The sequence below is a fragment of the Streptomyces sp. NBC_00122 genome, from assembly GCF_045160845.1.
GTDB lineage: Bacteria > Actinomycetota > Actinomycetes > Streptomycetales > Streptomycetaceae > Streptomyces.
Genome location: NZ_CP108191.1, coordinates 3,490,556 through 3,545,563 on the forward strand (window position 1 = coordinate 3,490,556; position 55,008 = coordinate 3,545,563).

The window sequence follows — 55,008 nt, forward strand, 5'->3', positions numbered from 1 at the left end:
AGGACAGGACCCCGGCGACGACGAAGATCCCCGCCAGGACCGCAGGCCTCAGTTGCTTCACGTGCCCGTTCCCCGCTTTCCGCGCCGGTGCCGTCAGGCAGTCCACAGCGTAACGACTACTCCGGGAGGCGGAGTTCCAGATCCGGGCGCGGCGTCACTCCGGAGAGGCCGATTCCGGCCAGGAGCGCGCCGACGGCGCCGTGGCCCGGGAGCTGCGCCTCCGCGTCGATGTCGTTCCAGGGGGCGAGCACGAAGGCGCGCTGGTGGGCGCGCGGGTGCGGCAGGGTGAGGACGGGGTCCTCGGAGACCACCTCGGCGTACGAGATGATGTCGACGTCGATCGTGCGCGGGCCCCAGCGCTCCTCGCGGACGCGGTCGAAGGCCTCCTCGATGGCCTGACCCCGCTCCAGGAGCGAGGACGGCGGCAGCGTGGTCCGCACCTTGACGACCGCGTTGAAGTACGCGGGCTGCGAGCCGGGCTCGACGCCCCACGGCTCGGTCTCGTACACGGGGGAGACGGCCTTGACCCGCATGCCCGGGGTGTCGCCGAGCGCGTCGATGGCGCCCTGCAGGGTCTCCAGCCGGTTGCCGAGGTTCGCGCCGAGGGCGATGACCGCCCATTTCGGGTTGGACAGGGTGGTGTCCGCCGCGTCGACCGTCTCCACGACGGAGGCGGGTACCGGCTGCACGGTCGGGTCGCTCTGTGTGTTCAGTCCGTTGTTCATGCGCGGCTCCGGGTGATCGTGATGGTCACGTCGTCGAAGGGGACGGTGATGGGCGCGTCCGGCTTGTGGACGACGACCTCCACCTGTGCGACCGCCTCGTGCTTGAGGCACTGCTGGGCGATCCGCTCGGCGAGGGTCTCGATCAGGTCGACGGGCTCTCCCTGCACCACGTCGACGACCTCCTCGGCGACGACCCCGTAGTGCACGGTCTTCGCCAGGTCGTCTCCGGCCGCGGCGGGCCGGGTGTCGAGGTGCAGCACCAGGTCGACGATGAAGGTCTGGCCTTCTTCGCGTTCCCGGGGGAAGACGCCGTGGTGCCCGCGAGCCTTGAGGCCGCGCAGCGCGACACGATCCACGCGAATCACTCCTGCTTTCGTAGGTGCTTCCGGTCCCGGGGCTGCCCGGGGCCATGGGCCTACGCCGAGTGCGGTCGGCGTCGTCCGTCTTCGAATTTACCTGCGAAACTCCCCGGACCCCGCCGGAGGGGTCAGGAGGCGTCCTCCTCCTCGTCCTCGTCGGACTCCGTGAGCACGGGAGAACCGTGGTGGGACCAGAGCCGCCAGCCCTCGGATGTGCGTCGGAACACATTTGTGGCGACGACCAGCTGACCGACCAGCGGGCCGAGTTCCCCGCCGTCCTCGGCGGGGCCGCCGCTGAGGATGTTCTCCGTACAGGTCACCAGTGCGGTGTCGCCGATGACGGCGACTTTGGTGTCGGTGAGGAAGAACTGGATGTAGTCCGTGTGGGACATGATCAGCGCATAGGAGCGCAGCACCTCGCCGCGGCCGGAGAGCACCGGCCAGCCCGGGTGCACGCAGGAGATCTCGTCATCGAGCCAGAGCGCCGACAGTGCGTCGAAGTCCCCCCGCTCCATGGCCTCGTAGAAGGCCGTGTTGACCTCTTCGACCGCTTCGATGTCGGTTCTGCTCACAGGGCTCCTTCTCGGTCGGTGGTCACAGCGCTCCTTCCACGGCGCGGGCCACCCGAACCGCGTCCGCGGTCGCCCGTACCTCGTGGACCCGTACGGCCCAGGCACCGTGGTGGGCGGCGATGGCGGAGACGGCGGCGGTGGCGGCGTCGCGCTCGCGGGCGGGCGGCGGCGCGGCGTCGGCGGCGCCGGCCAGGACCCGGCCGAGGAAGCGCTTGCGCGAGGCGGCGACCAGCAGCGGGAAGCCGAGGGCACGCAGTTCGGGCAGGTGGGCGACGAGGGCCAGGTCGTGTTCGGCGTTCTTCGCGAAGCCGAGGCCCGGGTCGACGAGGAGCCGCTCGGGGGCGATCCCGCCGGCCACGACGGCGTCGATCCGGGTCCGGAGCTCGGAGGTGACCTCGGCGAGTACGTCGTCGTAGACGGCGAGGCTGTTCATGCCGTCGCTGAAGCCGCGCCAGTGCATCACCACGAACGGCACCTCGGCGGCCGCGACGGCCGGGATCATCCCGGGGTCGGCGAGCCCGCCGCTGACGTCGTTGACCAGGACCGCGCCGGCGGCGACGGCCTGCGCGGCGACGCTCGCGCGCATGGTGTCGACGGAGACGGCGACGCCTTCGGAGGCGAGGCCGCGCACGACGGGGACGACCCGGCGCAGCTCTTCCTCCTCGTCGACGCGGGTGGCGCCCGGCCGGGTGGACTCGCCGCCGACGTCGACGAGGTCGGCGCCCTGGACGACGAGGTCGAGGCCGCGCTTGACGGCCGCGGTGGTGTCGAACCAGCGACCGCCGTCGGAGAAGGAGTCCGGGGTGACGTTGACGACGCCCATGACCGCGCAGCGGTCCCACTCGGGCAGACCTGCGACCCGGCCCCTGCCGGTGGCTCCGCGCTTCGTGTTCATAGGTCCAAGGGTAGGGCTGACCTGGATAGGCCAGGGCCCCGGCGCCTGTCGGCTGCCGGGGCCCTGGAAACCGTACGCACCGTACGGACGGCTACGCGGCCTGGACCTCGCGCTCCGCCTGGGCGGGGACCTTGGCGGGGGCGTGGTTGTGGGCGCAGGTGCGGACCGGCTTGGGGCCGCGCCGGCTGGCGAACAGCCGCGGCAGGGCCAGCGTCACGAAGCCCTCGGCCTGCATCACGGCGAAGCCGATGCGGGGAAGGTCGCGGGTGGTGCGGTAGACCATGAAGCGCGGCTCCCAGCGGGGGCGGAACTTCTCGTTGAACTTGTACAGCGACTCGATCTGGAACCAGCGGGACAGGAAGACCAGCAGGCCGCGCCACATCCGCAGCACCGGGCCGGCGCCGATCTTCTCGCCGCGGGCGAGGGCGGCGCGGAACATCGCGAAGTTCAGGGAGACCTTCTCGATGCCCAGGTCGGGCGCCTGCTGCAGGGAGGCGACGATCAGCAGCTCGTTCATGCCGGGGTCGGCGGCGCGGTCGCGGCGCATCATCTCCAGCGACATGCCGTCCTTGCCCCACGGCACGAAGTGCTGGATGGCCTTGAGGTCGCCGAACGGGCTGGTGTCGCCCTCCTCGACGCGGTGCGCGGTGGCGATGAAGCAGTCGCCGTCGCCCTCGTCGCCGACGCGGCCCAGGGCCATGGAGAAGCCGCGCTCGGTGTCGGTGCCGCGCCAGGCCTCGGCCGCGCCGCGGACCTGCTCCAGCTCCTCCTCGGTCAGCTCGCTGACCCGGCGGACCTTGGTGGTGTAGCCGTTGCGCTCGATGCGCTTCACCATCTGGCGGACATTGCGCATGGGTCGGCCGGAGAGGGAGAAGTCTTTGACATCGACAATCGCCTCGTCACCCAGCTCCAGGGCGTCCAGACCCGTCTCGCGGGTCCACACCTCGCCGCCGGTCTCGCTGCAGCCCACGACGGCCGGGGTCCAGGAGTGGGCCTTGGCCTCCTCCATGAACCGCTCGATGGCGCCGGGCCAGGCCTCGACGTCGCCGATGGGGTCGCCGGAGGCGAGCATCACGCCGGACACGACGCGGTAGGTGACGGCGGCCTTGCCGCTGGGGGAGAAGACGACGGCCTTGTCGCGGCGGAGCGCGAAGTGGCCGAGCGAGTCGCGGCCGCCGTGCTTGGCGAGGAGCTCGCGCAGCTTGCCCTCGTCGTCGGCGGTGAGCCGCGCGGCCGGGTGCTCGGGGCGGAAGGCCAGGTACATGGTGGTGAGGGCGGTCAGCATGCCGAGCGCGCCCAGGGAGTACCCGACGGTCCAGGAGACCTGGCCGGCGTAGTCGACGGGGCCCTCGAAGCCGAAGAGCCCGTACACGACGTGCGTGATCTGCTCGTACAGGCTCGGGTTGCCGACGACCCGCCCCGGGTGGACGTTGACGATGACCAGGCCGAGCCCGATGGAACCGGCGCTCATCAGCACGAAGTTCGCGAGCGCCTTCCAGCGGCTGCGCGGGTCGGGCAGCGCCTTGAATTCACCCTGGTGGCGCAGCAGCAGCGCGAAGAGCGCCGCCGCGATGACCACGCCGATGATCGAGTGCCGGTACGCGAACTGCGCCGCGGCGCCGGCCGGCAGCAGTACGACCGCCGACCTCCAGGCCCGGCGCTTGCGGCGCTTGAGGCCGTGCGCCAGCAGCAGGAGCAGTACGCCCGCGCTGATGGCGAGGGCCGCGGCGAAGGGGCCGAACACGGGCAACACCTCGGCCACCGCGTGGATCCGGCTGTGACGGAACCGCGGGAAGACTCCCGCCGCGACGTCCAGAAGGCCGACGATCATGACGGCCGTACCTACCAGGCCGGGCACCGACTCCGGCCGTGGGCCACGGAGGATTCGGCGTACCCCGCTCGGAACCTGTCCCGACTTATCGCCATCTATCCTGCTAGACATCGCTTCCCGTTGCTCCGCGAGAGATCATGTGGCCGAAGGCCGCGACAGCCTCCGGTGTGTGGTGCGTCCATTAGGACGACATCGACGGGGAGCGGGTTCACTCTTCCGCCGGAAATTTCCAGTCCTGCCATCAGAAAGTCGACTGACTGCTCATGGGTCTCACCAGTAACACGGTCCTGGCGCTGGCCATCATCGCCGGTGTGCTGCTCTTCGCAGCCACCATCTGGTTCTGGCCAAAGCTTTCGGGCCGCACCTGGCGCGCGTTCGCCGGCCGGATCGGTCTCCTGCTGGCGACCCAGCTGGCACTCTTCTCGGCTGTGGGGCTCGCGGCCAACAAGTCGTTCCTCTTCTACGGTTCCTGGGCAGACCTGTTCGGCCAGGAGACGTCGATGGGCAAGGTCGTCGACCACTCGATGAGCACCAAGGACATCAAGGTCGTCGACAAGCAGAAGCTGGACGTCCCCGGTGGCGCGAAGCCCCAGGTGGGCGGTCAGATCCTGAAGGTTGCCATATCCGGGCAGAAGTCGAAGATAACGAGCCCCGGCTACGTGTGGCTCCCGCCGGAGTACTTCCAGCCGCAGCACAAGGACCAGAACTTCCCGGCGTCCATCGTGCTGACCGGCTACCCGGGCACCGCGGAGAACCTGATCAAAGGGCTCGACTACCCCATGAAGGCCTTCAGCCTGTCCAAGGCGGGCAAGATGAAGCCGATGATCCTGGTCATGCTGCGTCCCACCGTGGCACCCCCGCGTGACACCGAGTGCGTTGACATACCCGGTGGCCCGCAGACCGAGACCTTCTTCGCGCAGGACCTCCCGCAGGCCATCACGGACACCTTCCGCGTCGGCAAGGACCCCAAGAACATGGGCTTCATCGGGAACTCCACGGGTGGTTACTGCGCCCTGAAGATCGCCGCGCACTACCCGCAGACCTTCGGTGCCGCCGCGGGTCTGTCCGCGTACTACGAGGCCCCCGACGACCCGACCACCGGCGACCTGTTCCACGGGGACGAGAAGCTGAAGAAGCACGCCGATGTCCTGCACAGCATCGAGCACAAGAAGCCGACCGGTACGTCCTTCCTCGTCACCAGCAGCGAGAAGGGCGAGCCGAACCTCGGTGACACCAAGAAGTTCGTCAAGCTGGTCAAGGGCCCGGACCGGGTCTCCTCGATCATCCTCGACAGCGGCGGCCACAACTTCAACACGTGGCGGCGCGAGATCCCGCCGATGCTGGTGTGGATGAGCAACCGCATCCAGGCCTGAGTGCCTTGGCGGCGCCGGTGAAGGGCCCGACTCCGATCGGGCCCTTTCGCTATGCCTCCTGCAGCTGCGCCCGGCGCAGCGCCCGGTGGACCCCCTCCGGGGTCAGTACGCCGACCAGTTCGCCGGAGGCCGGGTCCGTGACGCCGATCCGGCCCGAGTCCTCCTGGAGCAGGGCGGAGAGCGCCTCGCGCAGCGTCGCGCCCAGCTCCACCACCACGGCCGGGGCGGATGCCCTGCCCTCCGCCGCCGTCAGATCGGCCGCCTCGACCGGGGTCACCGCGAGCCGCTTGAGCCCCCGGTCGGCGCCGACGAAGGAGGCCACGTACGCGGTGGCCGGGGCCCCGAGCACGGCAGCCGGGCGGGCGAACTGCTCGATGGTGCCCGCCCCGTAGACGGCCATGCGGTCGCCGAGCCGGATCGCCTCCTCCAGGTCGTGCGTGACCAGCAGGATCGTTTTGCGCACCGTCTTCTGCAGCGCCAGGAACTCGTTCTGCAGCCGCTCGCGCACCACCGGGTCCACCGCGCCGAACGGCTCGTCCATCAGCAGCACCGGCGGATCGGCGGCCAGCGCGCGGGCCACGCCGACGCGCTGGCGCTGCCCTCCGGACAGCTGCTCCGGGTACCGGCCCCCGTACACGGCGGGGTCCAGGCCCACCAGTTCGAGCAGCTCGGCCGCCCGCGCACGCGCCTTGGCCTTCGGGGTGCCGATCAGCTGCGGCACGGTCGCCGTGTTCTCCAGCACCGTCTTGTGCGGGAAGAGCCCGACCTGCTGGATGACGTACCCGATCCGGCGGCGCAGCTCGACCGGGTCGGCGGCGGCGATGTCCTCGCCGCCGAGCAGGATCCGGCCGGAGGTCGGCTCGATCAGCCGGTTGACCATCTTCATCGTGGTCGTCTTGCCGCAGCCGGACGGTCCCACGAGCGTGACCAGCTCGCCCTCCGCCACTTCGAAGGACAGGTCCTCGACGGCTGTCGTCCCGTCGGGGTAGCGCTTGGTCACATGCTCGAATCGGATCACATCGTCATCCTTCCTCACCCGCACGCCGTGGTTGGCGAAGGCTTTATGAGGAGAGTGTTACGCGACTGCGAAGGAATCCGGCGACTGTCGGTGCCGCGGGTTAGGGTCCCTCTTGTACGTACGTTCGGGTGGGGGGTGAGGGACATGGCCGGGCAGAACTGCCTCGTGGCGAACGACTGGATCTGCTGGGAGTACGTCTCCTCCCGCTCCCAGGAACTCACCGACGCCACCCTCGAACACATCTGGATCACGGGCGTGTCGGTCCTCATCGGCGTCGCCGTGTCCGTCCCGCTCGCCCTGCTGGCCCGCCGCGGCCGGCGCTGGGCGGCGCCCGTGCTCGCCTTCACCACGCTGCTCTACACGGTCCCCTCGCTCGCCATGTTCTCGCTGCTGCTGCCCGTGTTCGGACTCTCGGCGGCGCTGGTGGTGACCGGCCTGGTGCTGTATTCGCTGACCATCCTCGTCCGCAACGTCCTGGCCGGCCTGGAAGCCGTGCCCGCGGACGTACGGGAGGCCGCGCGCGGCATGGGATACGGCCCCGGGCGGCTGCTGTGGCAGGTCGAACTGCCGCTGGCGCTGCCCGCGCTGCTCGCCGGGGTACGGATCGCGACCGTCTCCACGATCGCGCTGACCACGGTCGGCTCCATCGTCGGCAAGGGCGGCCTGGGCAATCTCATCGCCCCTGCCGTGAACAGCTCCTTCAAGGCCCAGGTGCTCACCGCCTCGGTCCTGTGCGTGCTGCTCGCGCTCGTGGCCGACCTGCTGCTGCTCGGCGTACAGCGCCTGCTCACGCCGTGGACCCGGGCGTCCGGCGCCCGGCCCGCGGGCTCCGGCAAGGAGGCCTGAGGCGATGGGAGTGCTGGGACAGGCCTGGGACTGGCTGGCGAACGGCGCCAACTGGTCGGGCGAGAGCGGCGTCTGGCACCGGCTCGGCGAGCACGTCTACGTCAGCGGGATCGCCCTCGCGATCGCCTGCGCGGTGGCCCTGCCCGTCGGCCTGTACCTCGGCCACCTCGGCAAGGGCGGCGCCCTCGCCGTCAACGTCTCGAACGTCGGCCGGGCCGTGCCCGTCTTCGCGGTGCTGGCCCTGTTCATGGTCTCCCCGCTGCGCAACGCGGGCTACCTGCCCACCATCGCCGCGCTCGTGCTGTTCGCGATACCGCCGCTCCTGACGAACACGTATGTGGGCATGAGCGAGGTGGACCGGTCGGTGGTGGAGGCCGCCCGCGGCATGGGCATGTCCGGGAGCCAGCTGTTCCTCCGGGTCGAGCTGCCGCTCGCCCGTCCGCTGGTGATGACCGGGCTGCGCTCGGCCTCCGTGCAGGTCATCGCCACGGCCACGATCGCGGCGATGGTCGGCCAGGGCGGTCTCGGCCGGATCATCACCGCCGGATTCAACACGTACAACACCGCGCAGGTCGTCGCGGGCGCCGTGCTGGTGGCGGCGCTGGCGCTGCTGGTGGAGGGCGCGCTGGTGGCGGCCGACCGGCTGCTGCCCCGGCCGGCGGCGACGTCCCGCTGATCCCTTTCCCCCGCCTCGAACGGAGTACCCCCATGAGCAAGACCACCCGCGTCCTCGGCGCGTCCCTGGGCGCCCTCGCCCTGACGGCGTCGCTGGCGGCCTGCGGCGGCGACAGCCTGGAGAAGAGCAAGGACGGCGGCTCGGCGGCCTCCTCCGGGTCCTCCTCGGGCGGGGGCAAGGGCGCCCTGGTCATCGGCGCGGCCGGGTTCACCGAGTCCAACGTGCTGGCCGAGCTGTATGCGCAGGTCCTCAAGGACGCGGGCTACAGCACCTCCGTCAAGACGGTCAGCAACCGCGAGCTGTACGAACCGTCGCTGGAGAAGGGCGAGATCGACATCGTCCCGGAGTACGCGGCCACCCTCGCGGAGTTCCTCAACGCCAAGGTGAACGGCCCCAAGGCGCCCGAAGAGAAGCCGGTCGCGTCCAGCGACGTCGCGGCGACGGTGGCGGGCCTGGAGAAGCTCGCGGGCCCGCTCGGACTGAAGGCGCTGCCCGCGGGCGCGGCGGTCGACCAGAACGCATTCGCGGTGAGCAAGGAATTCGCCCAGAAGAACAACCTGAAGACCCTTTCCGATCTCGGGCAGTCCGGGCTGAAGGTGAAGATCGCGGCGGGCGACGAATGCGCCGTCCGCCCCTTCTGCGCACCCGGGTTGACCAAGACGTACGGAATTCAGGTCTCCGGTATCGACCCCAAGGGCGTCGGCACCCCGCAAGCCAAGCAGGCGGTGAAGGACGGCGCGGACCAGCTGGTCCTGACCACCACCACGGACGCCACGCTCGACAGCTTCGGCCTGGTCCTGCTGGAGGACGACAAGAAGCTCCAGAACGCCGACAACGTGCTTCCGGTGGTCAACGGCAAGGACGCGGGCGCCCCGGAGGTCGCGGCCGCCCTCGACAAGCTGACCAAGGCACTCACGACGGCCGACCTCGTCGACCTGAACCGCAAGGTGGACGCGGAGCGCGCCAAGCCGGCGGACGTGGCGAAGGCCTACCTGGAGTCCAAGGGCCTCCTCAAGAACTAGCGGTTACGCGGTCGATGCGGAAAATGTGGGGCATCCGCTCGGGAAGAGATTGCCGCACGGGTACCCCACATGGCCTCTACGCCCTGTAAATTTCAGGCCATGCCCCGTGGACGCCACCGCAATCCCGAACCTCTGCACCGGCTGCTCACGCCGACGGCCGTCGCCGGTGTGTCCCTCGTCAGCGCCGGCGCCGCCTGGCTGCTCGCGGGCCCCGACGACGGCACCGCTCTGCGACTGCTCGTGGCCCTCGCGGCGGCCGCCGGGGTCACCGGCGGCGTCGTGATGCGTGCCTGGGACCGCTCGGCGGGCCGCCGCGTCGCGGAGCTCGCGCGCGAGCGCGTCAAGGACGAGTGGAAGACGGACGAGCGGATGGCCGAGCTCGAATCCGATCTCGAAGAGGCCAGGGCGCTGCGCGCCAGGCTCGACGCCAAGCTGCGCGCCAAGCGGGTCGAAATCGCCGGGCTGCGCGGCGAGCACGCGGCGCTGCTGCGGCGGTACGCGACCGCCGAGACCGAGCGCGCGAGCGCCCTGGAGCGCCGCCGGCTGCTGGCCATCGAGGTCTCCTCGGCCCCGGCGGCCGCGCCCAAGGAACTCCCGGTGGTCTCCGAGGAACGCACCTCGGCGGGCGCGCCCACCTCGGTCGGCTACGCCCGGGCCCACGCGGCTCTGAGCGCGCTGGTCCGCAAGGCGCAGCCCCGGGAGCTGCCCGCGGCCCCGTTGGCCCCCGCGGCCTCGGTCCCGGCGCGCCGGCCGGCCGCGGCCGTGGCCCCGTACGCGGCGCAGCGGCGCACGACGTCCCGCGTCGAGGGCGGCTTCGACTTCTTCGGCGCCGCCAAGAACGCGGCACAGGCCCGCGCCGCGATCGAGGCGGTCCAGAACGAGGACCTGGCCGACGTGGTCGGCGCCGAGGCCCTGGCGGTCCACGAGGCGGAGACGGCGGAGCCCCCGGCCGAGCCGGCCGCTCCCGAGTCGTCCGCGCAGGGCCAGGTCATCGACCTGACCGCCCATGACGAGACCGAGCCGATCGACGTGGTCCGGCTGCGCACCGCGATCTCCTAGTCGCCGCAGCCGGGACCCGAGGAGGGGCGTCGTGCGGGAGCGACGGCAGGGCGGGCCGGGCGAGGTCTTCACCTGCCCCTGCTGCCTCCAGCCGACCCTCGGGTCGAGCGCCCTCTTCGAGATCTGCGGGGAGTGCGGCTGGGAGGACGACGGACAGGACGACGCCGAGGCCGACGAGGTCTGGGGCGGGCCCAACGGCAGCCAGAGCCTTTCCGACGCCCGGCGCGAACACCGGGAGTGGCTGGCCGGGCACGCCGACGCGTCCTCGGTGACCCGTGGCGGAGCCGGGGCGTGGGAGACGGCCGCCCGCGCCGCGCTTCAGGACGAGGGGCCGGACGCGTAGGCCTCAGGCGGCGTACGAGGCCACCGGGCGGGCCAGGCGGGACAGGCGGCGGCCGGCCGGCGGAGGCGAGGCCGTCCACAAGCTGTGCACAGGGCGCGCGGAACTCCTCGGCGGGGGTCGCTTCGTCCCGTGGCGGGTTCGGCGACGACCTGGTCGTGGCCCAGAGCGTCGACCGCCCCCGGGCGAGGGTCAGGGATAGGCGAGGACGACGAGCACGCCCGCGGCCTCCAGCAGCAGCTGCGCGCGGAGCGCGCCCCGCGCACCGGCGCGGCCATCGCCGCGACGAGGGCGAGCACCACGGCGACGAGCAGGGCTCCGAAGGCGGTGTCCGGGAAGGGCGCGCAGGCGATGTCGTCGACGAAGCACCGGCCGCCCTTGTCGGTGGCCAGCAGCAGGACCTTCGCGATGAACAGGGCGGGCAGGAACAGCACGGCGGCGATCCCCGAGCGCGTCCGGATGCGGACCGCGTCCTCGGACGGGGGCGCGGAGACGACGGCGGGCTGTTGCTTCCAGGACATGGCCCCATCCTGTTCCACGGCTGCGGTACGGGGATCTGCGCGGGTACTCAGCCCGCGCGGATCCCCGTACTCAGAACAGCGGCAGCTGCCCCGGATGCGGCGCGAGGGCGAAACTGTCGAGACTGGGCGCCGAGGCGCCCAGTACCACCCGGGCCCGGGAGCCGGGGCAGGACACGAGGTCGCCGCGGCCCCGCCCGGCCGGTGGATCGTGCCGGGCGATCCTCCCGGCGGTCACGGCGCAGTCGCGGCCGCAGGCGGGGCAAGCGCGACGGGGGGAGTGGGACATGCCCCAAGTCTGCCCTGCGGCACCGACATCGGCCTCCCCCTAAGCGGTCTCGGGGCCGTGCCCTACTTCCCCGAGGCCGCTTAGACACTCCCCGGCCGGGCGGCGAGCCACGCCCGGTGTGCCTGGTCCACCCGGTTCCACAGCGCCGCCCGGTCCGCGGGGGTGAGGTCGTCCAGGTTCCGCCGGAAGACGCTCCCGATGACCTCGAAGAACTCCTCGGCGCCGGTCAGTTCGCGCTCGCTCGTCCCCTTCGCGCCGTCGATGCGGGTCAGGATCCGGCCGCGCAGCGCGTCGGCGCCCTCCGCGTCACGCCGCAGCACCGCGAAGGTCCGTACGAACGGGGACTCCCCGGCCGTCGAGAGCCAGGTGTGCATGGCCTCGAAGTCGGCCGTCACGGCCGGGGCGTCACGGAAGTTCACGCGGGGCATGGGGCCGGCGAACTTGCGGAGCGTCCAGCCCGGGCCCTCACCCTCCAGCGGTTCCAGCCGCTCCAGCGCGTACCGGAACCCGCCCTGCTCGTACGCGCCCTCGCGCAGCGGCAGCGGTTCGTACGGCCCGTCGCCGACTCCGACGTCCACCCAGTACACCGTCCCCTCGACGCGGACGGTCAAGGTGAGGTGCCCGCCGCTGATCCCGCGGTCCGCGGGATCGGCGTTGACGCCTCCGGCGTGCCGCGTGACCTCGTAGCCCAGGGATTCGAGGAGCAGCGCGAAGCCGCCGTTGAGGTGGAAGCAGTAACCCCCGCGCCCGGCGGCGAAGCGCCGGGCGGACAGCTCGGGGTCGATGCCGGGCGGCCGGCCGAGCTGGATGTCGACGTTGTCGTAGGCGATGTGCTCCAGGTGCGCCCGCTGAAGGGCGAACAGCCCTTCGGCGGAGGGGGCACCGGGGTCGGTGATGCCGAGCCGGCGCAGGTAGCCGGCGTGTGTGCCAGAGGTCATCCGGCAACCCTAGATCGGCCTACTTGTCGATGTCCCCGACGACGAAGAACAGCGAGCCCAGGATCGCCACCATGTCCGCGACCAGCTGCCCCGGCAGGAGCACGGCGAGGGCCTGGATGTTGTTGTACGAGGCGCTGCGCAGCTTCAGCCGGTACGGGGTCTTCTCGCCCTTCGAGACGAGGTAGTAGCCGTTGATGCCGAGGGGGTTCTCGGTCCAGGCGTACGTGTGGCCCTCGGGTGCCTTCAGGACCTTGGGCAGGCGCTGGTTGACCGGGCCCGGCGGGAGTTCGGCCATCCGGTCCAGGCAGGCCACGGCGAGGTCGAGCGCGTTGTGGGTCTGGTCGAGCAGGACCTCGAAGCGGGCCAGGCAGTCGCCCTCGGTGCGGGTGACCACCTTGAGGACGTCCTGGAGCTCGCCGTACGCGAGGTACGGCTCGTCGCGGCGCAGGTCGAAGTCGACGCCGGAGGCGCGGGCGATGGGGCCGGAGACCCCGTACGCGTGCACCGCCTCGGCGGACAGGACGCCGACGCCGCGGGTGCGGCCCCGGAAGATCTCGTTGCCGTGGACGAGCTTGTCGTAGACGTCCATGCGGGTGCGGACGTCGGCGATGGCCTCGCGGGCCCGGCCGAGCCAGCCGGCCGGGAGGTCCTCCTTGAGGCCGCCGACGCGGTTGAACATGTAGTGCATGCGGCCGCCGGAGATCTCCTCCATGACGGCCTGGAGCTCCTCGCGTTCGCGGAACGCATGGAAGATCGGTGTGATTCCGCCCAGTTCGAGGGGGTACGAGCCGAGGAACATCAGGTGGTTCAGCACCCGGTTCAGCTCGGCCAGCAGGGTCCGCATCCACACGGCCCGCTCGGGGACCTCCATGCCGAGCATCCGCTCGACGGCCATGACCACGCCGAGCTCGTTGGAGAACGCGGACAGCCAGTCGTGGCGGTTCGCGAGCATCACGATCTGCCGGTAGTCGCGGGCCTCGAAGAGCTTCTCGGCACCGCGGTGCATGTAGCCGACCACCGGTTCGGCGCTGACGATCCGCTCGCCGTCCAGGACGAGGCGCAGGCGCAGTACGCCGTGCGTGGAAGGGTGCTGGGGGCCGATGTTGAGCACCATGTCGGTGCTCTCCGCCGCGCCGCCGATGCCGACCGTGGTCTCCGTCATGCGGGCATTGTCTCAGCCCTAGGGTGGGTGCATGGATACGGGGACGACGGGTGAGACGGACAGGCCCGGATGGGTGGGGCTGCCGGGTGGGCTGCTCACGCTGAGGCGGCTGCTGCTGGTGATCTGGGCGGCCGTCCTCGCGGTGGCGACCGGCGTCGCACTGGGTCTGCTCGCCGGGCCCGCGTGGGCCGCCCTCGCGGGGTGCTGGCTCGTGGCCCTGGTCTGGGGGTGGGTGCTGCTCGGCCGGAACTGGCGGTCCTGGCGTTACGCCGAGCGCGCGGACGACCTGCTGATCAGCCGGGGCGTGCTGTGGCGGGAGGAGACCGTGGTCCCGTACGGGCGGATGCAGCTGGTCGAGGTGACCTCGGGGCCGCTGGAGCGGCGCTTCGGGCTGGCCTCCGTACAACTGCACACGGCGGCCGCGGCGACGGACGCCAAGATCCCGGGCCTGGTGCCGGCCGAGGCGCAGCGCCTGCGCGACCGGCTCACCGAGCTCGGCGAAGCACGGTCGGCGGGCCTGTGAGCGCCGGTCAGGCGGGCGGCGAGCCGGCCGTACCGTACGGGCCGGCCGCCGAGCCCACGGGCGGGCTCGCGGCCGACCTCGCGGGCGGCCCGGCAGGTGAGCGGCGGCTGCACCTGCTCACTCCGCTGCGGCGCGCCTGGGTGCCCATCGCCGCGACCATCGGCGTGGTCGCCCAGCAGGGCGACCGGGCCGAGCGCTGGATAGCGGACCTGCCCGCGCTCCTGCGGGTGGCGGCGCTCGCGGGCCTGATCCTGGTGTTCGGCACGTACGGATTCCTGAGCTGGTGGTTCACCCACTACGCCGTCACCGACACCGAGCTGCGCATCCGCAGCGGGCTGGTCTTCCGGCGCACCGCGCACATCCGCCTCGACCGGATCCAGGCGGTCGACGTCACCCGGCCGATGCTGGCCCGGCTGGCCGGGGTCGCCAGTCTGCGGCTCGACGTCATCGGCACCGAGGAGAAGGACGAGCTGGCCTTCCTGGGCGAGAAGGAGGCCGTGGCCCTGCGCGCCGAGCTCCTCGCCCGGGCGGCCGGCTTCGCTCCCGAGGAGGCGGCGCGCCTGGGCGAGGCCCCCGAACGGCAGCTGCTGCGCGTGGGCCCGCGCGACCTCGCCGTGTCGCTGCTGCTGAGCCTGGGCGTGTGGGCGGCGCTGGCCGGCGGGATCGCCGCGCCCGTGGTCGCCTGGTGGATCAGCTCCAGCCCGTGGGCGGCCGTGGTCACCCTCCTCCCGATCCTCGGCGCCGTCTGGTCCGGCAGCACGGGCCGCTTCCTCGCCGAGTACGACTGGACGGTCGCCGAGTCCCCGGACGGGCTGCGCCTGGACCACGGACTGCTGGACCGGGCCCACGAGACCGTGCCGCCGGGGCGCGTGCAGACCGTACGGATCGTCGAGCCGCTGCTGTGGCGGCGGCGCGACCTGGTACGGGTGGAGCTGGCCGTGGCGGGTTCGAAGAACGGGGTCCTGGTCCCGGTGGCCTCGCGGGCCGCCGCGTACGCCGTGATCGCCCGGGTCCTGCCGGGGGTGGACCTGGCGGCCCTGTCCTTCACCGGCTCCCCGGGGGCCGGTTCGCGCTGGGTGGTCCCGGTGTGGTGGAAGGGCTACGCCCTGGCCGTCTCCCCGGAGGTGTTCGCCGCCCGGCACGGCCGCCTGTGCCGCCGTACGGAGATCGTCCCGCACGCCAAGGTGCAGAGCGTCCGCCTCACCCAGGGCCCCTGGGAGCGCGCCCGCGGCGTGGCCGACGTCCACGTGGACACGGGCGCGAACGCCACGGTCACGGCCCGGCTGCGGGCCGCGGACGAGGCCGCCGCCCTGCTGGCCGACCAGGCCGCCCGGGCCCGTACCTCCCGCGCGTCGGCCCGTCCGGACCGCTGGATGACGTAGGGCCGCACGGGGGCCGATCGCGGACGGCGTTCCCCCCGGCCGGGCAGCCCGGGGGAACGCCGCGCGGGAGGACTACGCGGCCGGGCCGCCGCCCGCCCGGACCAGCCCCGTCTCGTACGCCAGGACCACGACCTGGACGCGGTCGCGCAGGCTCAGCTTCGTCAGGATGCGGCCCACGTGCGTCTTCACCGTCGCCTCCGACAGGACCAGCCGGGCCGCGATCTCGCCGTTCGACAGGCCCTGCGCCACCAGCAGCATGACCTCGCGCTCGCGCTCCGTCAGCCGCTCGACCTCCTTGTTCCGCGGCTCCTCGGTCGTGGTCGGCAGCATCGGGGCGAACCGGTCCAGCAGCCGGCGCGTCGTCGACGGGGCGACCACGGCGTCGCCGCTGTGCACCGACCGGATCGCCGCCAGCAGCTCGGCGGGCGGCACGTCCTTCAGCATGAAGCCGCTCGCGCCCGCCTTCAGCCCGGAGAACGCGTACTCGTCCAGGTCGAAGGTGGTCAGGATGATCACCTTCGGGTGCTCCGGCGGTTCACAGATCCGCCGCGTCGCCTCCACCCCGTCGAGCTTCGGCATGCGCACGTCCATCAGCACCACGTCCACCTTGGTGGCCCGCAGCACCTCCAGAGCCTCCAGGCCGTCGCCCGCCTCGGCGACGACCTCCATGTCCGGCTGGGCGGCGAGCACCATCCGGAAGCCGGTGCGCAGCAGCACCTGGTCGTCGACCAGCATCACGCGGATGGACATCCGTTACCTCGTTCTCGTCAACTCTTCTTCAGGGGAAGCAATGCGCTGATCCGGAAGCCGCCGCCCGGTCGCGGCCCGGTGTCCAGGGTTCCGCCGACCATACCGATCCGCTCGCGCATGCCGATCAGGCCGTGCCCGGCGCCGTCGGCGCCGCCGTCCTCGTACAACTCGTGTGCCGAGCCCCGCCCGTCGTCCTCGATGAGCAGGCCGAGCCCGTCGTCGAAGTAGACCAGCCGCACGCTCGCCTTCGCGTCGGGCCCCCCGTGCTTGCGCGTGTTGGTCAGTGCCTCCTGCACGATCCGGTACGCGGTCAGCTCGACGCCGCTGGGCAGCCGCCGCGGCGCGCCCTCGACCTCGAAGTCCACCGAGAGCCCGGCCGCCCGTACCTGCTCGACGAGGACCTCGATCTGCTCGACGTCCGGCTGCGGCACGTAGTCCTCCGACTCCTGTGGCTCGCCGGTACGCAGCACGCCCAGCAGCCGGCGCATCTCGGCGAGGGCCTGGCGGCCGGTGCCGGAGATGGTCTGGAGGGCCTCCTTGGCCTGTTCGGGGGCCACGTCCATGACGTAGGCCGCTCCGTCCGCCTGGACCACCATCACCGAGACGTTGTGCGCGACGACGTCGTGCAGTTCGCGGGCGATCCGGGCGCGCTCGGCGGCCACGGCCACCTTGGCCTGGGCCTCGCGCTGGTTCTCCAGCCGCTGGTTGCGCTCGATGAGCTGGGCGTAATAGGCCCGGCGGGTGCGCAGCGAGTCGCCCAGCACCCAGGCGAGGGCGAACGGGACGATCATGAAGAGGGTGAAGAGGACGTTGTCGACCTCGTTCGTGCCCTTGTCCACGCCGTACCGCAGGAAGTAGAGCGGCGCGGCGGCCAGCCCCCAGCCCAGGGCGGTGCGGGACACCCAGCGCGGGACATCGCTCGCGGCGACCGTGAAGAGGATGACGAGCATCGCGAAGTCGTAGAACCCGGCGGTGAAGCCCAGGGCCAGCTGGTAGATCCCGGCGCCGAGGGTGAGCCAGAACATCGCCTGGGTCCACCTGCGGCGCAGCGCGACGGCGACGCTCAGGGCGGCCACCGCCGGGACTACCGCGAGCCGCACGGCGACGCTGTGTTCGGATTCGGAAACGACGTTCACCATCGAGATCCCGAAGAAGAGGACAGCCCAGAAGCTGTCGACGCCCGTCGGGTGTCTGCGGAGGAAGTCGTAGAGGCGCTGCACGTAACCCAGAGTAGGGAACGCAGATAGGTGCTGGAGTCAACCAGAGGTGCGAACCTCGCGCCGGGCGAGTACTCCCGAAGGTGGACGGTGACCATAACCTTTGTGTGATGCGTGCTCAGGGAGAGGCTCAGGGGGACGGCGTGGTTCCGGTCGGGTGGCGGGCGGCGATGGAGGCCGCGCTGTACGGTCCCGACGGCTTCTACGTGCGGCCTGGCGGTCCGGGGCCCGCCGGGCACTTCCGCACGTCGGTGCACGCGTCCGGGCTGTACGCGGGGGCCGTGGCGCGGCTGCTGCGGTGGGTGGACGCCGAGCTCGGGCACCCGCGGGGGCTGGACCTGGTCGACGTGGGGGCCGGGCGGGGGGAGCTGCTGGCCGGGGTGCTCGCCGCGCTGCCGGCGGAGGTGGCCGCGCGGGTGCGCGCGTACGCCGTGGAGCGGGCCGAGCGGCCCGCGGGGCTCGACCCCCGGATCCGCTGGGTCGCGGCGCCGCCCGAAGGCACCTCGGGGCTGCTCTTCGCGAACGAATGGCTGGACAACGTGCCGCTGGAGGTCGCGGAGGACGGGCGCTACGTCCTGGTCGCGCCGGACGGTACGGAGAGCCCCGGCGGCGCCGTGGACGGCGCGGACCTGGCCTGGCTGGAGCGGTGGTGGCCGGGCGGCGGACGCGCGGAGATCGGCAGGGCGCGCGACGAGGCCTGGGCGGCGGCCGTGGCGAGCGTGGAGCGGGGTCTGGCGGTGGCGGTGGACTACGCCCACACCCGGGACGCGCGGCCCCCGTACGGCACCCTGACGGGGTTCAGGGCGGGCCGGGAGGTTCCGCCGGTCCCCGACGGCAGCTGCGATGTCACCGCCCATGTGGCACTGGACGCGTGCGCGGGCCCGGGCTCGGTCCTGCTGCCCCAGCGCGAGGCCCTCACCGCCCTCGGCGTCTCGGGCGCCCGTCCCCCGCTGGCCCTGGCCTCCACCGACCCGGCGGCCTACGTCCGCGCCCTCGCCTCGGCGGGCGAAGCGGCGGAACTGACCTCCCGTACGGGCCTGGGCGCCTTCGGCTGGCTGGTCCAGCCGGTCGGCATCCCGCCGTGGCCGCGGGCGGACCGGAGTTAGAGCCGCTTCGCGCTGCGCAGGGTCGTCGCGTAGTAGCCGTTGCCGTCGAGGCGCGAGGTACCGCCCTTGTCACCGATGGTCGGGCCGTTGGCCTCCTCCCGGCTGGAGATGAAGATCTTGTGGCCGTCGGTGTCCGTGCCCAGGTAGATGCCCGTGTGGTCGATGCGGTCCTTCGTGCGCGCGTCGAGCTTGAAGAACAGCAGGTCGCCCGGCTGGATCACGTCGATCGAGACGGGCCGGTCCTGGGCGCCGACCCCCTTGAGGGGCAGGACGTCCGCGCCCAGGGCGGCGCGGGCCATGCCGTTCGCGGTCCGCGGCAGGCCGGAGCCGGGCTTGTCGTCGGACAGGAGGGGGTAGCGGGCCCGGTAGCCGAAGACGGTGCGGACGAAACCGGAGCAGTCCATGGACCGGTACCGGGCCGTCTGGGGCTGCTTCTTGGTGCCGTCGCGGAAGGTGTAAGGGGTGCCGAGGTAGTCGTAGAAGTCCGACTGTTCCAGGCGCAGGTCGTTGCCGACCGAGCCGGCGGGGTTGAGCGGGCCGAAGGACGCGTCACCGGCGTACGAGGTGCCCTGCGCGTCCTTCTTCACCGGGGCCTGGTCGCCGTACTGGAAGGCCATCGCGAAGATGTCGTCCTCCTGGCTCCCGAAGTACTTCTTGAACCACTCCTTGAACCACTGCTCGTTCTCCGCGCCCGGCTTCCACGCCTCCGGCATGAGGCGGACCCAGTTCTCGGTCACGACCCGGGTCGTGGTGTTGGCCGGTTCGGTGAAGGTGCGGCTCGGCCCGGTGAGGGTGGCCGTGCGGGCGCCGTCGGTGAAGGTGGCCAGCACCTGCCCGGTGCCGTCGCGCATCACCGACCGGTCGGGGCTCTGGAGGCGTTCCCACTTCTGGGCACCCGCCTCGCCCGCGCCGGCCCCCGCGGCGATGTTCTGGTCGGAGACGACCTGGACGGCGGGCGCCTTGGCCTGCTCCTGCGCGCGCAGCGCGTACGTGAGGTACGCGCTGCCGGCCAGCAGCGCGAGCACGGCGACCGCGTGCAGCGCGGAACGTGTGCGGCTCTTCGACTTGGCGGTCATGCGGGGGGCTCCGGAGCGGTTGAGGACGGGCGCGGGACGGTTCGGGGGCTACGCGGCCGGCATGACGCCGAGCAGGATGCCGGCGGTCAGCACGACGTACGTCATGAGCGTGGCGCTGCCGGTGGCGAGCAGGGTGGCCCCCTTCGGCTGGCGGACCAGCTGGTAGCCGATCAGGCCCGGAACGATGAAGCCGAGGGTCTGGTTCGTGTAGAGGAGCGGGAACTCCATCTGGAGCACGATCACCACGGTGGCCTGGAGCAGGACGCCGAGGAGCACGACCGCCGCGAACAGCCGCTTGCCGTAGAGGATCACGAAGCGCTGCACGACGAGCGTCAGCACGTACGTCGCGACGGTCACGCCGACCACGAGGGCCGCTCGCTGGAGGTCCTCCAGGAGGGTCAGCGCCAGCCATCCGGGGGTGATCATTCCGCCGGGGGAGAGGTTGGTCGTGAGGTAGCAGACGAGCGAGAACAGCAGACCCAGGGCAATGCCGATCGCGGCGATCTCGGGGGTGAGGACGGCGGGGATCAACGGGTTTCTCCTGGCTTCTGCCATTGCCCCTGCGGGGGGTCCGGGTGGATCTGCGGCTGCTGCTGCGGCTGCTGTTGCTGCGGCCAGGCCGGTACGGGCGTGGCGGCGCGGATGCCGTACGGGTCGGGGGCGGGGACGTGCGGCGCGGCCGCCCCCGGCGCCTGCGCGGCCCGAGCGTGGGGGACGTGGCCGTACGGGACCTGGCCGCCCGGGGACTGCGCGTACGGGTCTGCGCCACCCGGGCCCCGCGCGTACGGGTCCGCGCCGTACGGAGCCTGCGCGTACGGGTCCCCGCCGTACGGGGCGTCCGCGTACGGGTCGAGGGGGCGGGCGAACTGCCCGGTCGGCTCCTCCGGCCATCCCGGGTCCCCGCCCCCGGCGTCGGCCGCCTCGTCCGGCGGCAGCTCCGCGAGGTGCTCCAGCAGCACCTCGCCCTGCCCGTGGATGTTGCCGATGGCGACGAGCGAGGAGCTGGGGCCGAGGTGCCCCAGCAGCTCCCGCATGAACTCCTCGCCGTCGCGGTGGTCGCCGCCCAGGTCGACGGCGCGGTCACGCCACTCGGCCGGGATCGCGTCGATGGCGCTCTTGGCCGGGTGGCCGATCACGAAGACCTTGTCCGGCCGCAGTTCGGGGATGATCGCGCCCATCTGGCCGTTGCGCTCGACCCGGTCGGGCCGGCAGTTGATCACCACGCTCAGGGGACGCTCCACCGCACCCAGGTCCAGCAGCTGGTTGATGTTCATCAGCGTCGACTCGGGGTCGTTCGCCGCGAAGACGTTGGCGAACCGCAGCCGCTTCCCGCCGGGGGCCAGGTACCGCTCGACCGAGAGCACACCCGGGTCCGGCGGGGCCTCGTACATCCCCCGCAGGGCGGTGTCCCGGTCGACGCCGAGGAGCTCGGCGACGGTGAGCGCGATGGCGACGTTCTCCTTGAAGGTGAACCAGCTGAAACCGCGCAGTTCGTCGTCGCTGACCGTGTCGGGGTCGGCGTACAGCAGTTGGCAGTCGCGGGCGTCGGCCTCCTCCTGGAGGACGTCGAAACGTTCCTTCTCGGCGGTGACGCAGATCCCGCCGTACGGCATCGAGCGGGACAGGGAGCGCGCGATGTCGTCGAGGGTCGGGCCCATCTCGGCGACGTGGTCCTCGCGGACGTTGCACAGGACGCCGATGGTCGACTGGATCAGCTTGGACTGGTTGATCTCCTGGAGCGCCGGCATGACCGCCATGCACTCCATGACGAGCGCGTCCGGACGGTAGGCGGCGGCCCGCCGCACGATGCCGATCTGCTCCACGACGTTGGCGATGCCGAACTTGCGGTAGACGGGCTCCTCGGTGGCGTCCGGGTGGATGAACCTAGCCGCCGTGCCGGTGGTCTTGGCGACCGTGGTCAGACCGCCGCCGCGCAGCGCCCCCGCGCACAGCCGGGTGATGGAGCTCTTGCCGCGGATGCCGTTGACCAGCACCCGGTTCGGTATCCGGTGCAGGCTGGCGAAGTGCCGCCGCTGCTCCACGATGCCCGCGACGAGCATGATCGCGCAGCAGACGAGCAGTACGCAGTAGAGGAAGAGCACGGGGATCAGTTCCTTCCGGCCGGTGCGGACGCGCGCCCGCCGGCCTGCTTGCGCTGCTGCTGGAGCTGCTGGCGGATGATCTCCAGGCTGCGCGTCACGGCACCCACCTCGTCGTGGTGGCGCGGGTAGAGCACCGTGCGCCGGTCGCCGTCGGCGAGGGCCTCGGCGCGCCGGGCGAGTTCGCGCAGCGGCGCCACCACGATGATCTGGAGCCAGCCCAGGCAGGCCGCGCCGACCGCGAAGCCGAGCAGGCCGGCGAGGACGGTGCGGTTCTGCAGGCTGTACTCGTGGATCGCGAGGCCCTTGGCGGACTGCCAGCTGACCACGGTCCAGTCCAGGGGCTTGGCGGCGCCGCCTCCCACGAACGGGGCGGCGGCCGCGATGACGTGGTCGCCGCCGCTGCGGTAGAGGATGCTGCCGGGCCGCGGGGACATGCCGACCTTGAGGGCGGAGCCCTCGACGAGGGCGTCGAGCCGCTCGTCGTCGAGCTTCTGGAAGGCGCGGTAGCCGCTGTTGGAGGCGATGATCCGGTGCTGGGAGTCGACCACCCGGATCTCTCCCAGACCGGGCCGCTTGAGCAGCGAGTTGACGAAGTCGATGCGGAACTCGCCGACGACCGCCGTGCCGCCTTGGCCGGGTATCGGGGCGGTGGCGACGACGACCGGCTCCTTGCCGCCGTCGTGGACGGCGATCGGCTCCTTGCGGGGCCCCTTGCCGTCGGCGGCCTGCGGTGTGCCGCCCGTCCGGGCGAGGACGCTGCCGGCGCCGTCCATCACGTAAAGGGACGCGTAGCGCAGGTGTTCGCGGGCGGTGTGTTCCAGGACGCTGGTCATGTGCTGCGGGCTCGTGTCCTCGCCCATCAGCGAGGCGACGGACAGCAGGTCGGCCTGGCCCTCGTTGAGGGCGCGCCGGATCCGGTCGTTGAGGGTGTCGGTGCGCTCCCGCTGGTCGCTGACGAGCTGCTGCGGTACGACGACGTCCTCGCCGGCCCGGTTGACCAGCAGGCCCAGCGGCACGCACCAGGCCAGGAGCAGGACCCCGCACAGGGCGAGGAGCACGCGGGCGCCCGTGCGGCGCTTCCGCCTGCCGCGGGGGACGTGCGCCGGGTCCGCGTCGCTGCGCAGCTGGCCGCGCAAGCGCTCCAGGGCGGTCCCGATCCGGGCCGCCTCGGCCCCGCGGGGGAGGGACACCGGGCGGGTCAGGTCGCCGCGGGTCAGCCGTCGGCTCTCCAGGAACAAGGTGATCAGCGGGCGCTGCACGGTGCCGACGAGCAGGGCGACGACCAGGGCGCCGACCAGCAGCAGGGCGCCGGCCAGGACCAGCCCGGCGAAGGCGTCGGACGTGCGCGCGGGGTTCTGCGCGACGTTGACCATGGCGACGACCGTCAGCTCCAGGCTGGTGGCGGTGGTGCCGACGCCCGGTTCGGGGCCGGCGAGGCGCGCGTAGCCCGCGGCGGCGCGTTCACCGCCCCATTCGCCTCCCATCAGGCTGCCGCTGACCCCGAGGAAGCCGCCGGAGCCGGGCTCCTTCACGGTCAGGGGGTTGGCCTTGGTCCGTTTGGCCGCGGTCTTGGCGAAGGAGGCGAGCTGCTTGGTGTCGCGTTTGACGTCGGCGCGCTGGAGGTCGGTGAGGACCATTTCGGGCTCGGGGATGCCGTCGTTGCTGAGCACCGTGCCGTCGGGTCCGACGACGGCGATGGACCGGAAGTTGCCAAGGCTGATGCCGGGGAAGCGCAGGCTGCTGGAGGCGACCAGCAACTGCTGGGGCTGGTCCTTCCAGGACAGCAGGGAGAGGGTGAGCAGCCGGGTCTCGCCGTTGGCCAGCTTGACCATGCGGGGGGCCAGGCCGCCTTCGCCGGAGAGCCGGGTGCGGTCGATCGCGGTCAGGGGGAGGTTCTCGCCGCGGGCGGCCAGCAGCCGGCCCGAGCCGATCTCGACGACCGCGGCGCCGCGCCACTTCTGGTAGACGCTGCCGATCTTGTCGAGCACGGCGTCGGGGGCGACGGGCTTCCCGGTGGAGAGCAGGGCCGCGGCCCGGTCGAGGTCGGTGACGCTCTCGTCCAGCGAGGCGCGCAGGGCGATCGCGCCGTCCTCGGCGAAGTGCTGCTGGGAGGTGAGCACGGCCGCGGGCAGCCGGTCCTCGCGGACGCTGCCCAGGCTCAGCGCGGTGAACCCCGCCAGGGCGAGCAGCAGCACCGACAGCACGGTGATCGGCGGTCTGATGCCGCCGAGCAGTGACATGTCGGCCCTGCGGCCGGCCTTGCGCCGCCGCTTGTTGCGGGATGCGGCCACGGAGCGGGGTCCTTCCTGGGCTGGGCGGGAGAGCGGGAGGTCGTACGTACGGGGGCCGGCGTGCGGGGTGGGGTCACCCGGGCAGTCCCCGAAGGGGTCGCAGTCCGTCCTTGCCGGCGCCGCGGTTGAGCATGGTGCCCTGGGTGCGCTCGAAGGCCAGGCGGTAGCGGGCGCGCTGCTCCGGCAGGAGGCTCTTGTCGTTCTGGAGGGCCTCCACGACATCGACCAGGCGGTGGTCGCGTACCGGCTGGGTGTTCGTGCCGGGCAGGTCCGCCCCCGGGGTGCTCTCGGGGTCCGGCGGGATGTCGGTGAAGGTGGGCACGAAGCGGGCCTGGACGTCCCACTTGCCGTTCTTCTCGCTGAACTCGAACCAGCCGATGGCGCCCTCCTCGGTCAGACCGCTGGGCACGTCGTGGCGGGCGAGCTGGTTGCCGAGGCCGTAGGCGACCCACGTGCCGTCGACCTTCTCCATCGGCTGCACGACGTGGGCGTGGTGGCCGATGACCAGGTTGATCCCGGTCTCCTTGGCGATCCGGCGGGCCAGTTCCAGCTGCGGGTTGCTCGGGTTCGGCTGGTGCTCGCGGCCCCAGTGGATGGAGAGGATCACCACCTCGGCGCCGGCGGCGCGGGCCTTCTTCTCGGCGGCGGCGATGGCCTTGAAGCTGATGAGGTTGGCCAGCCAGGGCTTGTCCTTGGGGACCTCGCGCCCGTTGAAGCCGAAGGCGAAGGAGATCTGGGCGACCTTGACGCCCTTGACGTCCAGGATCAGGGGTTTGTCGCTCTCCTCCTCGGTCCGGGCGGATCCGGTGTGCTTGAGGCCCTCCCGGTCCAGGGTGTCCAGGGTGCGGAAGACGCCCTCCGGGCCGTGGTCGAGGGTGTGGTTCGAGGCCGTCGAGCAGGTGTCGTACCCGACGTTCTTGATCGTCTTGGCGATCTGCGGCGGGACGAGGAAGTCGGGGTAGGTCTGGAAGGGGCCGTTCGGCTGGCCCAGGACCGGCTCCATGTGGCAGATGCCGAGATCGGCCTTGCTGATGACCGGCTTGACCCCCGCCATGATCCGGTCGAAGTCGTACCCCGTGTGCCCGGCCGCCTTGGCGTCCCGGGCGGCCTGGTCGGTCAGCTGGGGGTGGATGAGGATGTCGCCCGCGGCGGCGACGGTGAAGGACCGGCCCGTGCTCCTGGCGCCCGCGCCCGCCGCATCGCCCGCAGCCGGCCCCGGCTTCTCCTGCGCTCCGCCGAGGAGGCCGCACCCCGCGAGCGAGAGGCTCAGCGGGAGGATGAAGAGCGCGGCGCGGCTGAGGGTGGAGCCCGGGCGGGCAGGGGCGATTTTCACTCAGCTATTTTCAGCCAGTGAAGACTGTGAAGTTCACAAAGGACATAACGATTGGTGCGATCGTCTGCGGCGTGATCATGGCGCTGGTGGCCTACGCCACTTTCGATTCCGCCAATTCGGTCGAAAAGGGAACCGCGCCCGCTGCGCCGCCTGTGGCGGAGGACATAGACCTGCTCGGCCGGGTCACCCGATTCTCCGCGGAATTCGGCACGACGGGCGGCTATCGCGCGCCCACGGAGGCCGAGAAGGCGATCATTGTCGAGGGTGTTTCCGCCCTTTTCGAGGGGAATGTAGATGCGGCGCGCTCCCGGCTGGCCGAGGTGGACTACAAGCTCGACACCTTCACCGACACGGCCGGCGGACGCCGCTTCGCGGAGGTCTCCGACGGGGCGGGCCGGTCGGGTTCGGCCACCCGGGGCTGGGGCCGTGTCTACGTCGACCTCGACGGGCCCCCGCGCTGGTCGGTCCAGGTCCCGCACCCCGTCGCCGACCAGGGCACCGAGCGGCTCGGGGTCAGGGTGCTGCGCGGCGCCCCCGGCGGGGTCATGGTCATGGCGGGGGCCCACCGTACGGCGGGGACCGGCGCGGGCTCCGGGGCGGGCGCAACCGGTGACGAGGCGGACGACGGGGGCGAGGGGGGCGAGGGGGCGCCGGCCGACATGGCGCACCGCACCGACTCGGTCTTCCACGCCGTGATCGCGGAACTCGCCCGGCGCGGCCTGCCGGGCATCCAGCTGCACGGTTTCGCCGACAGCTCCGTCCCCGGCACCGACTCGGTCGTCTCCACCGGCGCGGGGAGCCGGGCGGTCGACGACGCCGAGCAGCTCGCCGAGAAGCTGGACGGGCAGGGCTTCGACGTGTGCCGGGCGTGGTCCGCCACCTGCAAGCTGTCGGGCCGGACCAACGAGCAGGGCCGGCTCGCCGCCGAGCACGGGACCCGCTTCCTGCACGTGGAACTGAGCAGGACCACCCGCTCCGGCTCCCGTCGGCTGGACAAGGCCGCCGAGGCGATCGCGTACGTCACCACGGGCTGGTCGCGGGGCGCCCCGTAGGAGACGGCGAAGGGGCCGGCACCCCGCGTGCGGGATGCCGGCCCTTCGGCCGCCTGGGTGTGACTACTGCCGGACCTCGTCGTGGCCCGTGTGCAGGCCACCGCCGCTGCCGCCGCCGCCGGGCGTCGGTGCGGAGACGACCGGCTTCGAGAGCGGGGCCAGGTCGAAGGCGTAGTGGCCGACCGCGTCCGCGATGACGTCGACGTTGATGTCGAGCGCCTTCTGGTCGATGTTCGTGATGTCGTCACCCTTGGCGTGGTAGTTCACGTCGTAGGCGACGCCGGCCTGCCCGCCGAACTTCGCGGCTTCCTCCGGCGTCTTGATGCCCTCGGCGCCCGTGAACGTACCGCCCGACGGGATGCCGACCTCGATGAACGGGCCGTAGTCCGAGCGGCCGGAGAAGTCCGTGCCGGCGTGCGGGATCTTCTTGGAGTCGAGGAAGTCGTTGATCCCCTTCTCCAGCTGGGCGGAGCCCTCCGGGCCGGGGCCCGCGCCCACCCCGTCCGAGTCGTCGCCGTCGTACACGAAGTACGCGGAGTTCGGCGAGGCGATCATGTCGAAGTTCAGGTAGAGCTTGATCTGCTTCTTCTGCGCGTCCGTCAGTCCCGCGACGTACGCCTCGGAGCCGAGCAGGCCGTACTCCTCCGCCGACCACCAGGCGAACTTGACCTTGTTCTTGATCTTCGTCTGGCTGCTCGCGAGGCGCTGCGCGACCTGGAGGATGCCGGCCGAACCGGAGCCGTTGTCGTTGATGCCCGGGCCCGCCGCGACCGAGTCGAGGTGCGCTCCGAGGAAGACGGTGTTGTCCGCGTCCCCTCCGCGGGTCTCCGCGACGACGTTGTACGTCTTGCGGTTCTCGCGGAACTGGCGGATGTCGAGGGTGACCTCGACCGGGCCGGCCGCGGCGTCGGCGGCGAGCTTCTCGCCGTCCGCCTGGGTGATGCCGCCGGTCGGGACCTTGCCCGCGTTCGCGTCGCCGAGGGTGCCGTTCAGGGCGCCCGCGGTGTTGTTGTAGATGACCGCGCCGACCGCGCCGGCCGCCGCCGCGTTGGCCTGCTTGGTGGCGAAGGTGCAGCCGCCGCGCTTGACCAGGGCGATCTTGCCGGTGAAGGCGCCGGCGGCGAAGTCGCCGGGCTCGCAGCCGTTCGTACCGTCCGCGTCGACCGGCGCGACGGCGACCTGGGCGGTCACGCCCCCCTCGGGGGTGCTCGCCGTGTACGTCATCAGGTGGATCGGGACGTCGTGCGCGTTCGAGCCGTTCACCGTCATCTTCTCGGCGACGGTCTCGACGTAGACGAAGTCGAACTCGTTCCTCGTGACCTGGTAGCCGGCCGCCTTCATCACGGCCTCGACGTACTTGGCGGACTGCTCGTGGCCTTTGGAACCGGCCACGCGCGTGCCGTTGTTGTAGTCGGCGATCGACTGGAAGACCTTCAGGTGGTTGTAGGCGCCCTTGCCGGTCGCGTCCTTGACCAGCTTCCTGGCCAGCGCGTCACCACGCGCGGCGTCGCTCTGCGGGCTTCCGGTGGCACCGGCGGGCCCGGCGAGGAGCAGCGGGGAGACGAGGGCCGCGGCTGCCAGGGCGGCGGTTGCTGCGGCTATACGGCGAGAGGGCATGTAGGTCCTTTCACGGCAAAGTGCGAGCAGGCGGAACGGTGGACGCACGTTAAGCAGCGAGGAGCCACTCTGGCCAGAGTTTTAACTGATTCCGGTTCAGCAATTCCGCATATCGGCGAGCTTGCGTCTAACGGAGGATGCCCTCGATGAAGTCCGAACCGATGCGGGCGACCGCGGGCAGATCCAACTGATGCTGGGCATAACGCCCTTGACGCCGCGTATGGATCAGGCCGGCCTTTTTCAGTACGGCCAGATGCCGTGACACCTCCGGCGCGGTGATGCCGTACACGGTCGCCAGCTCGCTCGTCGTGTACGGGGCCCTGGCCAGACTCCGGCACAGCATCATCCGCATGGGATGGGCCAGCGCCTCCATCCGCCGCTGGAGCAGCTCCACCGATCCGGGCGAGGCCGCCAGTTCGGGGGTGCCGAGGGGATAGTGGACCACCGGCCGCCAGCCCGGCGCGTGCAGCACCAGCAGGTGCGGCCAGCCGAAGTTGGTCGGTATGAAGACCAGGCCGGGGCCCACGCGGGGGTCTGTGGCGGTGGTCGAGCCGTCGACCATCTTGTCGGCGGTGATGGTGGTGCGGGCCTCGTCGACGCCGAGCGCGCCCGAGACCTCCTTCAGCGCGGCCGGCAGCCCCTTGCGGCGCAGCAGCTCGGTCTTGTGCCGGGCGTCGGCGCTCTGCCCGGGCTCGACGCGCTTCCAGGTCTCGGCGAAGAACGCCTCGTCGCAGTCCTCCAGGAGCCGCCGCATCCACACCCGGACGGCGGCGGTGTCGTCCAGCAGGCGCAGCGAGAAGTTCAGCTGGCGGGGGCCGCGGGCGGCGGCCGTCTCCAGCGCCCTGGCCCGCGCCCCCGGGTCCGTGAGCGGGGAGGGCCAGCCGCCCTCGTTGTACAGGGCCAGCCAGCAGTGCTCCAGGGCGGCCATCACGAACCGCTCGTCGTCCAGCCGGTCGAGTACGTCGAGCTCCTCGGCCAGCGTCGCGGCGGGCAGCCCGGTCCCGCCGGGGATTCCGGCGAAGGGCATGAAGATGTCGGCGAAGGAGCTCCGCCACATGAAGTCGCCCTCCAGCAGCCGGTCCGCGAGGCACGGGTCGAGGGCGGCGGCGGTGGCGGTGGTCCAGGAACTGAGCGCGGGGTGGTGGGCGGGCTGGGAGAGCGCGTGCAGGGCCATGCAGAGCTCCGCGAGCGGCGAGGGGGAGAAGGAGATCCGCTCGGCGGGGAGCCCGGCGATGTCGATGGTGACGCTCATCCGCCCATTCTGGGGGGTGCACCCCGGCAGCCCCGGGGTGAGGGTGGACATATGACCGCAATCGAGCAATACCTCATCGACACCTACCGGGCGTCCCAGCACGGCGACCCGATGCCCCCGCCGCCGGGGCGGGACGATCTCGCCGTGGCCCGCGGGGCCCGGTCGTACGAGCAGTTCCGGGCGGTACTGGACGGACGCCCGGGCAATCACCCCTGGTGGGCGGCCCTGCGCAGGCTCACGGCCCGAACGTGATCTCGTACGCGACCTCCGCGCGCCGGTCCGCGACCATGATGTCGGCCGTCTCCACCGGGCGGCCGTCCGCCGCGTAGTGCGTCCGCTCGATCTCGGTGATCAGGTCGCCGACGCTGATGCCGAGCAGATCGGCACGCGCCTGGTCCGCGCGCGCCGGCCGCGGGATCTCCGTCGCCGAGACGACCGTCACCCCGATCGCCCGCATCCGCTCGATCACCCCGGCTCCCTTCAGCGGCCCGTTCTCCGGCAGCACGACCGGCGTGCGGTCCGTGACCGCCATCGGCTCCCACGACTCGCAGGTCTCCACCGGCCGCCCCTGGGACAGGAACGCGTACGAGGTGACCACGCACGGGTCGCCCGGGGCGATGGCGAGGCGCGCCGCGATCCGCTCCGGCGCCGGGGTGCGGGGCCTGGACCGCGACTGCCACGTACCGCCGCCGTTGTCGCGGCCGCCCGGGCCGCTCAGCCGCCGCAGCCGGGAGCGCGGGATCCGCATCCGTCGGCGCGGGCCCCGGACGTAGGTGCCGGAACCGGCCCGGCCTTCGAGGAAGCCCTCGATGATCAGGAGCTCCATCGCCCGCTGCGCGACGCTCTGCCCGACCGCGTACTCCTCGGCGAACCGGGCCCGCGACGGCAGCCTGGCTCCGGCCGGCCATTCCCCGGCCCTGATCCGCTCCCGGAGCGCGTCGGCAATCTGCAAGTACGCAGTGTCACGAGGCATTTGGACAAGTTAACACCGCGCACATGCGCGTGCCCCCGGCTTCCGCACCCGCGATCGGGGGGAGCCGGGGGCACGCATCTGCCGCCCCGCTACTCGAAGTTGGGCGCGTTGCGCTCGTAGACCAGCCGCAGCCCGATCAGCGTCAGCCACGGCTCGTGGTCGTCGATCACCGAGGACTCGCCGAGCACGATCGGCGCCAGCCCGCCGGTGGCGATGACGCGGACGTCGTCCGGGTCGCCGTTCGGGCCCGCCAGCTCCTTGGCCATCCGGGTGACGATCCCGTCGACCTGCCCCGCGAAGCCGTACACCACGCCCGACTGCATCGCCTCGACCGTGGACTTGCCGACCACGTTGCGCGGCCGGGCCAGTTCGATCTTGCGGAGCTGGGCGCCGCGGATTCCCAGAGCCTCCATCGAGATCTCGATGCCCGGGGAGATCACCCCGCCCACGTACTCGCCCTTCGCGGACACCGCGTCGAAGGTGGTCGCCGTACCGAGGTCGACCACGATCGCAGGGCCCCCGTAGAGCTCGACCACCGCGACCGCGTTGACGATGCGGTCCGCGCCGACCTCCTTCGGGTTGTCCATGAGGATCGGCACGCCCGTCTTGGTGCCGGGCTCCACGATCACCGCCGGCACGTCGCCGTAGTAGCGGCGGGTGACCTCGCGGAGCTCGTGCAGGACCGCCGGCACCGTCGAGCAGATCGCGATGCCGTGGATGCCGTCGCCCAGCTCGCTGCCGAGCATCGGGTGCATGCCCATCAGACCCTGCATGAGCACGGCCAGCTCGTCGGCCGTGCGCCGCGGGTCGGTCGAGATGCGCCAGTGCTCGACGATCTCGTCACCGTCGAACAGGCCCAGGACCGTGTGGGTGTTGCCGACGTCGATGGTGAGGAGCACGGGTTACACCGCCTCGCGCAGATCGAGGCCGATGTCCAGGATCGGCGAGGAGTGGGTCAGCCCGCCGACGGCCAGGTAGTCCACGCCGGTCTCCGCGTACGCCCGGGCGGTGTCCAGGGTCAGGCGGCCCGAGGACTCCAGCACCGCGCGGCCGGCCACCAGCGCCACGGCCTCGGCGGTCTGCGCGACCGTGAAGTTGTCCAGCAGGATCAGGTCGGCGCCCGCTTCCAGGACCTCGCCGATCTGCTCCAGGGTGTCGACCTCGACCTCGATCGGGACCTCCGGGAAGGCCTCCCGGACGGCCTTGAAGGCCTGCGCGACCCCGCCGGCCGCCACCACGTGGTTGTCCTTGACCAGCGCCGCGTCGGACAGCGACATGCGATGGTTGACGCCGCCGCCGCAGCGCACCGCGTACTTCTCCAGCGCGCGCAGGCCCGGCGTGGTCTTGCGGGTGTCGCGGACCTTCGCCCCGGTGCCCTCCAGCACGTCCGCCCAGCGGCGGGTGGCCGTCGCGATGCCCGACAGCCGGCACATGATGTTCAGCGCGCTGCGCTCCGCCGTGAGCAGGTCGCGGGTGCGCGAGCGTACGGACAGCAGCAGCTGCCCGGCCGTGACCTGGTCGCCGTCCTCCGCGTGCCGCTCCACCTCGAAGGCCTCCGTGCAGACCACGGAGAACACGGCCTCGGCGATGCGCAGACCGGACACGACGCCGTCCTCGCGCGCGACGAAGTCGGCCACCGCCTCGGCGTCCTCGGGCACCGTGGCGACGGTGGTGACGTCGACGCCGCCGTCCAGGTCCTCGGAGAGCGCCATGTGCGCGATGTCCTCGACCTCGATGGGGTCCAGGCCCGCGTCCGCGAGCAGCTGGGCCAGCGCCGGGTCGAGGCCGCTCTCCTCGCCGTCACCGCAGGCGCAGTCGTCGCCGCAGCCGCCGTCGTTCTGGTCGATCAGGGGAAGTTCGGGGGTGCTCACGGTCACTGCTCCAGGCTCTGGGTACTCAGGGGGACGTGCACGGACGGGAAGTCCGCGGAGTCGGTGGGGACGACGACCAGGGCGCGCTTCTCGGTCGCCGAGAGCCGGACGACGAGGTGGCGGCGCCAGACGGCGTCGTCCCGGTCCGGATGGTCCTCGCGCCAGTGGCAGCCGCGGGTCTCCACGCGCCGCTGCGCGGCCGCGACCAGCACCCGGGCCACGCACAGCAGGTTCGTGGCCTCCCAGGTGTCCACCCCCGGTTCGGCGGTCTTGCCGTGCGCTTCGAGGTTGTTCAGGGCGGTCGCGTACAGGCCTTCGAGGGCCTCGGCGGCCGTACGCAGCGACTCGGCCGAGCGCAGCACGCCCGCGCCGTCCGTCATGATCCGCTGGACCTCGTACCGCGCCTCGGCGGGCTGCAGCGGGCCGGTCGCGGGAACGGGTATGCCCGGGCCGTTGCCGGTGCGCGCCTGCGCGGTGATGTCGTCGGCGATCCGCTCGGCGAACACCAGGCCCTCCAGCAGGGAGTTGGAGGCCAGCCGGTTCGCGCCGTGCACACCGGTGCAGGCGACCTCGCCGCACGCGTACAGGCCGGGGACGGTGGTGCGCCCGTGCAGGTCGGTCCGTACGCCGCCGGACGCGTAGTGCGCGGCGGGCGCGACCGGGATCGGCTCGGTCACCGGGTCGATGCCGTGCGCGCGGCAGGCGGCGAGGATCGTCGGGAAGCGCTGCTCCCACATCTCGGCGCCGAAGTGCCGGGCGTCCAGGAACATGTGCCCCGCACCCTGCTCCTGCATGCGGCGGGTGATGCCCTTGGCGACGATGTCGCGCGGCGCGAGCTCGGCGAGCTCGTGCTGCCCGACCATGAACCGGACGCCGTCCGCGTCGACGAGGTACGCGCCCTCGCCGCGCACCGCCTCCGACACCAGGGGCTGCTGCCCCTCGGCGTCCGGGCCGAGGAACAGCACCGTCGGGTGGAACTGGACGAATTCCAGGTCGGAGACCTCGGCCCCGGCGCGCAGCGCGAGCGCCACCCCGTCGCCCGTCGACACCGACGGGTTGGTGGTCGCCGAGAAGACCTGGCCCATGCCGCCGGTCGCCAGGATCACGGCGGGCGCATGGACGGCGCCGACGCCGTCGTGCTGGCCCTCGCCCATGACGTGCAGCGTGACACCGGCCGTACGCCCCTGCGCGTCCTGCAGCAGGTCCAGTACGAGCGCGTTCTCCACGGTCTCGATGCCCGCGGCCTGCACGGCCTCGACCAGGGCCCGGGAGATCTCGGCGCCGGTGGCGTCGCCGCCCGCGTGCGCGATCCGGCGCCGGTGGTGGCCGCCCTCGCGGGTCAGCTCTATCTCCCCGGTCTCCGCGGAGGTGTCGAAGACGGCGCCGGCGGCCATCAGCCGCCGGACCGCGTCCGGGCCTTCGGTGACGAGCAGCCGCACGGCCTCCTCGTCGCACAGGCCGGCGCCCGCGACCAGGGTGTCTTCCAGGTGCTGCTCGGGGGTGTCGCCCTCGCCGAGGGCCGCGGCGATCCCGCCCTGGGCCCAGCGGGTGGAGCCGTCGTCGAGCCGTGCCTTGGTGACCACGACCGTGCGGCGGCCCGCGCCGGCGCAGCGCAGCGCGGCGGTCAGCCCCGCGACGCCGGAGCCGACGACCACGACATCGGCGTCGACCGACCAGCCGGGGGCCGGTGCGTGCAGCCGTATGCCGGTGCCTGCGCCGCCCGACTGGATGTCTCTGCCTGGGGTGCTCACGAATGTGCTCCGAATTCCAGTGGGATGTTGTCGATCAGCCGGGTCGTGCCCACCTTCGCGGCGACGGCCAGGACGGCCTGCCCCGTGAATCCGGGGCCGGCCTCGGTGAAGTCCAGCGGGTCCACCAGCGCCACGTAGTCCAGCTCGAGCGGCGGCTCGTGCCGGCCCGCCTCCTCCAGGATGTGGTGCGCGGCGGCCCGTACGGCGTCCGGCAGCCCGCAGCCCGCGACCGACACGGCGTGCGCGTCCGCGGAGGCGCGGATCTCGCCGAGCTTCGCCAGCGCGCTGGCGCGCTCGTCGCTGGCCGGGTAGGCCTCGGCGCGGGCCTGCAGCGCCGCCTGCGCGGCGAGCCGGTCGCGCCCGGCGAACAGGGCGCGGGACAGGGTCAGGGCGGTGCGCCGCTCGGCGGGGGAGAGGTAGCGGTTGCGGGACGACAGCGCGAGCCCGTCCTCCTCGCGGACGGTCGGTACGCCGACCACCTCGACGGGGAAGTTCAGGTCGGTCACCATGCGCCGGATCAGGGCCAGTTGCTGCGCGTCCTTCTGGCCGAAGAGGGCCAGGTCGGGGCGGGTGAGGTGGAGCAGCTTGGCGACGACGGTCAGCACTCCGTCGAAGTGGCCGGGACGGGTGGCCCCTTCGAGGCGCTCACCCATGGGTCCGGCGCTGATCCGCACCTGCGGGTCGCCGCCCGGGTAGACCTCCTCGACGGCAGGCGCGAACACCGCGTCGGCGCCCGCCTCTTCGGCGATCCGCCGGTCGGCGTCGAGGGTGCGGGGATAGCGGTCGAGGTCCTCGTTCGCCCCGAACTGCAGGGGATTGACGAAGACGGTGACGACGACCTGGCCGCCCCGGCCGGCCTGTTCGCGGGCGGCGCGGATGAGGGTGGCGTGCCCCTCGTGCAGGGCGCCCATGGTCATCACCACCGCCCGGCGGCCGGCGCGCGCGAGCCCGTGGAGCTCCTCGGCGGTGTGCAGCAGCAGGGGTTCGCTCATCGGGCGTCGCCGTCCTTGTCCGCGAGGACGCCGAGCAGGTCCTCGGCGAGCTCGGGCTTGAGCAGACCGTGCGCGAGGGCCCGGTCGGCGGTGGTCCGGGCCATGGCCAGGTATCCGGCGACCGCGGCGGGCGCGTGCTTGCGCAGCTCCGAGACGTGCGCGGCGACCGTGCCGGCGTCGCCGCGGGCCACCGGGCCGGTCAGGGCGGCGTCACCGGAGCGCAGCGCGTTGTCGAGGGCGGCGCCGAGCAGCGGGCCGAGCATCCGGTCGGGGTGCTCGACCCCGGCCGTGCGCAGCAGCTCCATCGACTGGGCGACCAGGGTGACCAGGTGGTTCGCGCCGAGGGCGAGGGCCGCGTGGTAGAGCGGACGGCTGTCCTCCGCGATCCACTCGGGCTCCCCGCCCATCTCGATGACCAGGGCCTCGGCGGCGAGCCGCAGTTCCTCGGGGGCGGTGACGCCGAAGGAGCAGCCGGCCAGGCGCTGCACGTCGACCTCGGTGCCGGTGAAGGTCATCGCGGGGTGCAGGGCCAGCGGCAGCGCGCCCGCGCGGCGCGCCGGGTCGAGCACGGAGGTCCCGTACCGCCCGGAGGTGTGTACGAGGAGCTGCCCGGGCCGGATCGCACCGGTTTCGGCGAGGCCCTCGACGAGGGACGGCAGCGCGTCGTCCGGCACGGTGAGCAGGACCAGGTCGGCGAGCTCGAACACCTGCGCGGGCGGAACGAGGGGCACGTCGGGCAGCATTCGTGCGGCGCGGCGCACGGACGCGTCGGAGACGCCGGATACGGCGACGGGCCGGTGCCCGGCCTGCTGGAGCGCGCGGGCCAGCGCCGGGCCGACCCGGCCGGCTCCGACGACGCCGACCGCCAGCCGGGCAGGGCGTGGCTGCTGTGTTGGGTTCACGCGGGAAGGGCCTTCCGTTCCAGTCCGCGGGGGGTACCGGACGATACGCCGCCATGCTAGCTCCTGGGCCCTTTGGCCGGTCGGCGATGATTCGGGCCATGGACGAGGACACCGAGCGCGAGAAGCGGCAGGTTGCGGCCTGGCGGGCGGCGGAGCGGAAACTCTCCCGCTGCCTGCGCGAGCCGACGGTGGCGGAGCTGCTGGCGCAGCTCGCCGAAGCCCCGTACGACATGGACCAGCCGGCCGACGTGTACGGGGACGGGGTCGTCGACGCGCTGGAACGGCGGGTCGCGGAGCTGCTGGGCACCGAGGACGCGGCGTTCTTCCCGACCGGGACGATGGCGCAGCAGGTGGCCCTGCGGTGCTGGGCCGGGCGGACCGGGAACCCGGTGGTGGCGCTGCACCCGATGAGTCATCCGGAGCGGTGGGAGGGGGAGGCGCTCTCGACCGTGTCCGGGCTGCGGGTGGCGCACCCGACGGCGGAGGCCCGCCAGCCGTCGGCGGCGGAGGTCGCGGACCTCGCGGAGCCGTTCGGCACCCTGATGCTGGAGCTGCCGCTGCGGGACGCGGGCTTCCTGCTCCCGACCTGGGAGGAGCTGGAGGCGCTGGTCGACGCGGCCCGGGAGCGGGAGGCGGTGGTGCACTTCGACGGGGCCCGGCTGTGGGAGTCCACGGTGCACTTCGGGCGCCCGCTGACGGAGATCGCGGGTCTGGCGGATTCCGTCTACGTCTCGTTCTACAAGTCGCTCGGCGGGCTGAGCGGGGCGGCGCTGGCCGGGCCGCGGGACTTCGTGGAGGAGACCAGGGTCTGGCGGCACCGGTACGGGGGCCAGGTCTTCCGGCAGTTCCCGCAGGCCCTGGCCGCGCTGGCCGGGCTGGAGCGGGAGCTCGTGCGCCTGCCGTCGTACGTCGCGCAGGCGCGGATGGTGGCGGGCGCGCTGGGGCCGGCGTTCGCCGCGTCCGGGATCCCGTGGTTCCGGATCAACCCGGGGTGTCCGCACACGCACCAGTTCCAGGTGTGGCTGCCGTACGAGGCGGACCGGCTGGCGCAGGCGGGTCTGCGCCAGGCGGAGGAGACGGGGCGGGTCCTGTTCCGCACCTGGTCCCGGGCCGCCGTACCGGGCCTCTCCCTGACGGAGGTGGAGGTCACGGCCCCGGGCCTCGCCTGGACCCCGGCGGACGTGGCGTCGGCGGTAGCGGAGTTCGCGGCGCGCCTGTAGGGACCCGGCCGCGCCGGCCCCTGCCGGGGGCCCGGCGGGTCCGTGCGGCGGCACCCCGGACCCCGGGAGGCAGTGGTGCGAAACTCCGAATTACCGGGAAGTCAGCGGTTCCGGCCGGTCACGGCGATACCGTCCCTCCGTGGAATGACACGCGACCGTGCCCGGAGGAGACACCATGACCGCTCAGCCCACGTGGCAGAAGTCCTCGTTCTGCGGTGAGGGGGACGCCTGCGTCTACGTGTCCGCCGCGCCCGGCACCCTGGTGCGCGTCGCTGACCACGCCGACCCCGCGCACCTCGTGCTCGCCACGACCCAGGCCGCCTGGGCCGAATTCCTCCGCGCGGTCAAGGAGACCGGCTGAGGGATCCGCCGCGCCGACCCCGTTCACCCTCAGGGGTTTTTGTCCGATTAGCGCGTATCTTCAGCCTATGCCCACGCCCTACGGATCCCGCGGCGGCATGGCGTTCAGCGCCGCTGAACTGCACGTGCTCAGGCGCTCGCTCGCCCACGCCCTTCAGTCCTCCTCGGCCCCCCTCGCGGCCGAGGAGGTCCAGGACTGCCTGCGCCTCGCGCAGTCGGTGGACGACGTGGTCCAGGAGGCGGCCCGGCTCAGAGCCTTCCTCGCGGAGGATCTGGCCCGCTACCGGGGCGCTCTGCCCGGCAGTCTCTCCGGCTACCTGCAACTGCTGCAGGACGCCCTGGCCGCCGGGTACGAGCCCGTGCCCGACGACCTCGCCGCACTGCGCGCCCTGCGCGCCAACCCGGTCGCGGCCGCGCTGCTGGACCGCGCCCAGGCCGTCCTGGAGCGCTCCGTACGGCGGCGGCTGACGACCGCCCCCGCGCCCCGGACCCGGCTGCTGGCCCTGGCCGGGGGCAAGGACGGGCAGCCGGGCCGTCCGGCGCCCAGGCCCAAGGAGCAGCCCCGCCCCGAGCGGCCGGGGAAGCCCGAGCAGCCCGGGAAGCCCATCCCGACGCCCGGCGAGGTGTTCCCGCCGCGCCGCAAGCCCACCCCGCCCCCGGCGGCCGAGCGCACCGCCGTGTAGCTACGCTGATGGGCATGGACTACGTCTCCGCGCTCGTGCCCCCCGTCGTGATGGCCGGGTTCTTCATCGCTCTCGTCGTGACGATCGTGAAGAGCCAGGGCGGCGCCAACAAGGCCAAGGAGGACGCGGCGGTCGACGCCGTGATCGCCCGGGCCGAGGCCGCCCGCCAGCCCCAGAAGTAGAACCCTTCGGCTATCGGGCGCAGGGCCTCGGGCCCCGCGTCCGATTTTTTGCGCGTTGGCGGGTCGAATAGTCGGGCAATTACCCACAAGCCGCACTATCGTGCTGTTGTGCCTCGCCCCTTGGGAGAACTCGAAGACGCCGTCATGACGCGGGTGTGGCAGTGGAACCGCCCGGTCACCGTTCGGGAAGTGCTGGAAGACCTCCAGCAGGAACGGTCCATCGCGTACACCACGGTCATGACCGTTATGGACAATCTTCATCAGAAGGGCTGGGTCCGCCGGGAAGCGGAAGGCCGCGCCTATCGATATACGGCGGTCTCCACCCGTGCCGCCTACTCGGCCGCACTGATGAACGAAGCCTGGTCGACGAGCGACAACCCCGCGGCCGCCCTCGTCGCCTTCTTCGGCATGATGTCCGCGGAACAGCGGGAAGCCCTCAGGGACGCCGTTCGGATCGTCCAGCACGACGACGAGTCCGCCGAGTCCGCGGCCGAGTCGGCGGCCGAGACCGCCGCCGAGTCCGCGGCCGAAGCCCCCGCGCCGGCCGAAGCCGAAGGGGACTCCGCCGAGCGTCCGGGCACACCGGGGCGATAACGTCCGGGGCCATGGGAGAGTTTTCCGCTGCACACGCAGAAACAGTCACGATCCGCCGTGCCCGCACCGGTGATGTTCCCGCGCTGAGGCGCCTGCTCGACCAGTACGTGCAGCAGCGGATCCTGCTCGACAAAGCCCCCGTCGTCCTTTACGAGGACATCCAGGAGTTCTGGGTCGCGGAACGCGACTCCGACGGCCAGGTCGTCGGCTGCGGAGCTCTCCACGTGATGTGGGAAGACCTCGCCGAAGTGCGCACTCTGGCGGTCGACCGCGACTTGAAGGGTGCGGGCGTCGGTCATCAGGTACTGGCGCAGTTGTTGCGGACGGCCCGCGAGCTCGGGGTGAGCCGGGTTTTCTGCCTCACCTTCGAAGTGGACTTCTTCGCGAAGCACGGCTTCGTCGAGATCGGCGAGACCCCGGTGGAGACCGATGTCTACATGGAGCTCCTGCGTTCCTATGACGAGGGCGTCGCCGAGTTCCTCGGTCTCGAACGAGTGAAGCCGAACACCTTGGGTAACAGTCGGATGCTTCTGCACCTCTGAGCGATCAACGCGGCTTTTCCGGCGTCCACCCGCCTGTGGCCTATGTCCGAATCGCGCACGTTTCCCTCCCTGTTGCGGTCTCGAACCTCTCGCCGGGGGGTTTGTGTTTTCCAGGCAAAAGCGGTTTCCTTTCCGCGTACTGCTTTTCTATGAAAGGAAATCCCGGTGGCACAGAAGGTTCAGGTCCTTCTTGTCGACGACCTCGACGGTGTCGAGGCGGACGAGACGGTGACGTTCGCTCTGGACGGCAAGACCTACGAGATCGACCTCACCACCGCCAACGCTGAAAAGCTCCGCGGTCTGCTCGACCCGTACACCAAGGGCGGCCGCCGCACCGGTGGGCGCGCCACCGCGGCCCGCGCCAAGGGCCGCGCCTCCGCGACGACCGGTAACCCGGACACCGCCGAGATCCGCGCATGGGCGAAGGAGAACGGTTACAGCGTGAACGACCGGGGCCGCGTCCCGGCCGAGATCCGCGAGGCCTACGAGAAGGCCAAGGGCTGACCGGACCGGATCGTACGGCGCCGTAGGCGGGCGCGGTGGCATTCCGTCGCCGCGGCGGCCACCAGGCGTACGAGATCGGGCCGACGGGTGGGCCCGGCGCCTTCCCCGAGGCCCGGCAGGGCGGGCAGCAGCGCCTCACAGCCCTGCTCGGGGGGTCGCAGCCACACGGCGGCTCCCCGGGGGTCGGGGGCCTCACCGGGGGGAGCGGGGGCGGTGATCCGGCCACCCGCACCCAGGCCGGTGAGCTCCAGGTCGACCCCGCCCCACTCCAGCCAGTCGAGCAGCCCCTCCAGCTCCTCCGCGCCCCCCGCGGCCACCAGGAACCGCATCCGGCGCCCCATGAGGGTCACCGGCCCGGTGGCGACGGGCCTGCGGAGCAGCGCCGCGCCGGCGTCGGACGGCAGCTCCAGCACGTCGAACCGGGTCCCGGTGACGAGCTGGCCGGGCGGGCCGCCCGTAACGGCCCAGCCGAGCACGCGCCGGTACCAGGAGGCGTGCGCGGCTTCCCCGGCCGGAACGCGGGGCAGCGGGACGGTGGGGGCGCCGACGGTGCTGAAGGCCATGTCCGGAGCAACTCCCCAAACGGCTGCGGGTTACGGCCGGGGCACCTCCCGGCGGCAGCCGGGAGAGTGACACACGGCACCCGGATCAATGCGGAACGTAAACATCCGCGGGGTGGAGTCCCACATTCGGGACGCAAGCGTGTTCGCCCTTAGCGGAGGGAAGTGGTGCCGCGGGCATGGAGTGTCAGTCCTTACGGGTAAGACATTCCTAGTGGATCGGGGCGACACGCTGATTTGAGCGGCTTCCGTTCGCCATCGGCGTACACGCATGACGGGTATCTGCCTGGCCTGCGGGAACATCGTCTCGCACCATCGGGTTGGAGCAGTTGTCGGCTCTTCAAGCCGGTTTTCCTCGCAGATGTGGGGGTGAGCCGCGGACGGATGTCGGCAGTTGGAATGAGCTGTCCCGCCCCGCGGGACTAGCATGCGGAAGGACAGGGCGGGGACCGACCCCGAACTGCCCGACCGCTCTGAGGAGCGATAAACGATGTTCGAGAGGTTCACCGACCGCGCGCGGCGGGTTGTCGTCCTGGCTCAGGAAGAAGCCCGGATGCTCAACCACAACTACATCGGCACCGAGCACATCCTCCTGGGCTTGATCCACGAGGGTGAGGGTGTCGCCGCTAAGGCCCTGGAGAGCCTCGGGATTTCGCTCGAGGCTGTTCGCCAGCAGGTTGAGGAGATCATCGGTCAGGGGCAGCAGGCCCCGTCCGGCCACATCCCCTTCACCCCGCGGGCGAAGAAGGTCCTGGAGCTGTCGCTCCGAGAGGCCCTCCAGCTCGGCCACAACTACATCGGCACCGAGCACATCCTGCTCGGCCTGATCCGCGAGGGCGAGGGCGTCGCCGCCCAGGTCCTCGTGAAGCTGGGCGCCGATCTCAACCGAGTCCGGCAGCAGGTCATCCAGCTGCTCTCCGGCTACACCGGCGGAGGCAAGGAGTCGGCCACGGCCGGCGGCCCGGCCGAGGGCACGCCCTCGACCTCGCTCGTCCTGGACCAGTTCGGCCGCAACCTCACCCAGGCGGCCCGCGAATCCAAGCTCGACCCGGTCATCGGGCGCGAGAAGGAGATCGAGCGGGTCATGCAGGTGCTGTCCCGCCGTACCAAGAACAACCCGGTCCTCATCGGCGAGCCCGGCGTCGGCAAGACCGCCGTCGTCGAGGGCCTGGCCCAGGCGATCGTCAAGGGCGAGGTCCCCGAGACCCTCAAGGACAAGCACCTCTACACGCTTGACCTGGGTGCCCTGGTCGCCGGTTCCCGCTACCGCGGTGACTTCGAGGAGCGCCTGAAGAAGGTGCTCAAGGAGATCCGCACCCGCGGCGACATCATCCTGTTCATCGACGAGCTCCACACCCTCGTGGGTGCGGGCGCCGCCGAGGGCGCGATCGACGCCGCCAGCATCCTCAAGCCCATGCTGGCCCGTGGTGAGCTGCAGACCATCGGTGCCACGACGCTGGACGAGTACCGCAAGCACCTCGAGAAGGACGCGGCCCTCGAGCGCCGCTTCCAGCCGATCCAGGTGGCGGAGCCTTCCCTCCCCCACACGATCGAGATCCTCAAGGGCCTGCGCGACCGCTACGAGGCCCACCACCGCGTCTCCATCACGGACGAGGCCCTCGTCCAGGCGGCGACGCTGGCGGACCGGTACATCTCGGACCGCTTCCTCCCGGACAAGGCGATCGACCTGATCGACGAGGCCGGCTCCCGGATGCGCATCCGCCGGATGACCGCGCCGCCGGACCTCCGCGAGTTCGACGAGAAGATCGCGGCCGTGCGCCGCGACAAGGAGTCGGCCATCGACTCCCAGGACTTCGAGAAGGCGGCGTCTCTCCGTGACAAGGAGAAGCAGCTGCTGGCGGCGAAGGCCAAGCGCGAGAAGGAATGGAAGGCCGGCGACATGGACGTCGTCGCCGAGGTCGACGGCGAGCTCATCGCCGAAGTCCTCGCGACCGCGACCGGCATTCCCGTCTTCAAGCTCACCGAGGAGGAGTCCTCGCGACTGCTCCGCATGGAGGACGAGCTCCACCGTCGGGTCATCGGCCAGAAGGACGCCATCAAGGCGCTCTCGCAGGCGATCCGCCGTACCCGTGCGGGTCTGAAGGACCCGAAGCGCCCGGGTGGCTCGTTCATCTTCGCCGGTCCGTCCGGTGTCGGTAAGACCGAGCTCTCCAAGACGCTCGCCGAATTCCTCTTCGGTGACGAGGACGCGCTGATCTCCCTCGACATGTCGGAGTTCAGCGAGAAGCACACGGTTTCCCGTCTCTTCGGTTCGCCCCCCGGCTACGTGGGCTACGAAGAGGGCGGCCAGCTCACCGAGAAGGTGCGCCGGAAGCCGTTCTCCGTCGTCCTCTTCGACGAGGTCGAGAAGGCCCACCCGGATATCTTCAATTCCCTTCTCCAGATCCTGGAGGACGGTCGCCTGACCGACTCCCAGGGCCGGGTCGTGGACTTCAAGAACACGGTCATCATCATGACGACCAACCTGGGTACCCGGGACATCTCGAAGGGCTTCAACCTGGGCTTCGCGGCCCAGGGCGACACCAAGACCGGCTACGAGCGGATGAAGGCGAAGGTCAACGAAGAGCTCAAGCAGCACTTCCGGCCCGAGTTCCTCAACCGCGTCGACGACACGGTCGTCTTCCACCAGCTCACCGAGGAAGACATCATCCAGATCGTCGACCTGATGATCGCGAAGGTCGACGAGCGCCTGAAGGACCGCGACATGGGCATCGAGCTGAGCGGTGACGCGAAGCTCCTGCTCGCCAAGCGCGGCTACGACCCGATCATGGGTGCCCGGCCGCTGCGCCGGACCATCCAGCGCGAGATCGAGGACCTGCTGTCGGAGAAGATCCTCTTCGGCGAGCTGCGTCCCGGTCAGATCGTGGTCGTCGGCAAGGAGGGTGAGGGCGACGACGCCAAGTTCACCTTCCGCGGCGAGGAGAAGTCGGCTCTGCCGGACCTCCCCCCGATCGAGGCCACGGGCTCCGGCCCGGACCTGTCGAAGGGCGCGTAACCACCGCGGGGCGGTAGCAGTACGAAGGGGCGGCCCCGGGACCGAGAGGTTCCGGGGCCGCCCCTTTTCCGCGAACGCGTTTTACGAACGGATCACCTTGATGTGCGAGGGGAGCAGGGCGCGGACGGCCGCCTCGTCGAAATCCCCGGACAGGACCCGCAGCCGGGGGAAGATCGCGGGCAGTCGGCGGGCGAGGTCCAGGCCACCGTCGAACGCCCGGGGCACGTGGAGCTCCTCCACCGACGGCATGCACAGGCCGTCGGGGGCGAGACGGAGGGCGGAGCCCGTGACGGCCAGCTCGGCCAGCTCCGTGAGCGGTGCGAGCTCCTGCCACTCGCCCGGGTGGCGCGGGGCCCAGCACTCCCCGAGGGAGACGGACCGCAGTCGGCGGTGGCGGGACAAGCCGACGGGTCCCGCGTCCTCGGGCGTCACCGAGTAGAGGTTGACGCTGTTCAGTGCCACTCCGGGGGCGAAGCCGTCCAGTGACCAGGGCGCGTGGGTGCCGCGGAGCACGAGGTCGCGCAGGGAGGTCCAGTCGGCGAGGACGGGGCCCAGCGGCAGGCTGCGGCCGCGCAGGTCGAGCACGGCCGACCGGACGGGCAGCCCCCTCAGCCCGTCCAGGTTCCGGAGCCCGGAGCCCGGAGCAGTGCGAGATCTCGACGGAGACCAGTGCGTCCTGCCCCTTCAGGAAATCGAGGTCGGTGAGCAGGTCGTTGCCGCGCACGGTCAGGTACTCGGCTTTGACTTCCCGGAGGTACGCGGTGAGGGCCTCGCCCGTCACCTCGCCGACCACGTTCAGGTCCCGCCGGGGCGAGAAGTCGGCCAGGGCGGCCACCTCCTCGTCCGAGACGGCCGTGACGTTCTGGTCCGGGGGAAGGAGGGAGATGACCACCGCGGCGTATCGGCGCGTCTCGAAGCGCGGCCAGAGCCTGGCCAGCTCCGCGCGGACCTCGTAGGAGGGGTGGCCGCCGTAGCGGGCCAGGAAGGGGATCGCGCGCTCCGACAGCACCCCGCCCGCCGCCTGGACCGTGTACAGGGCCGCCGCGGCCGTCGGGGGCCTCCTCGGGCGGCGGGAGCAGCTCCAGGACCAGCGGTCCGATCCGCCCCAGCTCGCGCGCCGTGCCCACGCCGGTGGGCGGGATCAGCCGGCCCGCCTGCCGCTCCACCTCCGCGCGCAGTACGGGGTCCAGCTCGTCCGCGTACTCCAGGGAGGCCAGGGCGAGCAGGACCGACCGGTGCGAGCCGCGGGCCAGCAGCTCCCGGATGATCCCGGCGCGGTCGCGGGGGCGGCCCTGGGCCACCGCCATGCGGATGACGTCCTCCCACTGGTCGTCGTCCGCGTGGGCGGCCAGCTCGCCGAAGCTGCCCTCGTCCAGGGCCGCCCGGGCGCCCAGGAAGTCCTGGAAGGTGCGGTGGCTCGACGGTGTCCGCCGTGGGCGCCCGCAGCAGCCCGGAGCGCTCCAGGAAGTGCCGGATGGAACACCGCCGGGGCCTCGCCCAGTACGCGGACGGCGGGTACGGCGGGCAACGCGTCCGCGATCAGCGCCTCGGCCCGGTCCCGGTCCAGCTCGGTGCGCCCGTTGCGGATCAGCCAGTACGCGAGCCGCTGGAGCAGCTGGAGCTGGGGCTCCTCGGCCAGGTCCGGCAGCCGCAGGCCCCGCTCGCGGTCCCGGCGGTGCAGCAGCATCGACAGGGCGGCCGTGTAGAGCTCCTTGCGGCCCGAGGGCAGGAAGCCGCGCCGTTCGCGGTGCAGGGCGCAGATGAGCCCGCACAGCAGCGGATTGGTGGCCAGCCGGGCCAGGTCCGGCTTGGTGCGTACGGACTCCAGCAGCCGGCCCTCCAGCGCCGGGTCGACCGGTGCGGCCGCCGCGTGCCAGCGGGTGACGAAGGCGCGGACGTGGTCCGGGGTCATCGGGGTGAGGAGCACCTCGTCGAAGCCTTCCGCGCCGAGCCAGTCCTGCCGGACCGCCGAGGGCCGGGAGGTGACCAGCCAGCGGTTGCCCGGGTAGGCGGTGATCAGGTCGGCCAGCCAGTCGCGGGCCCGGTCCCGCTCGGCTGCCGGGATCTCGTCGAAGCCGTCCACCAGGAGCAGCGCGCGGCCGCCGCGCAGGACGCGGGCGGCCCAGCCGTCGGGGGCCGCCCCGTCCAGCGGGGTCGCCGCCAGGAACTCGCGCGGCGAGGGCAGCCGCTCGCCGTGGCGGTGAGGGTGCGCAGGGGGAGGACGTACGGGACGAGGCCCTCCCCGGGGCCGCGCGCGGCGGCGACGGCCAGCCACTGGATGAGGGTGGTCTTGCCGGATCCGGCTTCGCCGCGCAGCAGGATCCGGTGGTGCTCGGTGAGGAGCGCGTCCGCGGGCAGGGTGCGGCGGGCGACGCTCTCGCCCGGCTCGTCCGGCGCGGCGCGGTCGGCCTCCAACGAGACGTACGCCGCGGCCAGCGGCCAGCGGCCAGCGGCCAGCGGGCGGAGCCGGGGGCCAGGTCCAGGCCGAAGATGGTGAGGGCGCTTTGGGGGAGATCCAATGGCCCCCGGCCGGTGACAAGCCGCACAGGACAAATCGGACCTACTAGGAACTTTCGTAGATCCAAAGGTCCGATTTGCCCCGCCGTCGACCCGGTAAGGACAGGGTCAACAGGAGGGACGGCTGTGGTCGTACCTACGGCCTCCGGTAGTAATCGGGAGGTTTGGGGATGTCAGGGGGCGCGGGTTACCAAGGGTGGGCAAGCCCGGCACACCGCTCAGCGTGCCGGGTCACTTGATGCCCGAACCCGTCCTAGTCCCCGGCCCCGGAGGTCTCCTTCATGTTCGCGAAGCGCGTCATCACCCGTCGTACCCGTATCGCCGTCGGCGCAACCACTCTCGGTGCGGTGCTGGCTCTGGGGGCCGGGACGACCGCCGCGTTCGCCGACACGACGCAGACCTCCGCGAAGAGCGGCACCTGGAGCAAGCCGGTCGCGAAGTACACGCTGTCCGCGACCTTCGGCAAGGGCGGCAGCATGTGGTCCCACAAGCACTCCGGCCAGGACTTCGCCGTCCCGGTCGGCACCCCGGTCAAGGCCGCGGGCGCCGGCACCGTCGTGAAGGCCGGCCCGGGCGGCGGCGGTGACGGCCCGGCGTACGGCAACGCCATCGTGATCAAGCACGCGAACAACACGTACTCGCAGTACGCGCACCTCTCGAAGATCCAGGTCAAGATCGGGCAGAAGGTCTCCGCCGGCAAGCAGATCGCCCTGTCCGGCAACACCGGGAACTCCAGCGGCCCGCACCTGCACTTCGAGATCCGGACCACCCCGAACTACGGTTCCGCCGTCAACCCGGTGTCCTTCCTGCGCGGCGCCGGCGTCACCGTCTGAGCCGGCTGGACCAGCTGAACCAGCCGGACCAGCCGACCCGTCAGGTGCGTACGCCGCGCCTGACGCGTCAGGTCAGCAGCCAAGCGTGCGACGGCTTCGTCGTTGCCGGGAGCTTGCCGTCCTCGTACGCGGTGACCTGCTCCTGCGAGAACGCCGAGTCGTAGATCCGGACGTTGTGCATGGCCCCCTGCCACGCGTTGACCCAGATGTTGTGGTGCTTGGAGCGCCCCAGCTGGAGCGGTCCGGGGGCCTGCCAGATGCCCGGCACCTGTGCCTCGCCGGCCTTCTTGCCCTCCACGTAGAGGGCGATCGTCTTCTTCTCCGCGTCGTACGTCGCCATCAGCGTGGTGGGTGTCTTGACCATGGGCAGCCCCTCGGCGGCGACGGTCCGCGCGGTCGCCGCGGCGCCCTTGTCGCCCGTCTGCACCCGGAAGATCCAGGCCGGCTTGCCGTTCATCTCGTCGAGACCGAGCTCGAACGAGAACGACTCCCCGTCGCCCTGGCTCACGGCGATCCGCCCGCCCTTGGTGGCGGAGTTGTAGACGCGGGCCGTGACGGTGAAGCTCTTCGTCACGTCCACCGCCTCTTCGGAGGCCTGCGCGTACGAGTTCGCCGTCCCCTTCGAGATGATCTGGAACCGCTTGCCCACCGGCGCGATCTGCGTGTCGGCGCCCAGCCGGATGCCGATCTTGCCGTAGCTGTCGCGCAGCAGCGTCTGGTCACCCTCGACGGTGGGGGAGTACGGCGCCGGAGACTTCGACCCGGACGGATCACCCGGTGAGGCGGACGCGGACGCGGACGGGTTGTCGTCCGCCTTGTCCTGCTTCCCGTTGTCGCCGCTGAGCAGGAAGAACGTTCCGCCACCGGCCAGCAGCGCCAGTACGGTCACGCCGCCGCCCAGCATCCACAGCCGCTTGCGGCGCCGCTCGGCGTCGGAGCGGTCCGCCATGGCCTCCCAGTCCGGCTGGTCGCCGCCGGGTATGCCCGGCACCGCCTGCTGCGCCGGGGACCACGGGGCATGCGCCGCCGGGTCCTGCGCGTACGGATCCGGCTGGTACGCGCCCTGCTGGTACGGGTTCGGCGACCCGGGCTGCTGCGGGTAGCCGTAGCCACCGCTGTCCTGCGCGGGCGCCTGCGGCGGGAAGCCGTAGCCGCTCTGCACCGGCGAGCCGGGCGGGAAGCCGTAGCCGTCCTGGGCGGGCGGTCCCGGCGGGAACCCGTAGCCACCACTCCCCGGGGCGGGCTCGGGCTGCGGGTTGCTCTGAGGATTCGTGCCGTCGGTCATGCCACGGATGCTAAATCACAAGCCCCTGCCCCGTACCGTCCGGTACCGACTCGGACAGTACCGGGCCTTGGGCCCTAGCCCCAATGCCGTTGCTTTATGGCGGTTGGATCACGATGGCGTCGTGTGAGGGCCGGGTTGGCTGGGGCCAGTCGCGGTGGCGACTGGCCTTGGCCTTGTAGTTCGACATCTTGCGTTTGACGACCCGGGGCTGGCTGCGCAGTCGCCTCGGGGGCAGGAGCCGCTCGGTGACCTCGGCGCGGAAATGCCGCCAGGCCCTGTGCAGGTGGTCAGGGGGAAAAAGAGCCGGGCAGGATGGTCACGGTGCGGCGGGCCGCCCGCAGGGCGGTGGTGAAGGAGAGCCGGTCGCAGTCGACCGGCTCGGGACTACCGGCCGCCGCTTCGGCCATCAGTGCGCGCAGGGCGTGGTGCACCAGCAGGTGGGCATAGATCTCCTGGCGGACGCCGGTGGGGGTCTTGCTGGCCAGGACAACGGTCTTGGCGCCGCGCTGATGGGTCTTGATCTCGTCCAGGACGCTCTCGCACTCCCAGCGTTGCGGGTAGAGCGCGGCCAGGTCGGCGGCCGGGGCCCGGACCGGGTCCAGGACCGAGGTCAGCAGCACGTACTGGTCCTCGCCGGGTCGTCCCGGGTCGTCCAGGCGGTAGCGGATCACGCGGACCGCCACCGGCTCGCGGCCGGCCTTCTTGTCGTCTCCGGCCTGGATCACGGTGAGCCAGGACCCGTCGGGCAGTGTTTGCAGGACGGGCAGGCGGCGGTTGGTCTTGGCGCGGAAGCACAGGTCAGCGCCGCTGCTGGTCAGGGCTCGCCATAACCGGGTCGAGGGCAGGTTGCGGTCGCCCAGGACGAGCATGTCCTCGGTCAGTGAGCGTTCCAGGTCCTCGGCGAGGCGGACCTCGCCGTCATGCCAGCCGCCGAGCACCGCATCGACGACGGCGTGGGTGCCGCATTCGACCAGAGCGACGACCTGGACCTGCGGATATCCGCCGGTGCCTTCCCCGCGGCCGGTCCCAGGGCGGCCGAACTCAGCGGCGTTCGCCGCACTGTCGGCGACATCGAAACGGGTGCCGTCGATGGCCATCAGCCGCCAGCCCCTCCAGAACACCCCGGGCATCGCGGGCGTGCCCAGCGGTCGGGCGCATCTGTCGAACAGCGCGGCCATCGGTTCGACCCCGAGCCGTCCACGCGCCCGGAAGATGGCAGCCTTGCTCGGTGGATGCCACGACCCCCACAGCCCCGCCCACCGCAGGCCCTCAGCAAGGTGCCGCATGACCTCCAGATACGGCGCGGGCGAGAACAATGCCATCGCCAGCAGGAAGTACACCACCAGCCGGGCCGGCAACAGCCGCCGACGCTTCTCCGTCCGGTCGCACTGGGCCACGACCTCGTCCACCAGCCACGGCGGATACATCCGGGTCAGCACACCCACCCCGGCCAGATCCGGCAGAGACGACGCCATGCCACCACCCCCGATGACGTCGTCTCACCGATCCAGATCAATGTCAACGGCATTGGCCCTAGCCCTGCGACAGCTTGATGACCGGGAAGCTTCCCGTCGCCGTCGGCGCGTGCTCCGGCAGCCACAGGACCGCCACCGCGCCCGCGGCCCTGCCCTCGCGCTCCGAGCCGCCCGGGGCGGCCACGTTGCGGAAGGTCAGCCGGGCGCCCAGCACGCGGGCCTGCCCCTCCGCGATGGTCAGCCCCAGCCCGTGCCCGACGCCCGCGCGGTCCGTCGACCCGGTCCGGAACCGGCTCGGCCCCTCGCGCAGCAGTGCCTCCGGGAAGCCCGGCCCGTGGTCCCGGATCCGCACGACCCGGCCCTCGACGTCGACCTGGACCGGTGGCCGCCCGTACCGCGCGGCGTTGGCCAGCAGGTTGCCCAGGATCCGCTCCAGGCGGCGCGGGTCGGTGCTGACGATCTCGTCCGCCACGATCCGTACGGAGGCCTCCGGCATCAGCGCCGTCACGCGTCGGCTCACGAACTCGCCCAGCGCCACGTCCTGGAGCTCCGCCCGCTCGGACGCGCTGTCCAGCCGGGCCACTTCCAGCACGTCCTCGACCAGCGCGCGCATGGCCTGCGCCCGGTCGCGCACCAGCTCGGTCGGCCGCCCCGGAGGCAGCAGCTCCGCGGCCGTGAGCAGGCCCGTAACGGGCGTGCGCAGCTCGTGCGCGATGTCCGCCGTGACCCGCCGCTCGGCCTCCAGCCGCTGCTGGAGGGCGTCGGCCATGGCGTCCACGGCCCGCGCGAGGTCGTCCGTCTCGTCCCGTACGACACCCCCGACCGCATCGCGCACCCGCACCTCGGGATCCCCGTGCGCCACCCGCTGCGCGGCCGTCGCGGCCTTGCGCAGCCGACGCGAGATCTGTCCGCCGATGAGCACGCCCAGCGCCGAACCGCCGATCACGACGGCGAGGGAGCCGACCACGAGCGCCCGGTCCAGGTCGCGCACCATGTTGGCGCTCTCCCGGAACTGCGTGTGCAGCGACAGCACCTGCCCGTTGCCGAGCGGTACCGCGGCCCACACCTCGGGCGCGCTCTTGGCGGACTCCTGGACGTACGTCCCGCGCCGCCCGGAGCGTGCCTTCTCCCGCAGCTGGGCCGGCAGTTCCGGGTCGTTGAGCTTGGCGCCCATGGGGGGCTTGCGCCCGGCCTCGGCGTTGCGGGAGATGAACTGCACGCGGTCCAGCTGCACCTCGCGGGCGCTCTCCAGCATCGACACGCGGGCAGCACTGTGCACCACCAGGCTCAGCGCGACCGCGGTCAGCGCGCCGACGGCGGCGATGGCGAGTGTGATCTTCCAGCGGATCCCCGTGCGCAGGGTGAAGCGCCTCATGCTCTGGTGCCTCAGGCCTTCAGCTTGTATCCGAAGCCTCGGACCGTCTCGATCCGGTCCTGCCCGATCTTGGTGCGCAGCCGCTGGACGTGGACGTCGACGACGCGGGTGTCGCCGCCCCAGTCGTAGTCCCAGACCCGCTCCAGCAGGCGGTCGCGCGACAGTACGGTGCCGGGCGCGGAGGAGAACTCCAGCAGCAGCCGCATCTCGGTCGGGGTCAGCGCCACGGCCGCGCCCGACTTGCGCACCTCCATGCCCTCCGTGTCGACCTCCAGGTCGCCGAAGGACAGCACCCCGCGCTCCGCGTCCTGGCCGTCGCCGCCGTTCGGACCGCCGTTCTGCGGGCCGCCGGCGTGGCCGAAGCGGCGCAGCACGGCGCGGATCCGGGCGACGAGGACCGAGCCGTCGAAGGGCTTGGTGACGTAGTCGTCGGCGCCCGCCTCCAGGCCCAGCACCACGTCGATGGAGTCGGCGCGCGCCGACAGCATGATCACGGGGACGGTGGATTCGTCGCGGATGCGGCGGCACAGGCTCACGCCGTCCATGCCGGGGACCATCACGTCGAGCAGGGCGATGTCGGGGCGGTCCGCCCGGAAGGACTCCAGGCCGGACAGACCGTCGGGCATGGCCGTGACCACGAACCCGTCGCGTTCCAGCGCCAGGGTCGTGGCTTCGCGGATGACGTCGTCGTCCTCCACGAACAGGACATGGGTCTCGGCCATGTGGAAGCCTCGCCTCGGTTCTTCGGTACTCAGTTCTTCTGGGTGATGGCCGGGGCGGGCTGGTTCCCGCTGTCGACCACGTTGCTGTACTCGGAGTGCACGCGGTCCTGCTCGGTGAACTTCTCTCCGTTCCACCGGTACGTGATCACGTCCTCGCCCGACGGATAGGCGAGGGCGTCGCTCTTTCCGTACACCTGCTTGGTGACCACCAGGTCGCCCCGGTCGATCTCCGCGTAGACGGGCGGCTGCTCGTCCGAGAAGACATTCTCGTACGTCGCGCCGTCCGCGCGGTACACGTACGAGCCCCGGCCCAGGGCGTCGGCGCAGGACAGGACGTTGACCACGATGTCGACGACGGCGCTGCCGGTGACCTTCCCGTAGCTCACGTCCACCGGGTACTCCTTGCCCGTGCAGGGCTTGAGGTCCCGTTTGATCTCGGCGCTGACCTTGGGGTCGGCCTTGAGGAGCGCCACCGGGTCGACCTTCTTGAGGGGCCCGCCGGAGGGGGCGGCCGAGGAGGCGTCGGGGGAGGGGGTGTTCGGGGTGGTCTTCGCCACCGCGTCGGTCCGTGCGGGCCCGCCGTCGCGCAGGCCGGTGCCGCCCGTGGCGCAGCCGACCGCGAACACGGCTGTGCCGACGAGGACGACCGTCCCCGCCGACATCATGACCAGCGAATACCTGCCGGTCAGTCCTTGGCCATTCAGGCCGCGCACCGCTCACGCCCCTCGTACCGCATGGTGTGGTCACCGCGTTCCAGCGCGCGCATGTCCAGGTCCCGGCTCTCCAGTTCCTGCCGGAGACGGGCCAGCGCGCGATGCAGAGTGCTCTTCACGGTACCCGCTGACATCCCGAGTGCCGCGGCCGTCTCCTCGGTGCTCATCTGCTCCCAGTGTCGCAGCACGACCACACTGCGCTGCTTGGGCGCGAGCACCTTGAGGATGTCCATCAGCAGGGCGCGGTCGGCGCGCTGGTCGGAGCCGTCCTCGACCGAGGCGTCGGGGAGTTGCTCGGTGGGGACCTCTTCGAGCTTGCGGGCGCGCCACCACTCGGTACGGGTGTTGATCATGACCCGGCGGAGGTAGGCGTCGGCCAGGGACTTGTCGGCGATGCCGTCCCAGCGGCCGTAGGTGCGGACGAGGGCGGTCTGCAGGAGGTCCTGCGCGTCGGTGGGGTCCGGGACCAGGCGCCGGGCGCTGCGCAGCAGCGCATCCTGCCGAGTGCGTACGTACTCCTCGAATTCGAGTACCTCGCCGTGCGCCATCTCAGACCGCCTCCGTTCCGACCAACCGCTCAATCGCCGTCTTACGGATCCGAAGTTACGGACGGGTTGTCACGGGGCTGTGCGGGCCAGCCTTCGGTGGGCGCACGGACACCCATAGGTTGTGTAACAGCGCCCGTGAGCTGCGGTTTCCCGGCTGGAAGCGGAATCCGGGACTCAGCTTCCAGCCATGTGCGGATCTGTTCGGGATCAGCTCAGGGGGAGCCGGTAGCGCCCTCCTTCGAGCGGCTCCACCAGACCGTCGGAGACCAGCCCGTCGAGCGCCCGGGCGCGCTGCACCGGCTCCTCCCACACGGTGTCGAGCACGGCCTGCGGAACCGGGCCCACCGCCTCCCGGAGCACGGCGAGAAGCCTGCCGCGCACCTGCCGGTCGGTCCCCGCGTACGTCTGCCCGCGCCGCGGCGGCCCCTCGTGCGCCGGCTTCCCGGCGAGGCGCCACGCGCACAGCCCGGCCACCGGGCAGCGGGCGCAGTCGGGGTTCTTGGCGGTGCACACCAGCGCGCCGAGCTCCATCGAGGCCGCCGCCCAGCGGGCCGCGGTGTCCTCGTCGTCGGGCAGCAGGGTCCGGGCGAGGCGCCGTTCGGCGGCGGTGGTGGCGTTCGGCGGGTACTCCACGCCGGTGGCGGTGCGCGCGAAGACCCGCCGGACGTTGGTGTCGAGCACGGCGTGCCGCTGCCCGTACGCGAAGGAGGCCACGGCGGCCGCGGTGTACTCGCCGATCCCGGGCAGCGACAGGAGCTGCGCGTGATCCCGCGGTACGTCGCCCCCGTGCCGCTCCGTTATCGCCACGGCCGCGCCGTGCAGCCGCAGGGCCCGGCGGGGGTAGCCGAGCCGACCCCAGGCCCGTACGGCCTCGCCGGGGGCCTCGGCGGCCAGGTCGGCGGGGCGGGGCCACCGGGCGAGCCAGTGCTCGTACACCGGCAGCACCCGGCTGACCGGGGTCTGCTGGAGCATGAACTCGCTGACCATGACCCCCCAGGGGCCGGCCTCGGGGCGGCGCCAGGGCAGGTCGCGGGCGTGCTCGTCGAACCACGCGATGACGGGGGAGTGCAGCGGGTGGGAGACGGCGGTTTCGGGGGAATTGGGGGATGCAGTCATGGCACTCGGCATCCTGGCACGTTTCGGGTCCCGCGCGCCGGGCCCGGGCCGGTGAACCAGACAGCGGCGCGGACCCCGCTCGCCCGCATGGCGGCGATGATCGTACTGACGGGACCGGCGAGGGCCAGGACGAGGAGGGCGGCCAGCGAACCGCCGAGCAGCAGGCCCGTCGCCACGTCGTGCGGGTAGTGCACGCCGACGAAGACGCGGGAGAAGGCCATCAGCAGCGCGAGCGGGACGGTCAGCAGCGCGATGCGGCGTACGGCCAGGGCCAGCGCGACGGCGGCGGCGCCCGCGAGGGCGGAGTGGTTGCTGGGGAAGGACCAGTCGCCGGTCGCCGGGCACGGGACCAGCGAGGCCGCCGCCCCGGCCACGGCACGGCAGGGCCGTTCCTCCTCCACGGCGGACTTCACGGCCTCCGAGGCGACGTACGCGGCCGCCGTGGCCAGCGGGGCCAGGACGGCGAGGGCGACCGCGCGAGGACTGTGCTGTCCGCGCGAGCGCCACCAGACGGCCAGGAAGAGCACTCCGAAGAGCAGCAGTCCGTACTCCGTCCAGGCCTCGAACGCCGACCGGACCCAGGCGGGTGTCGAGTGGGCGAAGCCGGTTATGTCGAGGTAGAGGCCGGAGCTGTTCATGGTCACCGACCGTACGCAGGCGGAATCAACCTCCGCGTCAGACTCCTGGCCGATTCCCGGCGCCTCCGGTTGCACCCGCAGGATGATCATCGCCAAAACAAGTCCGCTGTGCGGCATGTGGGGCACTGATCGGGTCCCGGACTCTCGTAAAGTTCCGTTCGTGGGATCTCTGCGCAATCCGGTCGGGCCGCTCCCCTCCTCCATCTACTGGCGACGGAGGGCTGTGCTGGCGTCCGTTGTCGCGCTCCTGGCGCTCCTCGCCGTATGGACCGTCAGTTCCGGCGGGGGCAAGACGAGTACGAACGGAAAGGG

At 72.0% G+C, this 55,008-nt stretch carries 58 protein-coding genes and 1 pseudogene (2 of these 59 only partly in view); 21 read left to right on the forward strand and 38 right to left on the reverse strand.

The annotated features are described in order from the left end of the window. The 6 genes from OG737_RS16530 to OG737_RS16555 all read right to left on the reverse strand — a co-directional run. Window positions 1-61: the beginning of a DUF3180 domain-containing protein gene (locus OG737_RS16530; protein ID WP_328926921.1), read on the reverse strand. It extends 428 nt beyond the left edge of the window; 61 of the gene's 489 nt are visible here — the first part of the coding sequence; it begins with the start codon at window positions 59-61; its stop codon lies off the left edge, out of view. A gap of 55 nt (window positions 62-116) precedes the next feature. Continuing rightward, a complete protein-coding gene (folK, locus tag OG737_RS16535; protein ID WP_405679138.1) occupies window positions 117-725 on the reverse strand; it encodes a 2-amino-4-hydroxy-6-hydroxymethyldihydropteridine diphosphokinase in 609 nt (202 codons plus the stop codon). Further along, complete coding sequence (folB, locus tag OG737_RS16540; protein WP_030010912.1) at window positions 722-1,081, reverse strand: dihydroneopterin aldolase; 360 nt, start codon at window positions 1,079-1,081, stop codon at window positions 722-724. Before folB ends, folK begins: the two co-directional genes overlap by 4 nt. 131 nt (window positions 1,082-1,212) lie before the next feature. Further along, entirely contained in the window at window positions 1,213-1,656 is a 444-nt protein-coding gene (locus OG737_RS16545; protein ID WP_328926923.1) for a nuclear transport factor 2 family protein, read from the reverse strand. 22 nt (window positions 1,657-1,678) lie between these two features. Further along, entirely contained in the window at window positions 1,679-2,551 is an 873-nt protein-coding gene (gene folP / locus OG737_RS16550; RefSeq protein WP_328926924.1) for a dihydropteroate synthase, read from the reverse strand. Window positions 2,552-2,642: 91 nt separating this feature from the next. Beyond that, complete coding sequence (locus OG737_RS16555) at window positions 2,643-4,493, reverse strand: phosphatidylglycerol lysyltransferase domain-containing protein (protein WP_328926925.1); 1,851 nt, start codon at window positions 4,491-4,493, stop codon at window positions 2,643-2,645. 152 nt (window positions 4,494-4,645) lie between these two features. Between OG737_RS16555 and OG737_RS16560 the strand changes: the two genes are divergently transcribed. Then, window positions 4,646-5,755: an alpha/beta hydrolase gene (locus OG737_RS16560; RefSeq protein ID WP_405679135.1), complete on the forward strand. Its 1,110-nt coding sequence runs from the start codon at window positions 4,646-4,648 to the stop codon at window positions 5,753-5,755. Between the two features lie 49 nt (window positions 5,756-5,804). Here OG737_RS16560 and OG737_RS16565 read toward each other — a convergent pair whose 3' ends face one another. Then, window positions 5,805-6,773 carry an ATP-binding cassette domain-containing protein gene (locus OG737_RS16565; RefSeq protein WP_328926927.1) on the reverse strand — a complete coding sequence of 323 codons (969 nt, stop codon included), beginning with the start codon at window positions 6,771-6,773 and terminating at the stop codon, window positions 5,805-5,807. A gap of 144 nt (window positions 6,774-6,917) precedes the next feature. Between OG737_RS16565 and OG737_RS16570 the strand changes: the two genes are divergently transcribed. The 5 genes from OG737_RS16570 (at window position 6,918) to OG737_RS16590 (ending at window position 10,719) form a co-directional block, all read left to right on the forward strand. After that, a complete protein-coding gene (locus OG737_RS16570) occupies window positions 6,918-7,619 on the forward strand; it encodes an ABC transporter permease (protein ID WP_328926928.1) in 702 nt (233 codons plus the stop codon). A 4-nt stretch (window positions 7,620-7,623) separates the two neighbouring features. Further along, entirely contained in the window at window positions 7,624-8,295 is a 672-nt protein-coding gene (locus tag OG737_RS16575; RefSeq protein WP_328926929.1) for an ABC transporter permease, read from the forward strand. 32 nt (window positions 8,296-8,327) lie between these two features. Further along, window positions 8,328-9,317, forward strand: a complete 990-nt coding sequence (locus OG737_RS16580; RefSeq protein ID WP_405921704.1) for an ABC transporter substrate-binding protein — start codon at window positions 8,328-8,330, stop codon at window positions 9,315-9,317. Between the two features lie 99 nt (window positions 9,318-9,416). Then, window positions 9,417-10,376: a hypothetical protein gene (locus tag OG737_RS16585; protein WP_405921705.1), complete on the forward strand. Its 960-nt coding sequence runs from the start codon at window positions 9,417-9,419 to the stop codon at window positions 10,374-10,376. 31 nt (window positions 10,377-10,407) lie between these two features. After that, window positions 10,408-10,719 carry a CPCC family cysteine-rich protein gene (locus OG737_RS16590; protein ID WP_405679131.1) on the forward strand — a complete coding sequence of 104 codons (312 nt, stop codon included), beginning with the start codon at window positions 10,408-10,410 and terminating at the stop codon, window positions 10,717-10,719. Here the strand turns inward: OG737_RS16590 and OG737_RS16595 are convergent. The 4 genes from OG737_RS16595 to OG737_RS16610 all read right to left on the reverse strand — a co-directional run bounded on the left by OG737_RS16595 (window position 10,695) and on the right by OG737_RS16610 (window position 13,623). Further along, window positions 10,695-11,237, reverse strand: a complete 543-nt coding sequence (locus OG737_RS16595; protein WP_405921706.1) for a hypothetical protein — start codon at window positions 11,235-11,237, stop codon at window positions 10,695-10,697. The two genes, OG737_RS16590 and OG737_RS16595, sit on opposite strands and share 25 nt — an antisense overlap. 70 nt (window positions 11,238-11,307) lie before the next feature. Next, window positions 11,308-11,523 carry a hypothetical protein gene (locus OG737_RS16600; RefSeq protein WP_405679126.1) on the reverse strand — a complete coding sequence of 72 codons (216 nt, stop codon included), beginning with the start codon at window positions 11,521-11,523 and terminating at the stop codon, window positions 11,308-11,310. A gap of 80 nt (window positions 11,524-11,603) precedes the next feature. After that, the gene (locus tag OG737_RS16605) at window positions 11,604-12,461 is read right to left on the reverse strand and encodes an arylamine N-acetyltransferase (RefSeq protein WP_328926934.1); all 858 of its coding nucleotides are present in this window, start codon (window positions 12,459-12,461) and stop codon (window positions 11,604-11,606) included. A 19-nt stretch (window positions 12,462-12,480) separates the two neighbouring features. Continuing rightward, entirely contained in the window at window positions 12,481-13,623 is a 1,143-nt protein-coding gene (locus OG737_RS16610; RefSeq protein WP_328926935.1) for an NADH-quinone oxidoreductase subunit D, read from the reverse strand. Between the two features lie 31 nt (window positions 13,624-13,654). Here OG737_RS16610 and OG737_RS16615 point away from each other — a divergent pair, with 31 nt between their 5' ends. After that, entirely contained in the window at window positions 13,655-14,146 is a 492-nt protein-coding gene (locus OG737_RS16615) for a PH domain-containing protein (RefSeq protein ID WP_328926936.1), read from the forward strand. After that, the gene (locus tag OG737_RS16620) at window positions 14,143-15,528 is read left to right on the forward strand and encodes a PH domain-containing protein (protein WP_328926937.1); all 1,386 of its coding nucleotides are present in this window, start codon (window positions 14,143-14,145) and stop codon (window positions 15,526-15,528) included. Before OG737_RS16615 ends, OG737_RS16620 begins: the two co-directional genes overlap by 4 nt. 72 nt (window positions 15,529-15,600) lie before the next feature. On the opposite strand, the gene OG737_RS16625 is transcribed toward OG737_RS16620, so the two are convergent. Beyond that, window positions 15,601-16,278 carry a response regulator transcription factor gene (locus OG737_RS16625; protein ID WP_328926938.1) on the reverse strand — a complete coding sequence of 226 codons (678 nt, stop codon included), beginning with the start codon at window positions 16,276-16,278 and terminating at the stop codon, window positions 15,601-15,603. A 17-nt stretch (window positions 16,279-16,295) separates the two neighbouring features. Continuing rightward, entirely contained in the window at window positions 16,296-17,498 is a 1,203-nt protein-coding gene (locus OG737_RS16630) for a sensor histidine kinase (RefSeq protein WP_328926939.1), read from the reverse strand. A gap of 107 nt (window positions 17,499-17,605) precedes the next feature. Between OG737_RS16630 and OG737_RS16635 the strand changes: the two genes are divergently transcribed. Further along, complete coding sequence (locus OG737_RS16635; RefSeq protein ID WP_405921707.1) at window positions 17,606-18,601, forward strand: SAM-dependent methyltransferase; 996 nt, start codon at window positions 17,606-17,608, stop codon at window positions 18,599-18,601. On the opposite strand, the gene OG737_RS16640 is transcribed toward OG737_RS16635, so the two are convergent. The 5 genes from OG737_RS16640 to OG737_RS16660 all read right to left on the reverse strand — a co-directional run bounded on the left by OG737_RS16640 (window position 18,598) and on the right by OG737_RS16660 (window position 25,340). Further along, the gene (locus OG737_RS16640; protein ID WP_328926941.1) at window positions 18,598-19,677 is read right to left on the reverse strand and encodes an NlpC/P60 family protein; all 1,080 of its coding nucleotides are present in this window, start codon (window positions 19,675-19,677) and stop codon (window positions 18,598-18,600) included. The genes OG737_RS16635 and OG737_RS16640 overlap by 4 nt on opposite strands. Window positions 19,678-19,725: 48 nt before the next feature. Further along, window positions 19,726-20,208, reverse strand: coding sequence for a poly-gamma-glutamate biosynthesis protein PgsC/CapC (locus OG737_RS16645; protein WP_328926942.1), 483 nt, complete (start codon window positions 20,206-20,208; stop codon window positions 19,726-19,728). Next, window positions 20,205-21,779 carry a poly-gamma-glutamate synthase PgsB gene (gene pgsB, locus OG737_RS16650; protein ID WP_405921708.1) on the reverse strand — a complete coding sequence of 525 codons (1,575 nt, stop codon included), beginning with the start codon at window positions 21,777-21,779 and terminating at the stop codon, window positions 20,205-20,207. Before pgsB ends, OG737_RS16645 begins: the two co-directional genes overlap by 4 nt. 5 nt (window positions 21,780-21,784) lie before the next feature. Continuing rightward, entirely contained in the window at window positions 21,785-24,019 is a 2,235-nt protein-coding gene (locus OG737_RS16655) for a cache and HAMP domain-containing protein (RefSeq protein WP_328930364.1), read from the reverse strand. Window positions 24,020-24,143: 124 nt separating this feature from the next. Beyond that, window positions 24,144-25,340, reverse strand: a complete 1,197-nt coding sequence (locus tag OG737_RS16660; protein ID WP_405681383.1) for a CapA family protein — start codon at window positions 25,338-25,340, stop codon at window positions 24,144-24,146. An 80-nt stretch (window positions 25,341-25,420) separates the two neighbouring features. On the opposite strand from OG737_RS16660, the gene OG737_RS16665 reads away from it, so the two are divergent. Beyond that, complete coding sequence (locus OG737_RS16665; protein ID WP_405679118.1) at window positions 25,421-26,455, forward strand: hypothetical protein; 1,035 nt, start codon at window positions 25,421-25,423, stop codon at window positions 26,453-26,455. A 63-nt stretch (window positions 26,456-26,518) separates the two neighbouring features. On the opposite strand, the gene OG737_RS16670 is transcribed toward OG737_RS16665, so the two are convergent. Then, window positions 26,519-28,072, reverse strand: coding sequence for a M28 family metallopeptidase (locus OG737_RS16670; protein ID WP_405679116.1), 1,554 nt, complete (start codon window positions 28,070-28,072; stop codon window positions 26,519-26,521). Window positions 28,073-28,199: 127 nt separating this feature from the next. Further along, entirely contained in the window at window positions 28,200-29,324 is a 1,125-nt protein-coding gene (locus OG737_RS16675) for a DUF5937 family protein (protein ID WP_328926947.1), read from the reverse strand. A 51-nt stretch (window positions 29,325-29,375) separates the two neighbouring features. Between OG737_RS16675 and OG737_RS16680 the strand changes: the two genes are divergently transcribed. Beyond that, window positions 29,376-29,576 carry a hypothetical protein gene (locus OG737_RS16680; protein ID WP_328926948.1) on the forward strand — a complete coding sequence of 67 codons (201 nt, stop codon included), beginning with the start codon at window positions 29,376-29,378 and terminating at the stop codon, window positions 29,574-29,576. Here OG737_RS16680 and OG737_RS16685 read toward each other — a convergent pair. From OG737_RS16685 to OG737_RS16710, 6 genes are all read right to left on the reverse strand, one after another. Then, a complete protein-coding gene (locus OG737_RS16685; RefSeq protein ID WP_328926949.1) occupies window positions 29,560-30,297 on the reverse strand; it encodes a GntR family transcriptional regulator in 738 nt (245 codons plus the stop codon). The genes OG737_RS16680 and OG737_RS16685 overlap by 17 nt on opposite strands. Before the next feature lie 89 nt (window positions 30,298-30,386). Continuing rightward, on the reverse strand, window positions 30,387-31,196 hold the full coding sequence (locus OG737_RS16690; RefSeq protein ID WP_328926950.1) for a type III pantothenate kinase: 810 nt from the start codon (window positions 31,194-31,196) through the stop codon (window positions 30,387-30,389). Between the two features lie 3 nt (window positions 31,197-31,199). After that, window positions 31,200-32,168, reverse strand: a complete 969-nt coding sequence (gene nadC / locus OG737_RS16695) for a carboxylating nicotinate-nucleotide diphosphorylase (RefSeq protein WP_328926951.1) — start codon at window positions 32,166-32,168, stop codon at window positions 31,200-31,202. 2 nt (window positions 32,169-32,170) lie between these two features. Further along, complete coding sequence (locus tag OG737_RS16700) at window positions 32,171-33,919, reverse strand: L-aspartate oxidase (protein WP_328926952.1); 1,749 nt, start codon at window positions 33,917-33,919, stop codon at window positions 32,171-32,173. Next, on the reverse strand, window positions 33,916-34,911 hold the full coding sequence (panC, locus tag OG737_RS16705; protein WP_328926953.1) for a pantoate--beta-alanine ligase: 996 nt from the start codon (window positions 34,909-34,911) through the stop codon (window positions 33,916-33,918). The genes OG737_RS16700 and panC overlap by 4 nt, the downstream gene beginning before the upstream one ends. Continuing rightward, window positions 34,908-35,813, reverse strand: coding sequence for a DUF2520 domain-containing protein (locus tag OG737_RS16710; RefSeq protein WP_328926954.1), 906 nt, complete (start codon window positions 35,811-35,813; stop codon window positions 34,908-34,910). Before OG737_RS16710 ends, panC begins: the two co-directional genes overlap by 4 nt. A gap of 98 nt (window positions 35,814-35,911) precedes the next feature. Between OG737_RS16710 and OG737_RS16715 the strand changes: the two genes are divergently transcribed. From OG737_RS16715 to OG737_RS16745, 7 genes are all read left to right on the forward strand, one after another. After that, window positions 35,912-37,033 (forward strand): beta-eliminating lyase-related protein, encoded by a 1,122-nt coding sequence (locus OG737_RS16715; protein ID WP_328926955.1) that lies wholly within the window; start codon window positions 35,912-35,914, stop codon window positions 37,031-37,033. Between the two features lie 175 nt (window positions 37,034-37,208). Next, entirely contained in the window at window positions 37,209-37,394 is a 186-nt protein-coding gene (locus tag OG737_RS16720) for a DUF397 domain-containing protein (RefSeq protein WP_328926956.1), read from the forward strand. 97 nt (window positions 37,395-37,491) lie between these two features. Further along, window positions 37,492-38,076, forward strand: coding sequence for a hypothetical protein (locus tag OG737_RS16725; RefSeq protein ID WP_328930365.1), 585 nt, complete (start codon window positions 37,492-37,494; stop codon window positions 38,074-38,076). 14 nt (window positions 38,077-38,090) lie between these two features. Continuing rightward, a complete protein-coding gene (locus tag OG737_RS16730; protein WP_328926957.1) occupies window positions 38,091-38,258 on the forward strand; it encodes a hypothetical protein in 168 nt (55 codons plus the stop codon). 108 nt (window positions 38,259-38,366) lie between these two features. After that, the gene (locus OG737_RS16735; RefSeq protein WP_328926958.1) at window positions 38,367-38,852 is read left to right on the forward strand and encodes a BlaI/MecI/CopY family transcriptional regulator; all 486 of its coding nucleotides are present in this window, start codon (window positions 38,367-38,369) and stop codon (window positions 38,850-38,852) included. Window positions 38,853-38,863: 11 nt separating this feature from the next. Further along, a complete protein-coding gene (locus OG737_RS16740; protein WP_328926959.1) occupies window positions 38,864-39,394 on the forward strand; it encodes an amino-acid N-acetyltransferase in 531 nt (176 codons plus the stop codon). 165 nt (window positions 39,395-39,559) lie between these two features. Continuing rightward, window positions 39,560-39,898 carry an Lsr2 family protein gene (locus OG737_RS16745; RefSeq protein WP_328926960.1) on the forward strand — a complete coding sequence of 113 codons (339 nt, stop codon included), beginning with the start codon at window positions 39,560-39,562 and terminating at the stop codon, window positions 39,896-39,898. On the opposite strand, the gene OG737_RS16750 is transcribed toward OG737_RS16745, so the two are convergent. Then, window positions 39,877-40,461 (reverse strand): SCO3374 family protein, encoded by a 585-nt coding sequence (locus tag OG737_RS16750; RefSeq protein ID WP_405921709.1) that lies wholly within the window; start codon window positions 40,459-40,461, stop codon window positions 39,877-39,879. The genes OG737_RS16745 and OG737_RS16750 overlap by 22 nt on opposite strands. 487 nt (window positions 40,462-40,948) lie before the next feature. Between OG737_RS16750 and OG737_RS16755 the strand changes: the two genes are divergently transcribed. Next, complete coding sequence (locus OG737_RS16755) at window positions 40,949-43,474, forward strand: ATP-dependent Clp protease ATP-binding subunit (RefSeq protein ID WP_328926962.1); 2,526 nt, start codon at window positions 40,949-40,951, stop codon at window positions 43,472-43,474. Between the two features lie 81 nt (window positions 43,475-43,555). Here the strand turns inward: OG737_RS16755 and OG737_RS16760 are convergent, their stop codons facing one another. The 3 genes and pseudogenes from OG737_RS16760 to OG737_RS16770 all read right to left on the reverse strand — a co-directional run. Next, window positions 43,556-44,059: a hypothetical protein gene (locus OG737_RS16760; protein ID WP_405679101.1), complete on the reverse strand. Its 504-nt coding sequence runs from the start codon at window positions 44,057-44,059 to the stop codon at window positions 43,556-43,558. Between the two features lie 556 nt (window positions 44,060-44,615). Next, on the reverse strand, window positions 44,616-45,749 hold the full coding sequence (locus tag OG737_RS16765) for an NACHT domain-containing protein (protein ID WP_405679099.1): 1,134 nt from the start codon (window positions 45,747-45,749) through the stop codon (window positions 44,616-44,618). Further along, a pseudogene (locus tag OG737_RS16770) lies at window positions 45,728-46,027 on the reverse strand (hypothetical protein); the annotation flags it as partial. The pseudogene OG737_RS16770 and the gene OG737_RS16765, both read right to left, overlap by 22 nt. Before the next feature lie 245 nt (window positions 46,028-46,272). Here OG737_RS16770 and OG737_RS16775 point away from each other — a divergent pair. Beyond that, window positions 46,273-46,824: a M23 family metallopeptidase gene (locus OG737_RS16775; RefSeq protein WP_328926964.1), complete on the forward strand. Its 552-nt coding sequence runs from the start codon at window positions 46,273-46,275 to the stop codon at window positions 46,822-46,824. A gap of 67 nt (window positions 46,825-46,891) precedes the next feature. Here the strand turns inward: OG737_RS16775 and OG737_RS16780 are convergent, their stop codons facing one another. The 8 genes from OG737_RS16780 to OG737_RS16815 form a co-directional block, all read right to left on the reverse strand. Beyond that, the gene (locus OG737_RS16780; RefSeq protein WP_328926965.1) at window positions 46,892-48,109 is read right to left on the reverse strand and encodes a LamG-like jellyroll fold domain-containing protein; all 1,218 of its coding nucleotides are present in this window, start codon (window positions 48,107-48,109) and stop codon (window positions 46,892-46,894) included. A gap of 287 nt (window positions 48,110-48,396) precedes the next feature. Further along, a complete protein-coding gene (locus tag OG737_RS16785) occupies window positions 48,397-49,584 on the reverse strand; it encodes an IS4 family transposase (protein WP_328926695.1) in 1,188 nt (395 codons plus the stop codon). Between the two features lie 58 nt (window positions 49,585-49,642). Then, window positions 49,643-50,959: a two-component system sensor histidine kinase CseC gene (cseC, locus tag OG737_RS16790; protein ID WP_328926966.1), complete on the reverse strand. Its 1,317-nt coding sequence runs from the start codon at window positions 50,957-50,959 to the stop codon at window positions 49,643-49,645. Between the two features lie 11 nt (window positions 50,960-50,970). Then, window positions 50,971-51,681: a two-component system response regulator CseB gene (cseB, locus tag OG737_RS16795; RefSeq protein ID WP_328926967.1), complete on the reverse strand. Its 711-nt coding sequence runs from the start codon at window positions 51,679-51,681 to the stop codon at window positions 50,971-50,973. A 29-nt stretch (window positions 51,682-51,710) separates the two neighbouring features. Further along, window positions 51,711-52,343, reverse strand: coding sequence for a hypothetical protein (locus OG737_RS16800; protein WP_328930366.1), 633 nt, complete (start codon window positions 52,341-52,343; stop codon window positions 51,711-51,713). Window positions 52,344-52,381: 38 nt separating this feature from the next. Further along, window positions 52,382-52,942 carry a SigE family RNA polymerase sigma factor gene (locus OG737_RS16805; RefSeq protein WP_319727094.1) on the reverse strand — a complete coding sequence of 187 codons (561 nt, stop codon included), beginning with the start codon at window positions 52,940-52,942 and terminating at the stop codon, window positions 52,382-52,384. Between the two features lie 207 nt (window positions 52,943-53,149). Continuing rightward, window positions 53,150-54,058 (reverse strand): A/G-specific adenine glycosylase, encoded by a 909-nt coding sequence (locus tag OG737_RS16810; RefSeq protein WP_328926968.1) that lies wholly within the window; start codon window positions 54,056-54,058, stop codon window positions 53,150-53,152. Further along, a complete protein-coding gene (locus tag OG737_RS16815; protein ID WP_328926969.1) occupies window positions 54,055-54,696 on the reverse strand; it encodes a phosphatase PAP2 family protein in 642 nt (213 codons plus the stop codon). The genes OG737_RS16810 and OG737_RS16815 overlap by 4 nt, the downstream gene beginning before the upstream one ends. Window positions 54,697-54,856: 160 nt before the next feature. Between OG737_RS16815 and OG737_RS16820 the strand changes: the two genes are divergently transcribed. Continuing rightward, window positions 54,857-55,008 carry the 5' portion of a hypothetical protein gene (locus tag OG737_RS16820; protein WP_405679095.1) on the forward strand. It continues 673 nt past the right edge of the window, so the window shows 152 of its 825 coding nt (coding positions 1-152); the start codon lies at window positions 54,857-54,859; its stop codon lies beyond the right edge, outside the window.

Excerpts from the sequence above, each read along its gene's own strand:
- folK (WP_405679138.1), bottom strand. The coding sequence starts at position 725 with ATGAACAACGGACTGAACACACAGAGCGACCCGACCGTGCAGCCGGTA.
- folP (WP_328926924.1), bottom strand. The coding sequence starts at position 2,551 with ATGAACACGAAGCGCGGAGCCACCGGCAGGGGCCGGGTCGCAGGTCTG.
- OG737_RS16555 (WP_328926925.1), bottom strand. The coding sequence starts at position 4,493 with ATGTCTAGCAGGATAGATGGCGATAAGTCGGGACAGGTTCCGAGCGGG.
- OG737_RS16560 (WP_405679135.1), top strand. The coding sequence starts at position 4,646 with ATGGGTCTCACCAGTAACACGGTCCTGGCGCTGGCCATCATCGCCGGT.
- OG737_RS16570 (WP_328926928.1), top strand. The coding sequence starts at position 6,918 with ATGGCCGGGCAGAACTGCCTCGTGGCGAACGACTGGATCTGCTGGGAG.
- OG737_RS16575 (WP_328926929.1), top strand. The coding sequence starts at position 7,624 with ATGGGAGTGCTGGGACAGGCCTGGGACTGGCTGGCGAACGGCGCCAAC.
- OG737_RS16580 (WP_405921704.1), top strand. The coding sequence starts at position 8,328 with ATGAGCAAGACCACCCGCGTCCTCGGCGCGTCCCTGGGCGCCCTCGCC.
- OG737_RS16585 (WP_405921705.1), top strand. The coding sequence starts at position 9,417 with ATGCCCCGTGGACGCCACCGCAATCCCGAACCTCTGCACCGGCTGCTC.
- OG737_RS16595 (WP_405921706.1), bottom strand. The coding sequence starts at position 11,237 with ATGTCCTGGAAGCAACAGCCCGCCGTCGTCTCCGCGCCCCCGTCCGAG.
- OG737_RS16600 (WP_405679126.1), bottom strand. The coding sequence starts at position 11,523 with ATGTCCCACTCCCCCCGTCGCGCTTGCCCCGCCTGCGGCCGCGACTGC.
- OG737_RS16605 (WP_328926934.1), bottom strand. The coding sequence starts at position 12,461 with ATGACCTCTGGCACACACGCCGGCTACCTGCGCCGGCTCGGCATCACC.
- OG737_RS16610 (WP_328926935.1), bottom strand. The coding sequence starts at position 13,623 with ATGACGGAGACCACGGTCGGCATCGGCGGCGCGGCGGAGAGCACCGAC.
- OG737_RS16615 (WP_328926936.1), top strand. The coding sequence starts at position 13,655 with ATGGATACGGGGACGACGGGTGAGACGGACAGGCCCGGATGGGTGGGG.
- OG737_RS16625 (WP_328926938.1), bottom strand. The coding sequence starts at position 16,278 with ATGTCCATCCGCGTGATGCTGGTCGACGACCAGGTGCTGCTGCGCACC.
- OG737_RS16635 (WP_405921707.1), top strand. The coding sequence starts at position 17,606 with ATGCGTGCTCAGGGAGAGGCTCAGGGGGACGGCGTGGTTCCGGTCGGG.
- OG737_RS16640 (WP_328926941.1), bottom strand. The coding sequence starts at position 19,677 with ATGACCGCCAAGTCGAAGAGCCGCACACGTTCCGCGCTGCACGCGGTC.
- OG737_RS16655 (WP_328930364.1), bottom strand. The coding sequence starts at position 24,019 with ATGTCACTGCTCGGCGGCATCAGACCGCCGATCACCGTGCTGTCGGTG.
- OG737_RS16670 (WP_405679116.1), bottom strand. The coding sequence starts at position 28,072 with ATGCCCTCTCGCCGTATAGCCGCAGCAACCGCCGCCCTGGCAGCCGCG.
- OG737_RS16675 (WP_328926947.1), bottom strand. The coding sequence starts at position 29,324 with ATGAGCGTCACCATCGACATCGCCGGGCTCCCCGCCGAGCGGATCTCC.
- OG737_RS16680 (WP_328926948.1), top strand. The coding sequence starts at position 29,376 with ATGACCGCAATCGAGCAATACCTCATCGACACCTACCGGGCGTCCCAG.
- OG737_RS16685 (WP_328926949.1), bottom strand. The coding sequence starts at position 30,297 with ATGCCTCGTGACACTGCGTACTTGCAGATTGCCGACGCGCTCCGGGAG.
- panC (WP_328926953.1), bottom strand. The coding sequence starts at position 34,911 with ATGAGCGAACCCCTGCTGCTGCACACCGCCGAGGAGCTCCACGGGCTC.
- OG737_RS16715 (WP_328926955.1), top strand. The coding sequence starts at position 35,912 with ATGGACGAGGACACCGAGCGCGAGAAGCGGCAGGTTGCGGCCTGGCGG.
- OG737_RS16720 (WP_328926956.1), top strand. The coding sequence starts at position 37,209 with ATGACCGCTCAGCCCACGTGGCAGAAGTCCTCGTTCTGCGGTGAGGGG.
- OG737_RS16725 (WP_328930365.1), top strand. The coding sequence starts at position 37,492 with ATGGCGTTCAGCGCCGCTGAACTGCACGTGCTCAGGCGCTCGCTCGCC.
- OG737_RS16730 (WP_328926957.1), top strand. The coding sequence starts at position 38,091 with ATGGACTACGTCTCCGCGCTCGTGCCCCCCGTCGTGATGGCCGGGTTC.
- OG737_RS16740 (WP_328926959.1), top strand. The coding sequence starts at position 38,864 with ATGGGAGAGTTTTCCGCTGCACACGCAGAAACAGTCACGATCCGCCGT.
- OG737_RS16750 (WP_405921709.1), bottom strand. The coding sequence starts at position 40,461 with ATGGCCTTCAGCACCGTCGGCGCCCCCACCGTCCCGCTGCCCCGCGTT.
- OG737_RS16755 (WP_328926962.1), top strand. The coding sequence starts at position 40,949 with ATGTTCGAGAGGTTCACCGACCGCGCGCGGCGGGTTGTCGTCCTGGCT.
- OG737_RS16775 (WP_328926964.1), top strand. The coding sequence starts at position 46,273 with ATGTTCGCGAAGCGCGTCATCACCCGTCGTACCCGTATCGCCGTCGGC.
- OG737_RS16780 (WP_328926965.1), bottom strand. The coding sequence starts at position 48,109 with ATGACCGACGGCACGAATCCTCAGAGCAACCCGCAGCCCGAGCCCGCC.
- OG737_RS16785 (WP_328926695.1), bottom strand. The coding sequence starts at position 49,584 with ATGGCGTCGTCTCTGCCGGATCTGGCCGGGGTGGGTGTGCTGACCCGG.
- cseC (WP_328926966.1), bottom strand. The coding sequence starts at position 50,959 with ATGAGGCGCTTCACCCTGCGCACGGGGATCCGCTGGAAGATCACACTC.
- cseB (WP_328926967.1), bottom strand. The coding sequence starts at position 51,681 with ATGGCCGAGACCCATGTCCTGTTCGTGGAGGACGACGACGTCATCCGC.
- OG737_RS16800 (WP_328930366.1), bottom strand. The coding sequence starts at position 52,343 with ATGTCGGCGGGGACGGTCGTCCTCGTCGGCACAGCCGTGTTCGCGGTC.
- OG737_RS16805 (WP_319727094.1), bottom strand. The coding sequence starts at position 52,942 with ATGGCGCACGGCGAGGTACTCGAATTCGAGGAGTACGTACGCACTCGG.
- OG737_RS16810 (WP_328926968.1), bottom strand. The coding sequence starts at position 54,058 with ATGACTGCATCCCCCAATTCCCCCGAAACCGCCGTCTCCCACCCGCTG.
- OG737_RS16815 (WP_328926969.1), bottom strand. The coding sequence starts at position 54,696 with ATGAACAGCTCCGGCCTCTACCTCGACATAACCGGCTTCGCCCACTCG.